The sequence below is a fragment of the Streptomyces sp. NPDC030862 genome (assembly GCF_055571835.1).
The window spans coordinates 222558-278879 of record NZ_JBVIEN010000011.1; the positions used below are offsets into that span (position 1 = coordinate 222558).

A 56322-nucleotide genomic window follows, 5' to 3' on the forward strand; every position below is an offset into this window, starting at 1 on the left:
GCGCTCTTGGTCAGCGGCTTCGGCACGGCGTACACCTTCCGGCCCTGGAGAGACACGGTCCAGCCGCGCTCCTCCGCCCACTCGGCGAGCTCCTTCACCCAGCCCGCCGGCAGCAGGGCGCGCTCGACGACGAGGTAGGCGAAGAGCTCCTCGGCGACCCGCTCCTTGAGCAGCCAGGCGGGGTCGGCGGCGGCCAGCAGGTGGGCGCGGACCTCCTCCAGCGTGGCGCACTCGTCGGCGAGGCGGCCGGCGACCGTGCGCTGCCAGCCGGCGTCGGTGACGCCGTCGACGAGGAGGTGCCCGCCGTTCGCGCAGATCGCGTACTCCGGCGCCGGGCCGGGGAGTTTGATGCGGTGGTACTGCTCGCGCGTGCGGGTGGTGGTCGGTACGAAGACGGCGTGGCGCGGCAGGTCGGCGAGGAGCGTGGCGGCGGCCTCGGTCACGTACGACAGCGGCTTGTGCTGGTAGACCTCGACGCAGAGCAGGCGCGGCGCGTCGGCGTCCGGCATGGTCAGGCCGAGGGCGGCGGGCGAGTAGATGAGGGTGCGGTCGAGGTCGCTGGCGACCATCGTCACGGCGGTCATCGGCCCGAGACCGCCTTGCCGTCGGCGCCGGTGGCGCCCCGCGTGTACTGGGGGTGGATGAGGCCGACGCACGTGTACGGCAGGCCGTCGACCTCCTCGACCGGTACGCCGCGCTGGTGGGCGAGGAGGCGTACGTGGTCGAGGTCGGCGCCCGCGCCGCGCTGGGCGAGGATCTTCCAGGGGACGCGGCGCAGCAGGACGCGCGTGGTCTCGCCGACACCCGGCTTGACGAGGTTGACGTCGTGGATGCCGTACGCCTCGCTGATCCGCTCGACGGCCGCCCAGCCCTCCCAGGTCGGGGTCCGGTCGGTGGCGAGGAGCTCCTTGACGTCGGCGTCCACGGCGTCGGTCACCTCCTCGAAGCGGGCGGTGACGGTGTCGAGGAAGTCGCGGGAGACGTCCGCCGCGGCGAGCTCGCGGTAGTACTTGGCGCCGTGGTAGTCGGCCGGGCCGACCAGGTCGGCGCGGAGCACGGTGCGCGATATCAGCCCGGAGACGGTGGAGTTGAGGCAGGCGGAGGGGATCAGGAAGTCCTCGCGGGTGCCGTAGGTGCGCACGCAGGAGCCCGGGTCGGCGAGGACCGCGATCTCCGGGTCGAAGCCGGGGAAGTCGCTCAGCGCCTCGGCCAGTTCGCGGGTGATGGCGCCCTTGCCGGTCCAGCCGTCGACGAAGACGACGTCGGCAGGGTTGTGGTGGGCGGCGAGCCAGCGCAGCGCGTTGGCGTCGATGCCGCGGCCGCGCACGATGGAGACGGCGTAGTGGGGCAGGTCCAGGCCGTGGCGGTGGCGCGCCCAGCGGCGCATGAGGACCCCGACGGGCGTGCCGGCGCGCGCGAGCGATACCAGCACCGGCCGCGGCGACCGCTCCGCGAGGACGGTCTCGGTGACGGTGCCGACGGCGCGGGCGATGCGCGCCGCGGACGCGGTGAGCGCGGCCCGGTACAGCTCCTGGTACTGCGGCGTCGGCTGGTACTCGACGGGCAGCGACTCGGCGTAGTGCGCGCCGCCGCGCTGGATCGCCTCCTCCCGCTCCTCGGTGGGCGCCTCCAGCTCGACGCCGGAGAGGTCCTGGAGGAGCCAGCCGACCTCATCCGGGGCGTAGGAGGAGAAGGCGGGGCCGCGGAGGGGCTCGGGCAGCATGAGGTCCGTTTCGGATTCGGATGCGGAGTCGGATGCGGGTTCGGATGCGGAGACGGGGACGGGGACGGGGACGGGGACGGGGACGTACGACGGTACGACGGCGAGCACGACGCGCGGTATGTGGGCGGCGAGTTGGGCCAGCAGCCCGTCCGGGGCGTGCAGGGCGGGCGTGTCGGCGGCGGAGTCGACGACGGCGACGACGGCGTCGAAGCCGGCGCCCGCGACGTTGTAGGCGTACCGGTCGCCGGGGCCGTCGGCGGGGTCGTCGTGGGCGGGGAAGACGAGCCGGGTGCGTATGGCGTAGCCGGGGTCGTCGACGGCGAGGACGGGCGAGCGGGTGGTGGTGGAGTACCGCACCTCGGCCGCTCCGGCGCGCCGCTCCAGGGCGACGGCGAGCGCGAGGGGCGCGTACATGAGCTCCTCGGAGCCGAGGACGAGCACGCGGGGTGGAGTATCGGGCCCCGCGGGCATGGAGGTGGAGGCCGGCGCCGGCAGGTCCAGTGCTTCCGCGAGGCGTTCCGCCATGGCCGGGAGCGCGGCGTCGAGGCGGGCGCGGTGGTCCGGCGTAAAGCCGTGGCGACCGCCGTCGGGCACTCCGGCGGGCCAGCCGAGTTCCACGCGGCGCACCGCGCCGGGGCTCGCGGCACCGGGCGTACCGACCGGCGACGCGGGCGGCGGGTACGCGGCGACCAGCGCCTGGCCCCGTTCCAGTACACCCTCCGGCAGGCGCACGGTGCCCGAGGCCAGCGCGACCAGGTCCACCCGGGCGCCGATCTCGGCGGCGAAGGCGGACAGCCGGGCGCGGTCGGCGGGGGCGCGCATGTCGACCAGGGCCACGATCACATAGCGGTCGCGCGGGTGGCTCTCATGGAGGGCCCGCACCGTGTTGAGCACGGTGTTCCCGGTGGAGAACTCGTCGTCGACCAGTATCAGCGGCCCGCCGCCCGCCAGCAGCTCCGGGTCCTCGGGCAGCAGGAGGTGCGAGGTGGCGTGCGAGTGGGACTCCTCGAAGCCGCCCGCGCGCGGGACCCCCGGCACCGGGCGGCGCGTGGAGTGCAGGTACGGCGCGACACCCAGCCCGTCCGCGACCGAGTGGCCGAGGCCGGTCGCGGTCTCCGCGTAACCGAGGACGACGGCCCGCCGGGCCTCGGCTGGGCCGAGGAGTTCACGGACGCGGACGCCGAGGTCGTAACCGGAACGCCACACCACCGTCGGGCTCTGCGGTACGTGCTTGCCGAGCACGTTCGAGACGAGCAGGTGCGCTCGCTTGGGGTTGCGGCGCAGGGCCAGGCCCAGCAGCTCGCGCAGCGCGGGGTCTCCGTCCAGTTCGACGCCCAGCCGCTCGGCTACCCACGTGCCCGACCACACCACGTCGTCGTTCCCCCTCACGGCCCTCACAGGCCCAGTCCGGCGGTGAGCAGCTCCACGAAACCGACGTCCTCCCTGGCGACGCCGAACACCTCGGCGCGCTGGAGGGTCCGCTCGGCCCAGGCGCGGTGCGGCTTCACCTCGTTCATCTTGTTCGTGTACGCGGAGCGCAGCACTCCGCCGCCGCCCCGCTCCGGCCGCAGGATGTCCTGCGCGTCGCTGAACTCCTCGTGGCTGACGACGGACAGCGCGTGGACCGGCATCACATGCGACGGGTGGATGCAGGTCTTGCCGAGCAGGCCGTTGGCGCGGTCCAGTTCGATCTCGCGCAGCAGCCCGTCGAGGTCGTGCTCGATCAGCGCGGTGCGCAGCTCGTCGGCGCGCTGCTCCATGAAGGGGCTGCGGCGCAGCTGTGGCTTGAACATACGCTCGCCGAGCCGGAAGTACTCCCACACCGGCCCGGTGATCGTGAAGCCGGTGCCGTCGGAACGGCCCAGCACGTTCACCACGTCGCCGATCACGCCCGCGACGATCTGCACGTCGTACGCGGTCATGTCGGGCGAGCGGCGCAGCCCGTACGCGGAGCAGAAGTCGGTCACGCCGAGCCGCAGTGCCAGCACCCGGTCGCGGTACTTGTCGACGATCCGGCCGATGCCGGTCAGCGTCTCGGCGCGGGTCTCCAGGTGGAGCAGCTCGGGGGATTCGAGGACGGGCATGGCGAAGAGTCGCCGCCCACTGGCGGACTCGGCGTCCGTGAGCGCCTCCAGGAACGCCGCGCCACGCTCCTCCGTGAACTTGGGTAGTACGAATCCGGACAACAGTCGGCCGGCCTCGCCGAGCCGCCGTATGAGGTCGGATATCTGCGCGGGCTCGCGGACCCGGACGAAGAGCAGGGGTGTTTCCGCGCCACGCACGTGAAGGTCGGTGAGCTGCCGGACGAGGTTCTCCTCAGCCCCTTCAACCTCACCGTCATCAATGGAATCCTCCAGGCACAGCACCATCGATACGACCCCGCGCCCCACCTGTTTCAGTACGTCGTCGGCGAGGTGCGGACGCGTGGCAGGGCTGTAGAGGGTGGCCCCGAGGGCCGCCGCCAGGAGTTTCGCCGGGGAGTCCGCGGTGAACTCGCACGGCTGCCGGTGGAAGAGTCCGGCCCGGGCAGCGGACGGGATGTGCCCGAAATGACGCATATAACTCCCCGAACTGCCCTGAGGGCCGCGATGACATGTGGCCGGTAATAGTACGTAGAGACGGGTGTCGTGGGTTCCCCGCCGTCATGAACTTCAGGTAACTCGTCTGCTTATCGCCCCCGTATGCGTCCGCACTCCCCCGCCCCCCGCGTTGTCCGGCCCGTGGGACGCCAGGCAGGATGGCGGGCATGACGCACGCCATGCTGAAGGGCTCGAACGTCCCGCTCGACGCCGCGGCCGTACGGGCCGTACTGTGCTGGACCCCCGGTCCCGGGGTCCCCGACGTGGACGCCTCCGCCCTGCTGCTCGGCACCGACGGGCGGGTGCGTTCGGACGAGGACTTCGTCTTCTACAACCAGCCGCGCCATCCCTCGGGCCTGGTCAGGCGGTTGTCGAAGAAGCGCGTGGCGGAGGGTCTGACCGACACGGTGGAGGCCGATCTGTCGGCGCTGGACGCGTCGGTGGACCAGGTCGTCCTGGCGGCGTCGTCGGACGGGGACACCTTCGACCGCGTACGGGATCTGCGGATCCTGCTGTACGACGCGGGCGCGGGCGCGGCCGGGGAGCCGCTGGCCGTCTTCGAGGTGAAGCCGGAGACGGGCGAGGAGACCGCGATCATCTGCGGTGAGCTGTACCGGCGCGGGGATGGCTGGAAGTTCCGGGCGGTGGGGCAGGGATATCCGACAGGTCTGATCGGCCTGGCGACGGCGTTCGGGATCTCGGTGGACGAGGAGGAACCGGCGGGTGCGGAGCCGGCGGCGCCGAGCGAGCAGCCGGAACCTCGGGCGACGACGCCGGAAGCGGCGGCGGCATCCGCGGCGGCGCCCACCCAGGTACAGACACCGGCGCCCTCGCCGGCGCCCAGCGCGCCTCCGGTGCCGAACGCGCCCCCCGCTCCCACCTCGCCTCCGGCGTACGGCTATCCGCAGCCCGGCTCGGCGCAGCCCGCCTACGGCTACCCCCAGCCGACATCGGCCCCGGCAGCGGCTCCGGCCCCGGATCCGGCGTACGGCTATCCGCAGCCCGGCTCGGCGCCCGCGCCGCAGCCCGCGTACGGCTATCCGCAGCCGGCCGCCGCCGCGGCCCCCGCGCCGGACCCGGACTTCCGGCTGCCGCCGATGGGGCCGCAGTTCGTCCGGACGTGACGTGCGTGACGTGACGTGCATGACCTGCGTGGCGTGTGTGACGTGACGGTGGTGTGCGCGGCGCGCGGCCTCAGACCTTGCCGGCCTTGAAGCCGCGCCCCCACTGCAGACCCCACCCGTACAGCCGGTCCAGTTCGGCCTGGAAGCCGTACACGAACCGCACCTCCCGCCGTACCGTCAACTCGCCCTTGACGTTCTCCAGCAGGAACACGGCGCAGGAGCGGGCCTGCGGGGCCCGCTCGTCGAGCTCTATCTCGATGCGCGGGCCGTTGCTCGGGTAGAGCGTCATCGTGGCGTGCGTACGGTCGAACGCCGGCGTCTGGTCGTAGATGTAGACGAAGAACAGCAGCCGCTTGATCGCGTCGCGGTGGTCCAGGTTGACGAAGATGGTCTCGCCGGACGGCGCACCGAACCGGTCGTCGCCGCTGAGCTTCACGTACGGCGGTGAGTTGAGGTCACCGAAGAAACCGCCCAGCGGCTGGACCACGCCCTTGCTGCCGTCGGCCATCTCCCACAGGCAGCCGATGTCGAGGTCCACATTGGCCACGCCCTGGGTGTGGGCCTGGACCACCTCGGGCTTGAAGAGCTTGGAGGGGTGGCGCAGCAGCCGGCCGCTCTGCTTGGAGCGGCCCTCGATGTCGGAGGTGCGCATCCGCCAGGAGAGGTTGACGCGCAGGTTGCCCGTGGCGGCGCCCTGCTTGGTGAGCGAGACGGACGGACGCCGCTTGGTGAGATCGATGGAGTTCGTCGCGGCGCTGCCGGAGTCGAACTGCGCCGCGTTGTTCCGCCACAGGTTGTCCCAGAAAGCCATGCCCCGCCCCTCGTCGCTTCTCCTGACGTACGCCGCGGGGCGGCCGGGAGCACCCGGCCGCCCCGCTCAGAGCGTTCCTCGTTGCCGCGGTCGTCACACTCCGGACGGGACCTCGGCCTTCTTGTCGTCCGGTCCCGCTCCTCCTTCGGCCGCCAGCCGCTTGTTGCGGCGGACGGAGGAGAGGAAGGAGGCGGCGATCAGGAAGACACCGATGGTGCCGGTAATGAGTTCGCTGATCTCGTGCTGGATCGTGATGAGCAGGATCACGGCGAGGGCGCCGATGGCGTAGTGCGCGCCGTGCTCCAGGTAGACGTAGTCGTCCAGCGTGCCCTGGCGGACCAGGTAGACGGTGAGCGACCGGACGTACATGGCGCCGATGCCGAGGCCGAGCGCCATCCAGAAGATCTGGTTGGTGATGGCGAAGGCGCCGATGACTCCGTCGAAGGAGAACGACGCGTCCAGCACCTCGAGGTACAGGAACAGGAAGAAGGCGGCCTTGCCGGCCAGGCCGACCGCCGAGACCGGCTTGCCCTGCTGCTTGGCCTTCTCCTCCTGCTCGTGCTCGCGCTCCTCCTCTTCCTCCAGCTTGTTCTCGAAGTAGCCCGACAGGCCGCCGACCACCAGGTACGTGATCAGGCCGGCGACGCCGGAGAGGAGCACCGTGGCCGACTTGTCGACGTGTCCGGCGCTGGTGTGCGCTTGGGTGGCGAAGGTGATGGCGCTGACCAGAAGCGCGATCAGCGCGATGCAGACCGACAGCATGTCGACCTTGCCGAGCTTGGCGAGCGGGCGCTCCAGCCAGCCGAGCCACTTGATGTCGCGGTCCTCGAAGATGAAGTCGAGGAAGATCATCAGCAGGAACATGCCACCGAAGGAGGCGATCGCGGCGTGCGCGTCGGTGACGAGGTTCTTGTACTGCTCGGGCTGTTGCAGGGCCAGCTCGACCGCTTCGATCGGACCGACCTTGGCGCTGATGGCGACGATGACGACGGGGAACACCAGCCGCATGCCGAAGACCGCGATCAGGATGCCGATCGTCAGGAAGATCTTCTGCCAGAAGGCGTTCATCTTCTTGAGGATTCCGGCGTTGACGACCGCATTGTCGAAGGACAGCGAGATCTCGAGGATCGACAGGATCAGTACGACCCCGAACGCCTCCCACCCCCACTGCCAGGCGGCGAATGCGAGGCCGAGCGCCGTGACGGCGAACGACCAGCCGAAGGTTTTCAGAACCACTGGCTACCCCATCGTGTTTTAAGTACGGGTACGGGACTCCCCCGCGCCGTGCGCGCCGGGTTTTGAGCCGACCCGGAGCAGTGCTTTAGGAAACATTGACCCCGAAGTCTAGAGCGATGCCCCTGAGGCCCGACGCGTACCCCTGCCCCACCGCCCGGAACTTCCACTCGCCGCCGTACCGGTACAGCTCGCCGAAGATCATCGCGGTCTCGGTGGAGGCGTCCTCGCTGAGGTCGTAGCGCGCGAGCTCCTGGCCGTCGGCCTGGTCGACCACGCGGATGAAGGCGTTGGCGACCTGGCCGAAGGTCTGGCCGCGCGGGTCGGCGTCGTGGATCGAGACAGGGAAGATGATCTTGTCGCAGTGGGCGGGCACCTGCGAGAGGTTCACGATCAAGGACTCGTCGTCGCCGTCCCCCTCGCCCGTCAGGTTGTCGCCGGTGTGCTCGACGGAGCCGTCGGGGCTGGTGAGGTTGTTGTAGAAGACGAACCATTCGTCGCCCAGCACCCGGCCGTTCTGGCAGAGCAGCGCGCTGGCGTCGAGGTCGAAGGGCGCTCCGGTGGTGGAGCGCGCGTCCCAGCCGAGCCCGATCAGCACCTGGGTGAGGTTGGGTGCGGCCTTGGAGAGGGAGACGTTGCCTCCCTTGGCGAGCGTGACGCCCATGACGGTGGTCCTCCCCTGAGGTGTACTGCCGTGTACTGCCTGTACTGCCTGCACTGCTCAATGAGGCACGTCCGGCGCCGCACGCGGGAAGCGTGCGGCGCCGGACGAGACTGCGCGGCGGGTGTCGCCGCGGGCTCAGACGTTGACGCCGAAGTCCTGCGCGATGCCGCGCAGGCCCGAGGCGTAACCCTGGCCGACGGCGCGGAACTTCCACTCGGTGCCGTGGCGGTACAGCTCGCCGAAGACCATGGCGGTCTCGGTCGAGGCGTCCTCGCTGAGGTCGTAACGGGCGATCTCGGCGCCGCCGGCCTGGTTCACGACGCGGATGAACGCGTTGCGGACCTGACCGAAGGACTGCTGGCGGTTCTCGGCGTCGTAGATCGACACCGGGAAGACGATCTTGGCGACGTCGGCGGGCACGCCCGCGAGGTTCACCTTGATCTGCTCGTCGTCGCCCTCGCCCTCACCGGTGAGGTTGTCACCGGTGTGCTCGACGGAGCCGTCGGCGCTCTTGAGGTTGTTGAAGAACACGAAGTCCTGGTCGTTACGGACCTTGCCGTCCTCGCCGGTCAGGATGGCGCTGGCGTCGAGGTCGAAGTCCGTCCCGGTGGTGGTGCGGACGTCCCAGCCCAGACCGACGGTGACGGCCGTCAGGCCCGGGGCCTCCTTGGTCAGCGAGACGTTGCCGCCCTTGCTGAGGCTGACTCCCACGAGTCCCTCCATTGGTTTCCAGGGGCAGCGCCCCCGTCGTGCGTTGGCATCGGATCAACGACTGGATCCTAGTGACCGGTTCCCGAGACGAGCAGGCTCTTGGCCTGAAGAGTTCAGAGGGTGTCGAGCGCCTTGATGTACTCGTTCAGGTCACGGGCGTCGGGCAGGGCGTTGACGACGATCCAGCGCACCACGCCCTCCTTGTCGATGATGAAGGTGCCGCGCACCGCGCAGCCCTTCTCCTCGTCGAAGACCCCGTACGCGCGCGACACCTCGCCGTGCGGCCAGAAGTCGGACAGCAGCGGGTACTCCAGGCCCTCCTGCTCGGCGAAGACCCGCAGCGTGTGGATGGAGTCGTTGGAGACGGCCAGCAGCTGGGTGTCGTCGTTGACGAAGGCCGGCAGCTCGTCGCGGAGCGCGCAGAGCTCGCCCGTGCACACGCCGGTGAAGGCGAACGGGTAGAAGAGCAGCACCACGTTCTTCTCGCCGCGGAAGTCGGAGAGGCGCACGGTGCGCCCGTGGTTGTCCTTCAGCTCGAAGTCGGGGGCCTTGGTGCCGACGGTGATCGGCTCAGCGGCACGGGTCGCCTCGATCGTCATGAAAACGCAATCCCTTCCAGTGGGCTTCCAGTGGGCTTCCGGTGGCATTCCGGCGGCTTCCGGTGGCTGCCGGTGAGCGCGGGCGGGCCGGGCGGGGCTCCGGCCGGGTCCACCCTACGCACAGGGCCCCCGGCCGACGGTGTCGGCGGGGGCCCTGAGAGCTCTCGAGTGAGTCGGCGGGGTCAGCGCTTGGTGCTGGTCTTGGCGGCCTTCGGCGTGATCAGCCGACTGCCGGTCCAGTCCTTGCCCCAGCTGATGCTCCGGGTCTGGGAGAGGCCGGCGGTCTGGGCGGCCTCATTGATGTCGCTGGGCTCGATGTAGCCGTCCCGGCCGGTCTTGGGCGTCAGGAGCCAGATCTCCCCGCCCTCGTCGATCAGACCGATGGCGTCCACCAGCGCGTCCGTGAGGTCGCCGTCCTCGTCACGGAACCACAGCAGCACGACGTCGGCGACGTCGTCGTAGTCCTCGTCGACGAGCTCCTGGCCGGTGACGGCCTCGATTGCCTCACGGAGCTCCTGCTCGACGTCATCGTCGTAGCCGATCTCCTGGACCACCTGTCCGGGCTCGAACCCCAGCTTCGCTGCCGGGTTGGTCCGCTCCTCCGCGTGGTCCGCGGTCGCGCTCACGGCTTGCCTCCTGATCGTGTTTTTGGGAAATGCTTCGGCCGCGCGCGTACGCGAGGCGTTGGCCGTAGTCCACACGTGCTGGGCGGATCGCGCAAGTACCCGGCGGCCGAGACCGCCGAAACGGTGACTTTTGGGGCCGTCTCGCCCCAACTCCAGGTACCGCTCCGCCCGCGCCCGTCATGCAACCGCGGCTCTTGACCCACTTTAGGGGCTTCTGCTCCGTCCTGGCGCCCGCAGAGGATCGATCACCCCACCGAACGCGGGGCCGAATCGGGCGTAAGGTTGCGATTCACCCCGGATCTTGGTCCGGGACTCCCCCCGGGGTTACCTCACAGTAGAGATGACGTTTGCCTCCACGGGGTAGACGATGGTGGCGGCGCGACCGTACTACCGGCCCTTCCCCGTAGGCTCCACCGACCAGAAGGAACAGCGTGGCTTCCGGATCCGATCGCAACCCGATCATCATTGGCGGCCTTCCCAGCCAGGTCCCGGATTTCGATCCCGAAGAGACCAAGGAATGGCTGGACTCGCTCGACGCCGCCATCGACGCACGCGGCCGTGAGCGGGCCCGCTATCTGATGCTGCGCCTCATCGAGCGGGCCCGCGAGAAGCGCGTGGCCGTGCCCGAGATGCGCAGCACGGACTACGTGAACACCATCGCGACCAAGGACGAGCCGTTCTTCCCCGGCAATGAGGAGATCGAGCGCAAGATCCTCAACGCCACCCGCTGGAACGCCGCGGTGATGGTCTCCCGCGCCCAGCGCCCGGGCATCGGCGTCGGCGGGCACATCGCCACCTTCGCCTCCTCCGCGTCCCTCTACGACGTGGGCTTCAACCACTTCTTCCGCGGCAAGGACCAGGGCGACGGCGGCGACCAGATCTTCTTCCAGGGACACGCGTCGCCCGGCATCTACGCCCGCGCGTTCCTGCTGGACCGGCTGACCGGGACGCAGCTCGACGGCTTCCGCCAGGAGAAGTCGAAGTACCCCGACGGCCTGTCCTCGTATCCGCACCCGCGGTCGATGCCGGACTTCTGGGAGTTCCCGACGGTCTCCATGGGCCTGGGCCCGATCGGCGCGATCTACCAGGCGCGGATGAACCGTTACATGCACGCGCGCGGCATCGCCGACACCTCCAAGTCGCACGTCTGGGCCTTCCTGGGCGATGGCGAGATGGACGAGCCGGAGTCGCTCGGCCAGCTGTCGATCGCCGCCCGCGAGGGCCTGGACAACCTGACCTTCGTCGTCAACTGCAACCTCCAGCGGCTCGACGGCCCGGTGCGCGGCAACGGCAAGATCATCCAGGAGCTGGAGTCGCAGTTCCGTGGCGCCGGCTGGAACGTGATCAAGCTGATCTGGGACCGCTCGTGGGACCCGCTGCTGGCCCAGGACCGCGACGGCGTGCTGGTCAACAAGCTGAACACCACGCCGGACGGACAGTTCCAGACGTACGCCACGGAGACCGGCTCCTACATCCGGGAGCACTTCTTCGGCGGCGACCACCGGCTCCGCGCGATGGTCGAGAACATGACCGACCACCAGATCCTGATGCTGGGGCGCGGCGGCCACGACCACCGGAAGATCTACGCGGCGTACAAGGCGGCCGTGGAGCACCAGGGCCAGCCGACCGTGATCCTGGCGCAGACGGTCAAGGGCTGGACGCTCGGCCCGAACTTCGAGGGCCGCAACGCCACCCACCAGATGAAGAAGCTGACGGTCGACGACCTGAAGCGCTTCCGCGACCGGCTGCACCTGCCCATCGCCGACAAGGAGCTCGAGGACGGACTGCCGCCGTACTACCACCCGGGCCCGGAGTCCGAGGAGATCCAGTACATGCACGACCGCCGCAGGGCGCTGGGCGGGTACGTCCCGACCCGGGTCGTGCGGGCGAAGCCGCTGGCGCTGCCGGACGACAAGGCGTACGCGGCGGTGAAGAAGGGCTCGGGGCAGCAGTCGATCGCGACGACGATGGCGTTCGTCCGCCTGCTGAAGGACCTGATGCGGGACAAGGAGCTCGGCAAGCGGTTCGTGCTGATCGCGCCCGACGAGTACCGCACGTTCGGTATGGACTCCTTCTTCCCGAGCGCCAAGATCTACAACCCGCTGGGGCAGCAGTACGAGGCGGTCGACCGCGAGCTGCTGCTCGCGTACAAGGAGTCGCCGACCGGACAGATGCTGCACGACGGCATCTCGGAGGCGGGCTGCACGGCCTCGCTGATCGCCGCCGGGTCGGCGTACGCGACGCACGGCCAGCACCTGATCCCGGTGTACGTCTTCTACTCGATGTTCGGTTTCCAGCGGACCGGCGACCAGTTCTGGCAGATGGCCGACCAGCTGTCGCGCGGTTTCGTTCTGGGCGCGACCGCTGGGCGTACCACGCTGACCGGCGAGGGCCTGCAGCACGCGGACGGCCACTCGCAGCTGCTCGCCTCGACGAACCCGGCCTGCGTCGCGTACGACCCGGCCTACGGCTACGAGATCGCGCACATCGTCAAGGACGGTCTGCGCCGGATGTACGGGGAGTCCGCCGAAGGCACAGCGGGTGAGGACGTCTTCTACTACCTGACCGTCTACAACGAGCCGATCCAGCACCCGGCCGAACCGGCGGACGTGGACGTCGAGGGCATCCTCAAGGGCCTGCACCGCATCAGCGCCGGTGCGGCGGGCGCGGTCCCGGCGCAGATCATGGCGTCGGGCGTCGCCGTGCCGTGGGCACTGGAGGCGCAGCGGATCCTCGCGGAGGAGTGGAACGTCCGCGCCGACGTGTGGTCGGCGACCTCGTGGAACGAGCTGCGCCGCGAGGCCGTCGCGGTCGACGAGCACAACCTGCTGCACCCGGAGGAGGAGCAGCGCGTCCCGTACGTGACGCGCAAGCTGTCCGGCGCGGAGGGGCCGTTCGTCGCCGTCTCCGACTGGATGCGGTCGGTCCCGGACCAGATCGCGCGCTGGATCCCGGGCCCGTACACCTCGCTGGGCGCGGACGGCTTCGGCTTCGCGGACACCCGCGGGGCGGCGCGGCGGTACTTCCACATCGACGCGCAGTCGATCGTGCTGGCGGTGCTGACCGAGCTGGCGCGGGCGGGCAAGGTGGACGGTTCGGCACTGAAGCAGGCCATCGACCGCTACCAGCTCCTCGACGTGTCGGCGGCCGACCCGGGCGCGGCGGGCGGCGACGCGTAGGCGCCCCGGCGAACGCCCCGGCGGCAGGCACCTCGGCGGTGGGTGCCCCGACGGTGGACACCTCGGTGGTAGGTGCCCGTGCGGGGGGACTGTGTCTCCCCGCACCCGCCTAGCATTCCGGACATGAACGAACGCTGGGAGGCGCGCACCCAGGCGCCGCTGCTGGGGCTCGCCGTCGCGTTCGGCGTGGCCTACGCGATACCGATCGTGGCGCCCGACGCCGCCCCCTGGGTCCACCAGAGCTGTCTGGTGGTGGAGTGGGTGGTGTGGGGCGCCTTCGCCGTGGACTACGTCGCACGGCTGGTGCTGGCGCCGGAGCGGTGGCTCTTCGTACGCCGCCACCCGCTGGACCTGGCCGCGGTCCTGCTGCCGCTGATCCAGCCGCTGCGGCTCCTGCGGCTGGTCTCCACCCTGCTGCTGGTCGGGCGGCGGGCCCGGATGGCGCCGCAGATCACGCTGACCACGTACGTGGCCGGCGCGGTGGTGGGGCTGATGATGTTCGGCTCGCTGGCCGTGCTGCACGTGGAGCGGGACGCGCCGGACGGGAACATCAAGACGCTGGGCGATGCCGTCTGGTGGTCGTTCACGACGATGACCACCGTCGGGTACGGCGACCACGCGCCGACGACCGGGCTCGGGCGCGTGCTGGCGGTGGGACTGATGCTCTCCGGCATCGCCTTGCTCGGTGTCGTCACCGCCAACATCGCGGCGTGGTTCATCTCCCGCTTCGAGCGGGACGACGCGGAGGAGCGCCGCCAGACGGCGCTCCTCGAAGCCCTGACGCAGGAGGTCAAGGACTTGCGAGCGGAGGTCGCCCGCCTGTCGGCGGGCGTCCCGCCCCAGCGCCACGCCCAGGCACCTTCCGATCGGCCTTGAGGTCCCGCGCCGCGCGATCCGGCCCGGTCCGCCGCCACGTCCGGCCGCGTGACCGGGGGTTCCACGCGCTGGGGTCCGGGTACCCCGGCTCATGATTCCCAGACCTTGAAGGCCCGTACTTGGTAGGGGGATTCGGGCACCCAGGTCCCGCCGCCCGGATACGTCTCGAATTCGCCGGTCTCCGCGCACTCGGCCGACTGGTACGTGGTGACGGGCCGTCCGGTGCGGTTGGCGACGGCGGTGGCGGTGGTGCCCGCGGGAAGCGGGACGCAGCTGTCGATGTCGACGCCGGTCAGCTCGTACGTCTGCCGGCCGCCGCGGAAGTCCTGCTTCGGCCACAGGCACAGCTGGCCGGTGTCGCATGGTCCGAGCCGCGGTGCCACGGCGGGGGCCGCGGGGGCGGTGGTGACGGTCGCGCCGGCGGTGGCCGGCAGGGCGAGCCCCACCGCGCACGCGGCGAGCGCGGCGGCGGTGGAGGCGAGCAGGGCGGTGGCGTAGGTGCGCATGATGAGTCCCCCGTTACGTGTCGTGACGATCACTTGCTACAGCGTGACGCAGAGTGATCGACCTGGGGAAGGGGGCTCGGCCGCATTCACCCGATCGGGTGGCCGACCGGCGCCGGGCACGCCTCGGGCCCCGGCAGGCGGTGCGCTGCCGGGGCCCGGGTTCGGCCCACCGGTGGTGGAGCGAGATCGGTCCACCGCGGTGGAGCGAGGACGGAGGGGCGATGTGTCAGATGTGGGCGGCGCCCGCGCCCGCTTCGGCGTTCTCGCCGCGCTTGGTCAAGGTCGCGACCAGGGCCGCGACGACCGCCACCAGGCCGGCCACTGTGAACGCCATACCCATGCCCGACATGAAGGTGTCGTGGATGACCCCGCCGATCCGGTCGGCCATGTCCGGCGTCATACCGGGCGCCTTGGCCAGCTCGGACGGGACCATGCCGAACTCCGCCGCCTCCTCCAGCCGCGGGTCCGGCGGGACCGGGATGCCGGCGGCCTTCCAGTTGCCCGCGAACTCGGCGCTGACCTTCGAGGACATCACCGCGCCCAGCACCGCCGTACCCAGCGCGCCGCCGACCTGCATCGCGGCCTGCTGCAGACCACCGGCCACGCCGGAGAGCTCCAGCGGGGCGTTGCCGACGATGACCTCCGTCGCGCCCACCATGACCGGCGCGAGGCCGAGGCCCAGCAGGGCGAACCACAGCGACATCGCGAGCGTGCCCGTGCCCGGCGTGAGCGTGATCATGCCGAACATGGCCGCGGCGGTGCAGACCATGCCGCCGACCAGCGGGACGCGCGGTCCGAACTTGGTGATGAGCGCGCCCGCCAGCGGCGAGGAGACGATCATCATCGCGGTCAGCGGCAGCAGGTGCAGTCCGCTGTCGACCGGGCTGAGCCCCTTGACGCCCTGGAGGTAGAACGTCACGAAGAAGAGGCCGCCCATGAAGGCGAAGGCCATCAGGACCATCAGCACGACACCCGCGGAGAGCGGGACGGAGCGGAACATGCCCAGCGGGATGAGAGGTTCCCTGACCTTCGTCTCCCAGACGGCGAAGAGCGCGAAGAGGACCACGGCGCCGAGCATGCAGAGCCAGGTGTTGCGTCCGCCCCAGCCCCAGGACTCGCCGGCCTTGATGAGACCGAAGACGAGCGACCCCATCGCGCCGGACAGCAGCAGGATGCCGACGACGTCGAACGACCGCGGGGCGTTCTCCGCCCGGTGGTCCTTGAGGATCAGCACGCCCAGCACGAGGGCGACGACGCCGACCGGCACGTTGATGAAGAACACCGACTGCCAGCTGACGTGCTCGACCAGCACGCCGCCCAGGATCGGGCCGCCCGCGGTGGACGCGCCGATGACCATGCCCCAGATACCGATGGCCATGTTCAGCTTCTCGGCCGGGAACGTGGCGCGCAGCAGGCCGAGCGCGGCCGGCATCAGCAGCGCGCCGAACAGGCCCTGGAGCACACGGAAGGCGACCACCAGGGCGATCGAGTCGGACATCCCGATCGCGGCGGACGCCCCCGCAAAGCCTGCGATACCTATGAGGAAGGTCTGGCGGTGGCCGAAGCGGTCACCGAGCTTGCCGGCCGTGATGAGCGCGACGGCGAGCGCGAGGAGGTAGCCGTTGGTGATCCACTGCACGTCGGCGAGCGACGCGTTGAGGTCCCGCTGGATCGCGGGGTTGGCGATGGCCACGATCGTGCCGTCGAGCGCGACCATCATCACACCCACGGCAACAGCGAAGAGAGTTAGCCATGGATGGCCGCGCAGCCCCTTACCAGGTGACCCAGGGAAGCCCTGGCCCTGCGGGCCCCCCGGACCCTGCGACGGCGTCTTGACGGTGGTCTGACTAGTCATACGGCGAGGCTAATGTCAGCGACTGACAATTGACAAAGCAATTCACACGCCGGTAACTGTCATATCGCTCACAGGTACCCTGAGCTGGTGAAAGTGTCGAGACAAAGGCCATCAAGTGACGGTTGAGCAGGCGCCCGCCGTGGGGTTGCGCGAGCGGAAGAAGCAGCGCACCCGGGACGCCCTCGTGCGCGCCGCGCTGGAGCTCTTCACCACCCGGGGGTACGAGCGGACCACCGTCGACGAGATCGCCGCCACCGTGGACGTCTCGCAGCGCACCTTCTTCCGTTACTTCGCCAGCAAGGAAGAGGTCGCCTTCGCCGTCCAGCACATGGTCGAGCGGCACTTCGTGACCGCCCTGTGCGACCGTCCCGCCCACGAGGCCCCGCTCGACGCCCTCCGTAACGCCCTCCTCTCCGCCTGGGACACCATCGAAGAGGCCATCACCGAGGTCGTCCCGGTCGAGCTGTACCTGCGTACCTTCCAGGTGATCGAGTCGACGCCCGCGCTCCTCGCCGTCCATCTCCGCCGCTCCATCGAGATGGAGGAGAACATCGCCCGGCTCATCGCCGACCGCGAGGGGCTGGACGTGGACGCGGACCCGCGGCCGCGCGTCGCCGTCGCCGCGTTCAGCGGCGTCATGCGGATCACCGGCCAGTTGTGGGGCCGCGGGGAGGACGCCTCCCTGGAGGCGATCCGCGCCCTCACCGAGTCCTACCTCGACCACCTGGGCCCGGCCCTCGCCGGCGCCTGGCGCGACCCGGCCCACTCGCGCGCGCCTGCGTCGTAGCCGGACGCGCAGAACCGCGGCGTACGCCCTACTTCGCCAGAGCCCGGTTCCGGGACGGGCACGGCTCACCGCCCGATTTCCGGGCCGCGATGACAGCGGCCGGCGAACTCCGAGCCAGTCGGGACGACCCGGGCCGCGAAGAGGGCAACATCCTCGCGGACCGCGCCGCGAAGAGGACAACATCGTCGCAGCGAGGCCGGCCCATCCCCGCGCCGTCGTGTGCGCCCGGGCGCACAGGCGCGCGGGGTGCGCACAGTGGGTGACCGCGCTTCCCCGGATTCCCTCTCTCAAGCGTGATCCGCGTCACCCGTTTCGCGAGGCCCCGCGCGCTTCTCCTAGGGTGTCCCGCAGTGACTTCCTTCGACTCCTCTCCCACGCTCACCGTCTGGCGCACTTTGCTCGCTCTCGCGGTGGTTTTCATCCTCCTCATGACCACCGGCTGGACGGCGATACGCCCCCAGGGGGCGCCGGGAGAGCCGCGCGAGGCCGCGCTGGCCGCATGGCGGAATGGCCGGATCGGTACGCATGAGCTGCCCGACCCCGAGGCGCCGCCGGGCGTCATCGCGGCGTTCTTCCGGGCGCTCAAGGCCTCGCAGCGCGAGCGGCTCGCCGCCGACCACCCCCTCGTCGTGGGCAACCTCGACGGCGCGCCCGTCACGCTGCGCTACCGCGCCAACCGCTACGCCCTGGGCCGGGCGCTCGACACCGAACGCAAGCGGGCAGCCGACGGCCGGCTGTCCGCCGCCGGGCGCCAGGAAGCCCTGCGCCGCGCGCACCGGTTCACCTCCCTCATGGGCGACGGGCGTCAGATCCTCTCCTTCGACCCGTCCGGCAAGGGCCGCGTGGCCGAGGTCTTCGGTGACCTCGACCGCGCCGAGCGCGTCTCGGTGATCGTGCCCGGGGTCGACACCAACCTGATCACCTTCCAGAAGAGCGCCCGCAAGTACACCGCCCCCGTCGGGATGGCCCAGTCGCTGTACGCCGCCGAACGCGCCGCCTCCCCCACCACCCGTACCGCCGTCATCGCCTGGGCCGACTACACCTCGCCCGTCGGGGTCGGCATGGACGCCGCCACCGGGCGGCTCGCCGCCGACGGCGCCGTACGGCTGGTGTCGCTGACCGGCGCGCTGCCCGGGGACTCGCGGGTCTCGCTCTTCTGCCACAGCTACGGCTCCGTCGTCTGCGGCGTCGCCGCGCGCCGCCTGCCCGCGCGCGTCTCCGACGTCGCCGTCGCGGGCAGCCCCGGCATGCGCGCCGAGAGCGCCGCCGCCCTCGGCACCCGCGCCCGCGTGTGGGCCATGCGCGACGCCGACGACTGGATCGCCGACGTGCCGTACCTGGACGTCGGCGGGCTCGGCCACGGGGCCGACCCGGTGGCGCCGGAGTTCGGCGCACGCGTGCTGTCGGCGTCCGGTGCCGTGGGCCACGCCGGGTACTTCGAGCCGGGCACCGAGAGCCTCGAGAACTTCGCGGCGATAGGCGTCGGCGCGTACGACAGCGTCAGCTGCGCGGGCGGCGGCAGTGGCAGTGGCAGTGGCAGTGGCGAGAACAGCCACAGTGACCACAGCGACGGCCGCGACGCGCGAGACGCCGACGACAGCAGTGGCGCACGTGGCGGACGTGGCGCCGACGACGCCTGCCGCAGTGGAATCTCCGGTTCGAGTGCCGCCTGACGCGCGTAGAGGCGCGCGCAGTGTGGCGCACATCGGAACTTTCGAGGGGCGACGCGCGGGCGCACGCCGCATACGATGAGGCGCATGGGTGATGTGCTGGCCGGAATTCATGCTTCCTGGGAGTTCGAAACCGACGCCGTGCTCATCCGCTTCGAACGGGGGATACGCGCACCGAAGCTCTTCCAGACGCTGCGCGAACGACGCATTCCCCACGAGGCGTTGGCGTCGGTGACCCTCTCCCCGGGCAAACGCGGCACCGTCGTGCTGCACGCGGTACCGAGACCAGGCGCCGATCCTCTGATGGAGGCGGCCGCCGGCCAGCTGAAGGAGGGCATCGACCCCTACCGGCTCGTCCTGCCCGCCGACCGCGAGACCCTCGCCGAGTACTACGCCGACGAACTGCGCGCCCAGCTCGGGCCGCGCGCGGACGAACCTGCCGAGCGGTTCCTGGTGGCGGCCCCCGAGGCGCCGCTCCAGTTCAAGGCGTACGACGGGAAGGCGTCCTTCGACGGGAGCCAGGTGGCGTTCCGGTGGTTCTGGACCGGGGCCTCCTCCGCCAAGTGGAAGGCCGGTGACCAGTCCTTCTCCGTACGGGAGTTGTCCGGCGTCGAGTGGCGCTCGCCCGATGTCCTGGACGGTTACCTCCGGCTGCTGCGGCGCGGCCACACCCCGGAGCCCCAGGCGGACCAGGACCCGGCCGCCGTCGTCTTCGGCCTCGGGTACGGGCCCGTGCACGAGTCGCTGCCCTTCGCGGCGGCGGTGCTCGCGGCGGTACGCGACGGGTGTCGGGACGGGGGCAGGGACGGAAGCAGGGACGGTTCCGCGGCCGTGGGCCCGGCGGCCGTGCCCGTACCGGTGACCGTGGGAGCCGGGCGGCGCGACCCGGCGGACATCGCGGAACGCATCCGGCACCTGGGGGAGCTGTACCAGGCGGGGCTGGTGACCGACGAGGAGTTCACGGCGAAGAAGGCGGAGCTGCTGGCGGAGCTGTGAGGCATGGCGAAGCCTGCTGCATGGCAGGGCTCTGAAGCATGGCGGAGCTGCACCGCCGGGCCTGGGCACGCAGGCGTCAGGCGTCAGGCGTTCGACGTCGGCACGACCACCTGATACTCCGGTGGGCGCGCCGCCTGATACCCCGGTATGACGCGGCCGCACCAGCCGCTGCCTAGGCTGGTCCGTCATGCCCACCCTCCCGCCGCCCTCTCCCCCTCCCCCTCCCTCATCCGCGCCCAAGCCTCCACCCCCACCCCGGCTGCGCGATGCCGCGCGTGTCTCCCTGCGTGCGCTCGGGACCGCGCTCGTCACCCCCACCCGGCCCGGCGCGCCACTGTTCGGGCACGCCGGGGCGTCGTGGCTGCGCCGACTCCCGTACGCCGTCGCCCTCGTGTTCGTCGCGGTGCTGCTGCCCGTGACGGCCACCGTCCTCGCCCAGAACTACGAGCTGAACGGCGCGCTCGCCGGAGCCCTCGCCACCGCCCAGACCGCCCCGCTGCTGCTCGCCGTGGGCCGGCCGCTGCAGGCCTGGTGGATCATCGGGGCCGCCGACGTGGTCGGCGCGCTGCTGGTGCTCGCGGTGGGCCAGGCGACGGGGCGGCTCTGGCCGTGGACGCCGATGGTCGTGGTCGGCTACCTGGTGCTCATGGTGGCCGTGGGATTGCGCGAGTCGCGGCGCACGCTCCTCGGCGTATGGCTGGTGACGGGCGCGGCCGGGTTCGCCTTCGAGCTGGTGTCGGAGCAGCGGGCCGGCGCCGTCCACCTGCTGCTGTTCATCCTGACCGGGGTGATCCTGCTGCTGACGGGGACGCTGCGGGAACGCCGCGACGCGCAGCGGCGGCTGGCCGAGCAGGAGACGATCAGCGAGGCCGAGCGCGCCCGGCGCACGCTGCTGGAGGAGCGGGCCCGGATCGCGCGCGAGCTGCACGACGTGGTGGCCCACCACATGTCGGTGATCACCGTGCAGGCGGACTCGGCGCCGTACCGGATCGAGGGGCTCCCCGAGGCGGCGCGCGAGGAGTTCACGACGATCGCCGCGTCCGCGCGTGAGTCGCTGACGGAGATGCGGCGGCTGCTGGCGGTGCTGCGCAGCGACGGCAGGGAGGGAGGGGACGGTACGGAGGGTGCGGGCGCGGGCGCGGGGGTCGAACGGGCTCCGCAGCCCGGGCTGAACCGGCTCCAGCAGCTCGTCGAGGCGACCGTACGGGCCGGGGTGCCGGCCGAGTTGTCGCTACCGGCGGCCTCGGCGCTCGGCGCCGTACCGCAGGCGGTGGACCTCTCCGCGTACCGGATCGTGCAGGAGGCGCTCGCCAATGTGGTGCGGCACGCGCCGGGGGCGCCGACGCGGGTGTCGGTGACGTCGGCGGACGGCTGGCTGACCGTACTGGTGGTCAACGGCCCGCCCGGGGATCCGATGTCGCCGGCGCAGGGTCGGCAGGGTCGTCCCGTGGAAGCGCCCGGGAGCGGCACCGGGCATGGACTGGTCGGCATGCGCGAGCGCGTACGGTTGACGGGCGGCACGCTGGACACCGGGCCGCTGCCGGACGGGGGGTACCGGGTGGCGGCCCGCATGCCCCTGAGCGTGAAGGAGCATGTGTGACCATCCGCGTGATCATCGTCGACGACCAGGCCATGGTGCGGGCGGGGTTCGCCGCCCTGCTGTCGGCACAGCCGGACATCGACGTCGTCGGCGAGGCGGCCGACGGGCGGGCGGGCGTCTCCGTGGCCCGTTCCACGCACCCCGACGTCGTCCTGATGGACGTGCGGATGCCGGAGATGGACGGGTTGGCGGCGGCACGCGAAGTGCTGAACCCGCCGCCCGGTGTAGACGTCCACCGCCCGAGGGTGCTGATGCTCACCACCTTCGACGTGGACGACTACGTGTACGAGGCGCTGCGCGCCGGGGCGTCCGGCTTCCTGCTGAAGGACGCCCCGCCGGCGGACCTGATCGCGGCGGTACGGGTGGTGGCGGCGGGCGAGGCGCTGCTCGCACCCTCGGTGACGCGCCGTCTGATCGCCGACTTCGCCGCGACCCGGCCCGCCCCGCGCCGGAACCACTCCCTCCGCCTGAACGGTCTGACGCCCCGTGAGACGGAGGTCCTGGAGCTGATCGCCCGGGGTCTGTCGAACCAGGAGATCGCGAGCCATCTCGTCCTCGCCGAACAGACGGTGAAGACGCACATCGGTCGGGTGCTGTCCAAGCTGGACCTGCGGGACCGGGCGCAGGCCGTGATCTTCGCGTACGAGTCCGGGCTGGTGACCCCCGGCGACGCGCACCGCTGACCACCCACCACCCACCACCCACCACCCACCACCCACCGCCGACGCCGGCACCCCGTACCCCGGTATCACCCCGTGGATGGCTCCGCGGGGTGACGCTCCGGTCGGGCCCGCGCCCCTACCTTCCTCCCGCCGGACAGGGCGAAGGAAACAGAGGGGGGCGCGATGCGCCGGTACACGAAGACGCACGGGAAGACGTACGGGAAGACGTACGGGAGGACGTACAAGAGGGCCGCGATCACCGCCGCGCTGGTGCTGGCCGCCGTGGCCGGGACCACCGGGTGGGCCACCGGAGGGGCCGGCGGCAGGCAGCAGGCCATGACCGGGCCGCCGCCGGGTACGGTCGCGTGGCGAGCGGATACGTCGCTGGGACGGGAGCTGCCCGACCCGGCCACGGCGACACCCGCACAGGTGGCCGCCTTCTTCGGCGGGCTCAGCGCCGCGCAGCGGCACGACCTCGCGCGGCGTCACCCGGGCGTGGTGGGCAATCTGGACGGTGCACCCGTGGCCCTGCGGTACGAGGCGAACGCCCTCTCCGTACGCCGTGACGCGCGGTACGCCCGGCTCGCCGGGCGGCAGATCCTGGCGTTCGACCCGCGCGGCCGCGGCCAGGTCGCCGAGGTGTACGGGGACCTGGCGCGCAGCCGGCACATCGCGGTCATCGTGCCCGGCTCGGACATCGACGCGGGGACGTACGACCGGGCCACCGACCCGTACGGCACCCCCGCCGGGATGGGCAAGCAGCTGCGCGGGGCGACCACGGACACGGCCGTCATCGCCTGGACCGGGTACACCACGCCCGTCGGCGTCGGGCTGGACGCCGCCACGGGCGACCTCGCCGAGGCCGGGGCCGAGCGGCTGGTCCGGCTGACCGACGGACTCGCGGCCATCGGCGCTCCCGAGCCCGCCGTGTTCTGCCACAGTTACGGCTCCGTCGCGTGCGGCCTGGCCGCCGAGCGGCTCAAGGCGAAGGACCTCGTCGTGCTCGGCTCCCCCGGCATGCGCGCCGAGAACGTCGCCGACCTCCACACCACGGCCCGCGTCTGGGCTGCCAAGGATCCGTCGGACTGGATCGACGACGTCCCGAACGTCCAGGTCCTCGGGGTCGGCCACGGCCCCGATCCGGCCGACCCCGCCTTCGGCGCCCGTGCCGTGCCCGCCGCCGACGCGGACGGCCACACCGGTTACTTCGCACCCGGCACGCGGTCGCTGCACGCCTTCGCCGCCATCGCCGAAGCGGACGCGGATGCGGATGCGGATGCTGTCACGGACGCGGACGCGGACGTGAAAGGGGACAGGGGGCGCGCGCGATGAGCAGGCTCCTCGGCCTCGCCTCGCGCATCGAAGCGCGCACGCCCGCGCATCGCGACCGCGCCATCGACGGGTTGCGCGCCCTCGCCCTCCTCGCCGTACCCCTCGGGCACTGGCTCCTCGGCGGCTTCACCCTCGACGGTGACGGGGGCCTGCACAACGCCAGTCCCCTCACCGCCTTCGGGTTCTTCGCACCCGTCAGCTGGGTGCTGCAGATGCTCGGCATCTTCTTCCTGGTGGGCGGCTACGCGTCCGTCCTGTCGTACCGCAGGCGCACCGGCTCGGCGGCCGCGTGGCTGCGGGGGCGGCTCGCCCGGCTCGGCCGGCCGGTGCTCGGGGTCACCGCCGTGTGGGCGGTGCTGCTGCCGGTGCTGTACGCCGCCGGCGTGCCCGCCGCCACGCTGCGCACGGCGACGACGCTGGTCGTCCAGCCGCTGTGGTTCGTCGGGGTGTACGCGGTCGTCACCGCCCTCACCCCCTTCTGCGTGCGGGCCTCGCGCCGCCTCGGCGCCTGGGCGGCGGCGCCACTGCTCGGCTGGGTCGCCGCCGTCGACCTCCTGCGCTACGGGCCGTACGCCGACGCCGACGCCGTGGCGTCCTGGCTCGGCATGCTCACGATCCTCCCCGGCTGGCTCTTCGCGTACCAACTGGGCGTCTCGTGGGGCGAGCAGCGGCTCGTCCGGCGGCATGCGTGGGGGCTGCTCCTCTGCGGGGCGGGGCTCTTCGCGGTGCTGCTCGCCTTCTTCGACTACCCGGCCTCGATGGTCGGCGTGCCGGGTGAGGCCCGCAGCAACTCCCACCCGCCGTCGCTGCTCGTCCTCGCCCTCGCCGCCGCGCAGAGCGGCGCCGCGATCCTGCTGCGGGACCGGCTGGTCGGGCTTCTGCGGCGGCCCGCCCTGTGGGCGCCGGTCGTGGTCGTCAACCTCTCGGCGATGACGATCCTGTGCTGGCACCAGACGGCGATGCTCGCCGCGGCCGTACCGGTGTCCCTCACCGCGGGCACGCTGCCGGGCCTGACGGCCGCGCCCGACACCCTCGGCTGGGTCGGGGCGCGGCTCGCCTGGCTGCCGCTCTTCGCCGGGCTGCTCGTCGTCATCGGGCGGTACGCGCGCGGCTTCGAGTCGCCGTGGACGGAGGCCGGCACAGCCCTCCGTACGGCGGCGGCGCTGCTCGCGGCCGGGTTCGCGGTGTTCGCACTGAACTGACCGCGCGCCCCGGCCGCCTGCCGCGGCCGACCAGCCCTCTCAGCCGACCAGCCGTCCCGGCCGACCAGCCGTCCCGGCCGGCCGGCCCTCGTGGCCGACCAGCGCTCTCGGACGGCTAGCCCTCGCGGGCGGCCAGCGCTCTCGGACGGCTAGCCCTCGCGGGCGGCCGACGTGAACGTCATGTCGGCGTAGCGGTCCCCCGCCACCCGATCGGCGATCGGCTCCAGCAGCGCCAGCTCCTCGGCGCCGAGCGTGATCCGGGTGGCCGCGGCGTTCTCCAGCAGGCGGGCGCGCTTGCGCGTGCCGGGGATGGGCACGACGGTGAGGCCGTGCACGGACGCCCGGTGCTGCACCCACGCGAGCGCGACCTGAGCCGGCGTCACCCCGTGTGCCTCGGCCACCTTCCGTACCGGGGCCAGCAGATCGGCGTTCCGCTGGGCGTTGTCGCCGGAGAAGCGCGGGTGGCTCTTGCGGAAGTCGTCGCTCGACAGGTCCTTGACCGCGTCGACGAACACCCCGGCCAGGAAACCCCGGCCGAGCGGCGAGTACGGCACGAACGCCACGCCCAGCTCGGCGGCCGCGCCCACCGCGCTGCGCTCGACGTCGCGGCTGAACAGCGACCACTCCGACTGCACCGCGGCGATCGGATGCACGGCGTGCGCCTCGCGCAGCTCGGCGCCGGTCACCTCGCTCAGGCCCAGGTACTTGACCTTGCCCTCCTTGACCAGTTCGGCCATGGCGCCGACGGTCTCGGCGAGCGGCACGGCGGGGTCGCGGCGGTGCATGTAGTAGAGGTCGATGACGTCGACGCCCAAGCGGCGCAGGCTGCCCTCGACGGACGACCTGATGTACGCCGGGTCGTTGCGGATGCCCCGGTACGCCGGGTCGTCGGTGCGTACGATGCCGAACTTCGTGGCAAGCGTGATCTCGTCGCGGTGCGCGGCGACGAACGGCGCGAGGAACTCCTCGTTCGCACCCCGCCCGTAGACGTCGGCGGTGTCGATGAGGGTGACGCCCGCCTCCAGCGCGGCGTCCAGGGTGTCGCGGGCGGCCGCCTCGTCGGTGGCGCCGTAGAACTCGCTGATGCCCATGGCGCCGAACCCCTGGACGCCGATCTCGGGGCCGTCCGCCCCGCCCATCCGTACCGTGGCGATCTTCTCGATGCCGCCGCTGGTGCTGTTGCTGTTGGTGCTACCGGTGCTGCTCATCAGGCTGTCAGGCCCTCTCCGGCGTCCTGTCGTGGACGCCCGCGTAATAGTTGATCTTGTGGTCGAGTACGGCGAGGGTGTCCCGGAGCTCCTCGATCCGCGCCCGCACGTCCCGGCGCGTCCGCTCCAGCAGCTCCTGCCGCTGCTCGACGGTGTGCTCGCCCTCGCGCACCAGCTCGGCGTACCGCACCATGTCGGCGACCGGCATGCCGGTCAGCCGCAGCTTGCCGACGAACGTGAGCCAGTCCAGGTCCCGGTTGGTGAACCGGCGCTGTCCGGTGTGCGAACGATCGATGTGCGGCATCAACCCGATCCGCTCGTACCAACGCAGCGTGTGGGCGGTGAGCCCGGTCCACTCCGCGACTTCGCTGATCGTGTAGCGGTCCCGGCCGTCGGGGCGCGGGTGCGGCGGCGGCGGCGCGGAGACGCAGATCTCGATGCTCGGCGTCCGTACGGGGGTGCTTGCGATCACCGTCATGCCCCCACGCTAGGAGGTTGGAGTGCACTCGAAGCAAGGAGATTCCCGGGCAAGATCCAAGACGGAACCGCGGGCGCGTTCGAACGAGGCAGCGCCGACGATACGCTCGTACGCATGCAGAGCCTGGCGATGATCGAGAACTGGCCCGTCCCCACCGCTGCCGCCGCCGTCGTACGCGCCGACGGCACGCCGGCCGGAGCGCACGGCCCCACGGGGCGACGCTTCCCCCTGGCCTCGGTCACCAAGCCGCTCGCCGCGTACGCCGTGCTCGTCGCGTACGAGGAGGGGGCCGTCGAGCTCGACGAGCCGGCGGGGCCCGAGGGGTCCACGGTGCGGCACCTGCTCGCGCACACGTCGGGGCTGGCGTTCGACGAGCACCGCGTGATGGCGGCGCCGGGCGCGCGGCGGATCTACTCCAACGCCGGGTTCGAGGTGCTGGGCGACCTTGTGGCCAAGGCCACGGACATCCCGTTCGCGGAGTACCTGCGCCAGGCGGTGCTGGAGCCGCTCGGTATGAAGGACACGGCCCTGGAGGGCTCGCCCGCGAAGGACGGCGTCTCGACCGTCGACGACCTGGTGCGGTTCGCCGCCGAGGTGCAGGCGCCGAGGCTGCTGGACCCGCGGACCGTGCTGGAGGCGATGTCGGTGGTCCACCCAGGGCTGACCGGCATCCTGCCGGGGTACGGCCACCAGAAGCCCAACGACTGGGGTCTCGGCTTCGAGATCCGGGGCGCCAAGTCTCCGCACTGGACGGGGGCTTCGTCGTCGCCGCGGACCTTCGGGCACTTCGGGCAGTCGGGGACCTTCCTGTGGATCGACCCGGACGCCGGGTGGGCGGACGGGAACGGCACAGGCGCGGCGTGCGTGGCCCTGACCGACCGGGCCTTCGGGCCGTGGGCGATCGAGGCGTGGCCCCCGTTCACGGACGCGGTGCTGGCGGAACTGCGCGCCTCGGCCTGAGCGCCCCGCCTCCTCACGAGCCGGGCGCGCGGGCCTGAGCGCCACGCCTCGTCATGCGCCGGGCGCCCGGGCCTGAGCGCCGCGCCTCGTCATGCGCCGGGCGCCCGGGCCTGAGCGCCCCGCATCCTCATGCGCCGCGCGCCGTCCCTCAGCCCGACATCTCCCACACCAGCACCTCGCACGCCTCCAGCGCCACCAGCTCCAGGCCCTCCGCGCCGGTGATCCGGGCCGCGTCACCGGGGCCGAGTTCCTCGCCGGCCAGCCGTACCCGTCCCCGTACGACATGCGCGTACACGAAGGGCGCGTCCGGGACCGCCGTGCGCTCGCCCGCCGCGCTCAGGCGCCGCACGTGCAGCATGGCGCCGGCCGCCGGCACCGCGTACGGCGTCGAGTCGGCGATGCCCGGCACCGTCTCGTACGACGGCTCCCCGCCCGGCTCGAGTGGCGCGAGCCACATCTGTACGAAGGTGAGGGGTACGGCGCCGTCGTTGCGCTCCTCGTGCCGCACCCCGCTCGCCGCGCTGAGGTGCTGGACGTCGCCGGGGCGCACCACCGACGCGTGCCCGGCGGAGTCGCGGTGCGTCAGCTCGCCCTCGACGACCCAGGTGACGATCTCGGTGTGGCTGTGCGGGTGCTCGGCGAATCCGGCGCCGGGGGCGAGCCGCTCCTCGTTGCAGGCGAGGAGGGCGCCGAAACGCAGGTTGTCGGGGTCGTAGAAGCGCCCGAAGGAGAAGGCGTGCAGGGTGGCTATGCCGGCCGCCGGGTCGCCGCCGGCGTACCTCTCGTCAGCGCGCTGAACGGAAATCACAAGGCCAACGGTAGACCGGCTGGTCACTCCCCCGTCCCGATAAGGCAGTCTTGTCCCGTGCCTCAACCCGCTGCGAACGACGCCCACCCGCACTCCGCGACCCTCAAGCGCCTGGAGCAGTCCTCCGGGCGGCTCGCGGCGAACGCCATCGCCCGTATGGACGAGACGCTGCCGTGGTACCGGGCGATGCCGCCGGAGAACCGGTCCTGGATCGGACTGGTCGCCCAGGCGGGCATCGCCGCGTTCACGGAGTGGTTCCGGCACCCGGAGACCCCGCAGGCCATCTCCACCGACGTCTTCGGCACGGCGCCGCGCGAGCTGACCCGGGCGATCACGCTGCGCCAGACCGTCGAGATGGTGCGCACGACGATCGAGGTCATGGAGTCGGCGATCGAGGAGGTCGCCGCCCCCGGTGACGAATCGGTGCTGCGCGAGGCGCTGCTCGTCTACGCCCGGGAGATCGCCTTCGCGACGGCGCAGGTGTACGCGCAGGCGGCGGAGGCGCGCGGCGCGTGGGACGCACGGCTGGAGTCGCTGGTCGTCAACGCCGTGCTGTCGGGCGAGGCGGACGAGGGCGCGGTGTCGCGGGCGGCCGCCCTCGGCTGGAACTCGCCGGAGCACGTGTGCGTGATCCTCGGCACCGCGCCGGACGGCGACAGCGAGCTGACGGTGGAGGCGATCCGCCGGGCGGCCCGCCACGCCAAGCTCCAGGTCCTCACCGGGGTGCTCGGCTCCCGGCTCGTGGTCATCGCGGGCGGCAGCGACAACCCGCTCCACGTGGCGAAGGCGCTGATCGGCCCGTACGCCGCAGGCCCGGTCGTCGCGGGGCCGATCGTGCCCGACCTGCTGGCGGCGACCCGGTCCGCGCAGGCCGCGGCGGCCGGACTGAAGGCCTGCTCGGCGTGGCAGGACGCGCCGCGGCCGGTGCTGGCGGACGACCTGCTGCCGGAACGCGCGATGGCCGGCGACCCGTCGGCGCGCGAGCAGCTGGTGGAGGAGATCTACAGACCGCTGGAGGAGGCGGGCTCCGCGCTCCTGGAGACGCTCAGTGTCTACCTGGAGCAGGCGAGCAGTCTGGAGGGCGCGGCCAGGATGCTGTTCGTGCACCCCAACACCGTGCGCTACCGGCTCCGACGTGTGACGGACGTCACCGGATGGTCACCGTCCGACGTCCGCTCGGCGTTCACCCTGCGGATCGCCCTGATCCTCGGGCGGCTCGCCGAGGCGGACACGCAGGCGTGAACCGCCCCTAGACTTTGTCGAACACCAACAATTCACCCGACGGTTCTTCGTCCCAGTCCCCACGGGCGGTGGGAGCCGTCCGCAAGAGAGAGTGTGAGGGTGCTCGTACTCGTCGCTCCCGGCCAAGGCGCTCAGACGCCCGGCTTCCTGACTCCCTGGCTCGACCTCCCCGGCGCCACCGACCGTGTCGGCGCGTGGTCCGAGGCCATCGGGCTCGATCTCGTCCACTACGGCACGAAGGCGGACGCGGACGAGATCCGCGACACGGCCGTGGCCCAGCCGCTGCTGGTGGCGGCCGGTCTGCTGTCGGCCTCCGCCCTCGGTGACGTGACGCCGGGTGCCGTGGCGGGCCACAGCGTCGGCGAGATCACCGCGGCGGCGTTCGCGCGGGTCCTCGACGAGACCGCCGCGCTCCGCTTCGTCCGGACGCGCGGCCTGGCGATGGCCGAGGCCGCCGCCGTCACCGCGACGGGCATGTCGGCGCTGCTCGGCGGCGACCCGGAGGTCACCGTTCCGCACCTGGAGAAGCTGGGGCTGACCCCGGCGAACGTCAACGGCGCGGGCCAGATCGTCGCCGCCGGCACGATGGAGCAGCTCGCGGCGCTGGAGGCGGACAAGCCCGAGGGCGTACGCCGCGTGGTGGCGCTCAAGGTCGCCGGCGCATTCCACACGCACCACATGGCGCCCGCGGTCACGGCACTCCAGCAGGCGGCAGAGGGTCTCGACCCGGCCGACCCGGTGGTGCCGTACGTGTCGAACAAGGACGGGCGTACCGTTGCCACGGGCGCCGACGTCGTCGCCCGCCTGGTGGGGCAGGTCGCCAACCCGGTCCGCTGGGACCTGTGCATGGAAACGTTCCAGCAGCTCGGCGCGACCGCGCTGGTCGAGGTGTGCCCCGGTGGCACCCTGACCGGCATCGCCAAGCGCGCCCTGCCGGGTGTCGCGACCCTCGCGCTGAAGACGCCGGACGACCTCGACGCGGCGCGCGCGCTCATCGCCGAGCACGCCGGCCCGGCCGCGTGACGCACGCCCCGACGACGACGCCCGCCTGACAAGGAGCCATAGAGCATGGCGAAGATCAAGCCCAGCCAGGGCGCCCCGTACGCACGGATCATGGGCGTCGGCGGCTACCGCCCGACCCGGGTCGTGCCCAACGAGGTGATCCTCGAGACGATCGACTCGTCCGACGAGTGGATCCGCTCGCGCTCCGGCATCACCACCCGCCACTGGGCCTCCCCGGAGGAGACCGTGACGGCGATGTCGGTCGAGGCGGCCGGCAAGGCCATCGCGGACGCCGGGGTCACCCCGGAGCAGATCGGCGGCGTCATCGTCTCCACCGTCTCGCACTTCAAGCAGACGCCGGCCGTCGCCACCGAGATCGCCGACAAGATCGGCGCGGTCAAGCCGGCGGCGTTCGACATCTCGGCGGGCTGCGCCGGCTTCGGCTACGCCCTGACCCTCGCCAAGGGCATGGTGGTGGAAGGTTCCGCCGAGTACGTGCTGGTCATCGGCGTGGAGCGGCTCAGCGACCTGACCGACCTGGAGGACCGCGCGACGGCCTTCCTCTTCGGTGACGGCGCGGGCGCGGTCGTCGTCGGCCCCGCCAAGGAGCCCGCGATCGGCCCGACCGTGTGGGGTTCCGAGGGCGACAAGTCCGAGACCATCAAGCAGACCGTCGCCTGGACCGATTACCGCGACGGCACGGTCGAGAAGTTCCCGGCCATCACGCAGGAGGGCCAGGCGGTGTTCCGCTGGGCCGTCTTCGAGATGGCGAAGGTCGCCCAGCAGGCGCTGGACGCGGCCGGCATCACGGCGGCCGACCTGGACGTCTTCATTCCGCACCAGGCCAACATGCGGATCATCGACTCGATGGTGAAGACCCTGAAGCTGCCGGAGCACGTCACGGTCGCCCGTGACGTGGAGACCACCGGCAACACCTCGGCCGCCTCGATCCCGCTCGCGATGGAGCGGCTCCTGGCGACCGGTCAGGCGAAGAGCGGCGACACCGCGCTCGTCATCGGCTTCGGGGCGGGTCTCGTGTACGCCGCGACGGTCGTTACCCTCCCCTAGGCACTGTTCGGAGCTTTCCCCGGAGACATCCGGACGAACTCGGACGAACAGCCCACCCCCTCTGAGAAGCACCCTCTGAGAAACACCCTCTGAGGAACACACCGAAGGAGCGCCACATGGCCGCCACTCAGGAAGAGATCGTCGCCGGTCTCGCCGAAATCGTGAACGAGATCGCCGGCATCCCGGTCGAGGACGTCCAGCTGGACAAGTCCTTCACCGACGACCTGGACGTCGACTCGCTGTCCATGGTCGAGGTCGTCGTCGCCGCTGAAGAGCGCTTCGACGTCAAGATCCCGGACGAGGACGTCAAGAACCTCAAGACGGTCGGCGATGCTGCCGACTACATCCTGAAGCACCAGGGCTGATCGGTTCGCCACCCGGCGGTGGCGCCGTATTCACGCATACCTCATACACGTGGAGAAAGAATTCCTGTGAGCCCGACCAATCGCACCGTGGTCGTCACCGGTATCGGCGCAACCACACCGCTGGGTGGCGACACCGCCTCGACCTGGGAAGGTCTGCTGGCGGGTCGCTCCGGCGTGAAGCCCCTGGAGGGCGACCGCTTCGCCGACATGCCCGTCCGTATCGCGGCCCCCGCGGCCGTCGACCCGGGCGAGGTCCTGCCCCGTCCGCTCGCCCGCAAGTTGGACCGCTCGGCGCAGTTCGCGCTGATCGCGGCCCGCGAGGCGTGGGCGGACGCCGGTTACACCGCACCCGCCGGTGAGGACGAGAAGGTCCGGCCCGAGCGGCTGGGCTCCGTCATCGCCTCCGGCATCGGCGGTGTGACCACCCTGCTCGACCAGTACGACGTGCTGAAGGAGAAGGGCGTACGCCGCGTCTCCCCGCACACCGTGCCGATGCTGATGCCCAACAGCCCCTCCGCCAACGTCGGCTTGGAGGTGAACGCCCAGGCGGGTGTCCACACCCCGGTCTCGGCCTGCGCGTCGGGTGCCGAGGCGATCGGCTACGCGGTCGAGATGATCCGCACCGGCCGCGCCGACGTGGTCGTCGCGGGCGGCACCGAGGCGGCGATCCACCCGCTGCCGGTCGCCGCGTTCGCCAACATGATGGCGATGTCCAAGAACAACGACGAGCCCGAGAAGGCGTCGCGCCCGTACGACAAGGGCCGTGACGGCTTCGTCCTCGGCGAGGGCGCGGGTGTCGTCATCCTCGAGTCCGCCGAGCACGCCGCCGCGCGCGGCGCCCGGGTCTACTGCGAGGTGCTGGGCCAGGGCCTGTCGGCCGACAGCCACCACATCGCGCAGCCCGAGCCGACGGGCCGCGGCATCGCCGCCGCGCTGCAGAACCTCCTGGACTCGACGGACCTGAAGCCGGCCGAGGTCGTACACCTGAACGCGCACGCGACGTCCACCCCGCAGGGTGACGTCGCCGAGGTGAAGGCGCTGCGCAAGGTTCTGGGCGACGACCTGAGCCACGTGGCGATCTCCGCCACCAAGTCGATGACCGGCCACCTGCTGGGCGGCGCGGGCGGCATCGAGACCGTCGCGACGGTCCTGGCGCTGCACCACCGCCTCGCCCCGCCGACGATCAACGTCGACGAGCTGGACGAGGAGGTCGACGCCGACATCGTCCGCGACGAGCCCCGCCCGCTGCCGGAGGGCACGATCGCCGCGATCAACAACTCCTTCGGCTTCGGCGGCCACAACGTGGTGCTCGCCTTCCGCACGGTCTGATCCCAGCGGTACGCGACCGGGCCCGTCCCCTGCGAGGGGGACGGGCCCGGTGCCGTATCCAGCGGTCTTCAGCCGCCTTCAGCAGTTTTAAAAGCAGTTTTCAGCCGTATGCAGTCGCATACGCGGGGGCTCAGACCACCTGGTGAAGCCAGCGGACCGGGGCGCCCTCGCCGGCGTAGCGGAAGGGTTCGAGCTCGTCGTCCCACGGCTTGCCGAGCAGCTTGGCGATCTCCGCCTCCAGCTGGGTCTCGCCCTGGGCGGAGCGGGCCAGGGCGGCGCGGAGGCGGTCCTCGGGGACCAGGATGTCGCCGTGGATGCCGGTGACGGCGTGGAAGATGCCCAGCTCGGGCGTGGCGCTGTACCGCTCGCCCTCTGCCGTCGGGCACGGCTCGGCGGTGACCTCGAAGCGGAGCATCTGCCAGCCGCGCAGCGCGGAGGCCAGCTTGGAGGCGGTGCCCGGTTCGCCCCGCCAGGAGAATTCGGCCCGCCAGGTGCCCGGAGAGGCCGGCTGCCGGATCCAGTCCAGCTGGACCCGCCCGCCGAGCACACCCGCGACCGCCCATTCGACGTGCGGGCACAGCGCGCGCGGTGCGGAGTGTACGTACAGGACTCCACGTGTCGTCACCGGGACCTCCAGTGTGGGACGAGGTTCGCCTTTCCCAGCGGCCTCAGTAAACAGCATCGGGAGCGAAACTCCGCAAAAGGGACAGCATGTGACGTGATGTAATTTACCGGAGCCGGTCGGCAAAGGCGCCTCAGGTTCGACGGGGAAAAGCTACCGTGCGCCGGGCGGCTCGGTATGACGTACGGTCGGTCCCGGTGGCCGTCGACACCAAGCTTTCACTCGCCAGGACGCCGACGAAAGGGCCAGGGGGATGCCCGCCGTGAACAAGCGTTCCGCCGCCGCCCGCTGGGGGGCGGCGGTCCTCGTGATGGCCGCGTGCGCCCTCGCCGGGTGCGGCAGCCCGCCGGCCCCGGCCGGTACGGGGACGGCGGGCCAGCGCTCCTCCCCGCCCGCCTCCCCGTCCGCCTCCTCGTCCGCCTTCCCGTCACCCTCCCCGTCCCCGTCCCGGTCGGACGCGTGGGACCGCAGCCCGGCGTCCCTCGCCGCCGTGGGCGACTCGATCACGCGCGGTTTCGACGCCTGCGCCCTCCTCGCCGACTGCCCCGAGGCCTCCTGGGCGACCGGTACCGACGAGCGGGTGAACAGCCTCGCCTCGCGGTTCGGCGTCAGCCACCGCTGGAACTTCGCCCGCTCCGGCTCCCGGATGGCGGACCTGCCCGAGCAGATGGCCCAGGCCGCGGCGCAGCGGCCGGAGCTGGTGACGGTGATGGCGGGCGCCAACGACGCCTGCCGGGACACCACCGATCTGATGACCCCGGTCGCCGACTTCCGTGCCTCCTTCGAGGAGGCGATGCGGCGGCTGCGCGCGACCGCGCCCACGGCGCGGGTGTACGTGTCGAGCGTGCCCGACCTCAAGCGCCTCTGGTCCACCGGGCGCGGCGACGCGATCGGCGCCCGCGTCTGGGAACTGGGCCTGTGCCGCTCGATGCTCGGGGACGCCCACGACCTGTCGGCCACGGCCGAGCAGCGGCGGGAACGGGTGCACGAGCGGGTGGTCGCGTACAACACGGTCCTGCAGGACGTCTGTGCCGAGGACCCGCGCTGCCGGTACGACGGCGGCGCGGTGTTCGCGTACCGCTTCTCCGCCGAGCAGCTGAGCCCGGACTGGTTCCACCCCAGCAGGGACGGGCAGCGGCTGCTGGCCGAGATCGCGTACCGCACGGTCACGGCTGAGCGTGCTCCGTCACACCACCAGTGAGGTGCTCAGGCGCCGGTCCGTGACCGAGCGGCCGGCCTCGATCGTGTACGTCCCCGGGACCACGGACCACCTCCCCGCCGCCTCGTCCCAGATCTCGAAGGTGCGGCGCGGCAGCGGGACGTCCACGTCGACGGCCTCGCCGGGGGCCGCCTCGACGCATCCGAAGCCCGCCAGCCGGCGCGCCGGGCGCTCGGCGGCGCCCCCGGTCGTCGGGGCGGCGGCCGCGTAGACCTGGACGACCTCGCGGCCGGGGCGGGTGCCGACGTTGCGGATCCTGACCGTGGCGTGGTCCGGGGTCACGTCGAGGGACTCGTACTCCCAGGTGGTGTAGCCGAGGCCGTGACCGAAGGGGTACGCCGGCGTGGCGCCCGACCGCTCCCAGGCGCGGTACCCGATGAAGACGCCCTCGGTGTAGGGCAGGCGGCCGTCGGTGGGGGTGACCTCGGTGACGGGTGCGTCGGTGAGGCGGGCCGGCCAGGTGGTGGGCAGACGGCCGCCCGGTTCCTCGGCGCCGAGGAGGACGTCGGCGAGCGCGGCGCCGCCCTCCTGGCCGGGGAACCAGCTGAGCAGGATCGCGGCGACGTCGTCGCGCCACTCCATCTCGACCGGGGAGCCGGCGTTGACGACCACGACGGTGTTCGGGTTGGCGGCGGCCACGGCGCGTACGAGGTCGTCCTGACGGCCCGGCAGCTTCAGGTCGCGGCGGTCGAAGCCCTCGGACTCGACGCGTTCGGTGGTGGCGACCACGACGACCGCGGTGTCGGCGGCGCGGGCGGCCCGGGCGGCCTCCGCGATCAGCTCGTCGGGGTCGCGGCGCGGGCCGAGGTGGACGAAGGAGAACATCACGCCCGGCAGCGGGACCGCGTGCTCGCGGTCAAGCGGGTGGAGGAGGGACACCTCGACCGGGACGCCCTCGGTGAGGGTGACCCGGCCGCGTTCGGTGGGCGCGCCGAAGAACGCCTCGAAGGGGTCGGACTCGTCGCCCATCTCCTGGACGCCGTCGTAGAGCACCTCGCCCGCGACGGTGAGCGTGAAGGCGCCGAGGCCACGCGTGCCGAAGGCGTGTTCGCCGCTCTCGCGGGGCGTGAAGGTGCCGGTGACCTCGACGCTGTGGAGGGTGTCGTAGGTGACGCCGTCGGGCAGGTCGTCGCCGATCCACTGCACCTGGCCGCTGGGCAGCGAGCCCTCGCCGAGGACGCGGCCGTCGACGTCCCGGCAGACGGCGCGCAGGGTGAAGCCGGTGCCGGCGGGGGCGAGTTCGTCGCTGGGGTCGGCGCCGATCGCGTACGTGAGGGTGTCCGGCGGGAGCGCGGCGGTGAGGCCGTCGAGCGGGGAGACGGTGTGTGCGGGGAAGACCTGGGCGGAGCCGCCGCCGAGGACGCGGGCGTCGCGGGCGGCGGCGCCGATGAGGGCGATCGTGCCGCCTCCGGGGAGGGGCAGGGCGCCGCGTTCGTTGCGTACGAGGACGAAGGAGCGGTGGGCGATCTCGCGGGCGAGGGCGTCGCCGTCGACGGGCTCCGGCAGGCGGGACTCCGGAACGGCCGGTTCCGCGCCGTCCAGCGCGCCGACGCGGGCGGCGAGGCGCAGGACGCGGCGTACGGCGTGGTCGACCGTCTCCTCCGCGACCTCGCCGGCGCGGACGGCGGCGGCCAGCGCCTCGCCGTAGACGGTGTGGGGGCCGGGCATGGCGACGTCGAGGCCGCCCTCGATGGCGCCCTTGGTGGAGCGGGCGGCCATCCAGTCGGAGACGATGAAGCCGTCGAAGCCCCACTCGCCGCGCAGGACGTCGTTCTGGAGGTGGGCGTGCTCGGTCATGGTGACGCCGTTGACCTGGTTGTAGGCGGCCATGACGCCCCAGGGGCGGGCGTTCTTGACGATCGCTTCGAAGGGGGCGAGGTAGAGCTCGCGGAGCGGGCGCGCGGCCACGATGTTGTCGACGGTGAAGCGGTCGGTCTCGGCGTCGTTGGCGACGAAGTGCTTGACGGTGGTGCCGACGCCGCCGTCCTGGACGCCGAGGACGTAGCCGGTGCCGATCTCGCCGGTGAGGTACGGGTCCTCGCTGTACGCCTCGAAGTGGCGGCCGCCGAGCGGCGAGCGGTGCAGGTTGACGGTGGGCGCGAGGAGGACGTGGACGCCCTTGCGGCGGGCCTCCTGGGCGAGGAGGCGGCCGGCGCGGCGGGCGAGGACCGGGTCCCAGGTGGCCGCGAGGGCGGTGGGGGACGGCAGGGCGACGGAGGGGTCGTCGGCGGTCCAGCGGACGCCGCGTACGCCAATGGGGCCGTCGGACATGACGAGGGAGGCGAGGCCGATCTCGGGGAGGGCAGGGAGCGACCACATGTCCCGGCCGGCCAGCAGCCGGGTCTTGGCCTCCAGGTCGAGCTTGCGGAGCGCGGCTTCCACCACCTGTTCGCGGGCTCGCTCGGCGGCCTGCTCGGCGGCATGCGCGGCGGCTTGCGCGGTGCCTTGTGCGGCGGCGTGCTCCGGGGCGTGGTCTCTCGTCACCGTCGTACCTCCTCGTTGACGCGTTGGCGTACCGCCATGGACGTGTGCTGCCCATGGTGGGCCACTTACTTGTAGATCGGTAGGTTTCGTTATGGTTCCGTGATATTACGTGGGCCGGTACGGTCGGTCCCGCGGCGACATGCGACACGACGAAGGGAAGGGCCACGGGCGATGGCAGCGGCGAGGGCCAGGAGTGAGGAGCGGCGGGCGGAGATCGTGCGCGCGGCCCTCGAAGTGATCGCCGAGCGCGGCTACCGGGGCGCGACCCTCGGCGCGGTCGCCGAGCGCGTCGGCCTCACCCAGCAGGGGCTCCTGCACTACTTCCCCACCAAGGAGGCTCTGCTCGTCGCGGTCCTGGAGGAGCGCGACCAGTGGGACACCGGCGGCGCCGCCCGGGAGGGCTGGCGGCTCGATCTGCTCGGCTCCCTCGTCGAGTACAACGCGATGCGGCCCGGCATCGTGCAGACCTTCTCGGCGCTGCTCGGCGAGAGCGTGACGGAGGATCACCCGGCGCGGGACTTCTTCACCCGGCGCTACGCCCAGGTGCGCGGGGAGATGGCGAAGGTGCTGCGCGCCGAGTACGGGGACCGCCTGCCGGGCGGGCTGACGCCGGAACAGGCGGCGCCGCTGCTCACGGCGGTGATGGACGGGCTGCAGTACCAGTGGCTGCTGGACCCGGAGTCGGTGGACATGCCGGCCGCCTTCCGGGACTTCCTGAGGCTGTTGGGGGCGCGGTAGCGTTCCGGGACCCGACGGAAGGATGGCGTCCCGTGTCCCCTGTGCCCCGTTTACGTACGGTCCTGTTGGCGTCGCTGCTGGCCCTCGGCCTCGCCGTGTCCTCCGCGCCCGTACAGGCGGCGGAACCGGCCGCCGCTGTTCCCACCGCCGAGGAGGCGCGCCTCGACAGGGCCGTACCGCGGGAGATCCTGCGGCGGAGCGGATTCGACACCGCGGCCGGGGACTTCGCCGCCGCACTCGAGGAGGCCGGTTCGTACGAGGCGGCCGAGCGTGCCGTCGTACGGCACGGGTCGCGGCTGTGGCGCCGCGCGGTGGACCGGGCGCAGGGGCGCGGTCCCGCGGGCGGCGATCTGAGCCGGGACGACGACCGGCCGCTGTACTGGGCGCGGTTGGGCATGGTTCGCGAGCTGCGCTCCTGGGAGCCGGACTTCGCGCTCTCCGACGCGCGGCGGGCCCGGCTGCTGGACCGGCTGGAGGTCGCCTCGCGCGGGCAGGACACGATCCGCTTCCCGGCCGCGAGGGGCGTGAAGCGCGTCCTGATGACGGGCTTCGACCCGTTCACGCTGGACCGCGACATCCGCATCGGCAACCCGTCGGGCGCGGCGGCCCTCGCCCTGGACGGCACGCTGATCCGCACGGCGGACGGCTCCTGGGCTCGCGTCGAGACGGCGGTCTTCCCCGTACGCTGGCGTGACTTCGCCGACGGCACGGTCGAGCGCGCCCTGCGCCCGCACCTGCCGCGCGTGGACCTCTTCACGACGGTGAGCCAGGGGCGGATCGGCCGCTTCGACATCGAACGCTTCAACGGAGCATGGCGGGGCGGTTTCCCCGACAACGAGAACGCCTCGTCGACGGGGACCGTGCCCGTCGCCGGCCCGGCCTCCCAGCCGCAGTGGACCACGACGACCCTGCCGTACGCGGCCATCACGGCGGCGGACACCGGTCGCTTCCCGGTGTACGACAACACCTCGGTGACCGAGGTCCCCGCCGGCGCGACGGAACCGGTGGTCCGCCCGGGCGGTCCGACACCCGGCTCCACGGCCCGCGCGGGCGGGGGCGGCGACTACCTCTCGAACGAGATCGCCTACCGCGCGACCCTGCTGCGCGACCGGCTGGGGCTGCCCGCCCTGCCGGGCGGCCACGTCCACACGCCGGTGCTGCGGTTCGGCGCGGGCAACACGGACGCGGTGACGGACCCGGAGTTCCTGCGCGACCGCGCGGACATCACCGCCCAGGTGCGGTCGATCATCGCGGTGGCGGCAGGGGCGGGGACGGGGGCGAAGGGCTGACCGGACACGCGCTCAGGGCGAGCTGGTGACGCCCAGGGCGACGCCCAGGCCCACCAGCGTGCCGCCGATGGTGCGGTTCAGGACCTTCTGCGCCCGCAGCATGGCGGTGCGCAGGCGGGTGTGGGAGAAGAACAGCGCGACCAGGGCGAACCAGGCCAGGTGGGCCAACGACATGAACAGGCCGTAGCCCACCTGCCGCCACAGCGGCGTGTCCGGGCCGACGACCTGGGTGAAGGTCGACACGACGAAGAGCGTGGTCTTCGGGTTCAGGACGTTCGTCAGGAAGCCGGTGCGCAGGGCGCCCCAGCGGGACAGGGACGCCTTGTTCCCGAGGTCGACCTCCAGGTCGGCGCGGGCGAAGAAGGTGCGCAGGCCGATGTAGACGAGATACGCGGCGCCCACGAGCTTGATGACCGTGAACAGCGCGGCGTTGGCGGCGATCAGCAGGCCGACGCCCAGCATCGTGTACGTGACGTGGACGAGGACGCCCGCCGCGACGCCCGCCGCGGCTAAGAGGCCCGTCGTGCGGCCGTACAGGTAGCTGTTGCGGACGACCATGGCGAAGTCGGCGCCCGGGCTGATGACGGCGAGGACCGTGATGACGGCGACGGCGATCAGCTCGGCCATGGCGTCAGCCCTTGCGGAGCGGGTCCGGGTTCGGCGGCGTCGCGGTCCGCGGGTCGGGGCCCGCGGGCGGGTGGGCCGCGTACGGGTTCGCCTGGTCCGGGTGCGTGGCATGCGGGTGCGCCGCCTGCGGATGCGCCTGACCCGGGTACGCCGCGTACGGGTTCGCCTGACCGGGATACGCCGTGTTCGGCTGGTCCGGGTTCGGCTGGTCCGGGTTCGCCTCGCCCCTCAGGTCGCGGGCCATCAGCGTCGCGCCCGCCACCGCGCCGGGCATCAGGAACACCGCGACGAAGGGGACCAGGAACGCGAGCGCCAGCGGCACGCCGAAGCCGAGGGTGAGCATGCGGCGTCCGCGCAGGAGGGCGAGGCGCTCCTTGAGCTCGACGCCGCGGCGCTGGAGCGCCACCGCCGTGAGCTCCTCGGCGAGGAAGTAGCCGGAGACGCAGAAGCCCAGCACCGGGACGACGGTCTGGCCGACGACCGGGATGAAGCCGAGGGCGAAGAGGAGGATGCCGTACAGCGCGACGCGTACCAGGACGCGCAGGCTGTCGCGAGCGGAGATCCACAGCTCACGCCAGAGCGGCAGACCGGATTCCGGTACGTCGCCACCCTCGGTGCGGTCGACCTGCTCGGAGAGCGACTCGTAGAAGGGCTGGCCCACGAGGAGCGTCACGGCGGTGAAGGTGATGACGGCGAGGAACAGGCCGAAGGCGAAGACCAGCGCGGTCAGGAAGCCGCGCAGCAGGCCCTGCCAGGGCGAGGACCAGTCGTCCGCGAAGGGCGTCACCCACGCGGTCAGGTCGTCGGCGCCGTACACCAGACCGATCATCGCCCCCGCGTACAGCACGAGGGTGACCAGGCCGGGCAGCAGCCCGAACCCGAACCACCGGCCGTGCCGGCCGACCCATCGCTGGCCCTTCATCACGTAGCCGAAGCCCGCCCCGAGATCACGCATGGGGTCACCCTATGGCGTCACCCGATCGGGGCGCGAGGCGGCCGTGTCACGGGGCCGGCGGTCCGGCGGTCCGGCGGTCCGGGCGGGCAACGTGAAGGGCCGCACCCCCCGTGTGGGGGTGCGGCCCTTGGCACGGGGTGCGATCAGACCGCGAGCTCGACCGTGATGTTGCCGCGGGTCGCCTTGGAGTACGGGCAGACCTGGTGGGCCTTCTCGATGAGGTCCTTGGCGGTGGCCTCGCTGACGTTCGGGATGTTCGCCGAGATCTTGACGATGATCCCGAAGCCCTCGGCGTTCTTGCCGATGCCGACCTCGGCGGTGACCGTCGAGCCGGAGATGTCGGCGCCCTCCTGGCGGGCGACCACGCCGAGCGCGCCCTGGAAGCAGGCGCTGTAACCGGCGGCGAACAGCTGCTCCGGGTTGGTGCCCTCGCCGGAGCCGCCCATCTCCTTCGGCGGGTTGACGACCACGTCGAGCTTGCCGTCGTTGGTGGCGACGCGACCGTCACGGCCGTTCTCGGCGGTGGCGACAGCGGTGTACAGAACGTCGGACTGCGTGATGGACATGTAAGAGGTTTCCTCCTGTGTTGCGCCGCGACTCGCGCCCACGATCGCGGCGGCCTGGGGTGAGCCTAACGGGTGAGCGAAACGATCATCTTCCCGGTGTTCTCGCCCCGCAGCATGCCGAGGAAGGCCTCGACGCCGTTCTCCATGCCCTCGACGACGGTCTCCTTGTACTTGAGCTCGCCGGACGCCAGCCAGCCGGCGACGTCCTTCACGAACTGCGGCTGGAGCTTGGCGTGGTCGCTGACCAGCATGCCCTGGAGGCGCAGCCGCTTGCCGATGACCATGGCCATGTTGCGCGGGCCGGGGGTCGGCTCGGTGTCGTTGTAGCCGGCGATCATGCCGCAGATGGTGACGCGGCCGTGGAGGTTGAGCCGGGCTATGGCGGCTTCGAGGTGCTCGCCGCCGACGTTGTCGAAGTAGACGTCGATGCCGTCGGGCGCGGCCGCCTTGAGCTGCTCGGCGACGGGGCCGTTCTTGTAGTTGAAGGCGGCGTCGAAGCCGTACTCCTCGACGAGGAGCTTCACCTTTTCGTCGGAGCCCGCCGAGCCGATGACGCGCGAGGCGCCCCGGAGCTTGGCCAGCTGGCCGACCTGGCTGCCGACGGCGCCGGCCGCGCCGGAGACGAAGACGGCGTCGCCCTCCTTGAAGGAGGCGGTCTCGAAGAGGCCGGCGTACGCGGTGAGGCCCGTCATGCCGAGGACGCCGAGGTACGCGGAGAGCGGGGCGATCGAGCCGTCGACCTTGGTGGCGTGCTTGGGGTCGAGCTCGGCGTACTCGCGCCAGCCGAGGCCGTGGAGGACGTGGTCACCGACGGCGAAGCCCTCGGCACGGGAGGCGATGACCTCACCGACCGCGCCGCCGTCCATGGGGCGGTCCAGCTGGAAGGGCGGGACGTACGACTTCACGTCGTTCATGCGGCCGCGCATGTACGGGTCGACCGAGAAGTGCAGGTTGCGGACGAGGATGCGGCCCTCACCGGGCTCGGTGACCGGCGCCTCGCGCAGCGCGAAGTCCTCCGGCTTCGGCCAGCCGTGCGGGCGGGCGACGAGGTGCCATTCACGGCCGGACGCGGGAAGAGCGGACATCTGCGTTGCCTCCTGAGACGTGCTTCAGCAATCCTTCAAATTGCTTCACTACCTGAAACAACCATGCGACCGGATATTTCAGGTTGTCAAGTAAATGGGTATTCTGATGTCCATGGCCAGCAGCAGCACCGGTAGTCCGGACAGACCGCGCACGGACAGACCCACGCACAGTCCGCGTACGGATCCGCTCACCCTTGAGGTGGTAGAGCTCATCGGCACGATCGTGGCCCGCTACCACGAGGAGTACGAGCAGGCCGCGGCGCAGCACTCCCTGACCGGCGCGCAGGCGCGGGTCCTGAGGCTGCTGACGCTCCAGCCGCTCCCTATGCGCCGTATCGCGACGTCCCTGCGGTGCGAGCCGTCGAACGTCACCGGCATCGTGGACCGCCTGGAGTCACGAGGGCTGGTGGAACGCCGGCCCGATCCGGCGGACCGCCGGGTGAAAGTGGCCGCCGCGACGGAGGAGGGCCGCGCGACGGCGCGGCGCCTGCGGGACGCGCTGGACTTCGCGAACGAGCCACTGGCGGCGCTCTCGGAGGAGGAGCGCACGGTGCTGCGGGACCTGTTGCGGCGGATGCTGGGCGAGCCGGGGCCGGGGCCTGGCACGGAGCCAGGGCCGGGGGCGGGGCTCGATCCCGTGTAGAGCCCGGACCCAGTGGGCGACCCCGGGTCAGGGGCCCCGGCTCAGGGGCCTCCGCTCAGGGGGCACCGGCTCAGAGGCCTCCGCTCAGGGGCCTCCCCTCAGGGGCCTCCCCTCGGGGGGCTGCTACACGCACCACCAGAGGAACCAGTCGCAGCTCTCCGTCGGCGTCGGGTCCGGGGAGGGCTGGGACGGGGGCTGCTCCGGGGCCGGGTCGGAGGGCGGGTCATCGTCGCCCGGGTCGGGGCCGGGGTCCGGGTCGGTACCGGGGTCGGGCTCGTCCGGAGCCGGGTCCTCCGGCGCGGGAGCGCCGGGCTCACCCGGAGCCGCGGACGCCGTCGGGGCGCCGGGGGCTCCGGGGGCTCCGGGAGCGGACGCTCCGGGGCTCGGGGCTCCGGGGGACGCGGAGGCGCCGGGCACACCGGACGCCTGGGCCCCCTCGCCCTCCCCGTCACCCTCACCGGGTTCGGCGTCGCCGGAGGGCCCGTCGGAGACCGTGGAGGCCGACGCGGTGATCGGGCTGGGGCCGTCGGGGCGCTCGCTGTCGCCGGACGGCTCGTTCGGCGCCGGCTGCGCCGTTTCGGCCATGTCGTCCTGCCGTACGGCGGTGGCGGCGCCGTCCTCGCCGGGATGCTCGATCGCCAGTTCGGCCAGGCTCAGCGCACCGGCCGCCAGCAGCAGGGCGCCGAGACCGATCAGGACCTTGCGGCCGCGCCGCTTGCGGGCACGGCGGCCGGCCGTGCGGCCCCGGCGGCGGTTGGCCTGGGTACGCGCACGGCGAGGGCCCGCGGGCGGTTCCTCGTCACGGCTCAGCTCGATGACGAGGTCGTCCGCCGCAGGCATGTGCGGGTCGTCGTGCCGGAGCTCCTCGGCGGGCGTCCCGCAGCCGGCACAGGCCAGGGCGCCGTTGAGGTGCCGCTGACACTGGTGGCAGAAATCCATGGCGCCCGCAGAGTATGCGGGGACACAACACCGGAGATAGCCGGTGTTGTGAGGATCCTGTGAGGAACCAGCCACCACTCGGCGTGTCCGTTCGGTTCACCCTTTAGGGCCCGGAACGGGGCAGGATGTCCGCATGGTGGACAAGGGACCCTCCGATTCCGTACCCTCCGCCGGCTCGTTCGGGCCGGTCCATTTCCAGCTGGTGCTCCTGCGCCGGATGGCCGACTTCCAACCGGGGCTCGTGGAGGAGGCCAGGCGGGAGCTCGGGGCCTCGATCGCCGACATGCGCGAGGCGAACCGCCGCTGGCAGGCCATGGTGCGGGCGCCCGGCAGGCGGGGGGCGGTTTCCCGCTACCGCTCCGTGCTGGGCGAGCCGGAGTCGCGGGCCCGGCGGCGCATCGGCGACCTGGAGTGCGACGCGCTGCTGTGGCGCCTGCCGCTCTGGCCTGACCTGCGCTTCGAGGTGCTGACCGCACCGGGAGGCCGGGGCGTGTGGAACGAGTGGCTCGTACGCGCCCCCGGCGCACGCGGCCCGGAGCTGCGCACGGCCGCCGACCTGCGCCCGTGGAGCTGCACGGCCGACGAGGTGGCCCGCGCCTTCCCGCCGGCGCGCCCGCAGGAGGGCAGCGCGCCGACCAGGTGGCGACTGGCGTTCACGCTGCCGGAGGGAGAGGCGTGCGTGGCGGAGTTCACGTGGGGGTTGCTGCAGCGGCTCGTGTGACGGGGCCCGGAGCGGTCCGACCTCCCGGCACCCGAGGCCCGCCCCGTACGGCCCCGGGTCCTGTCACCCCGTCAGCTCCCCCAGCGCGCGCCGCGCGCCCGGTGACCGGACGATGCGAAGACGTACCGCTCTCGGGAGGATCGTCACCGTGACCGTCAGTCTTGAGCAGTTGCGCCGCTGCCATGTCGCCGTCGATCTGGGAGCCGCCAGGACCCGGGTCTTCGTCAAGGGCGTCGGGCTCGTCGTCGACGAGCCGAGCGTCGCCGCCGTCAACACCCGCACCGGAGCGCTGATCGCCGTCGGCGAGTTCGCGGAGAAGATGACCGGCCGTACCCCCGACTACATCCGGGTCGTCCGCCCCGTCTCCGGCGGCACCGTCGTCGACATCGAGATGGCCCAGCGGATGCTGCGTCACCTGCTGGGCGAGAAGCTCCGCCGCCAGCTGCGCCGCAAGCCGCTGCTGCGCGCCGCCGCGTGTACACCGCACGACAGCGATCCGCTCGCGCAGCGCGCCACCGTCGAGACGCTCGTCGGCCTCGGCGCCCGGCGTGTCGAACTCGTCGACACCCTCATCGCGGCGGCCGTCGGCTGCGGCCTGCCGGTGGAGGAGCCCACCGCCACGATGATCCTGGTGTGCGGGGCGGCCACCACCCAGGTGGCGGTGCTCTCGCTCGGCGCGATCGTCACCGCCGAGCGCATCCCGGTCGGCGGGAACGCCATCGACCACGCGGTCATCCAGTACCTGCGCCACCAGCACGAGCTGATGCTGCCGAGCCAGTCCGTACGCCCCCTCCAGCTCGCCCTGCACGGCAACGGCCTGACCCCTGCTGGGCCCGCGTCCACCGAGATCCACGGGCGTGACGTGGCCACGGGCCTGGCCCGTTCGGTGCTCGTCGACACCGCCGCCGTACGCCAGGCTCTGCACACCCCGCTGACGGCCGTACTCGACGGCATCGGCAAGGTGCTGCGCGACTGCCCGCCCGACCTGGTGGCCGACCTCGTCGACCGCGGCATCATGATGGTCGGCGGCAGCGCGCTGCTGCCGGGCCTGGACCAGATGCTGCGCGACGCGACCGGCATGCCGGTGCACATCGCGGAACGGCCCGACATCTGCGCCGTTCTGGGACTCGGCGCGATGCTGGAGGGCCGCATCCAGCCGCTGACGATGAACCCGCTCACCGAAGCCGAGTGACCGGAAGCGGGACTGGGAGCGGAGCCGGGAGCGGGGGCGGGACCGGGGGCGGGACCGGGAACGGGACCGGGAACGGGAGCGGAAGCAGGCTTCCGTCACTGCTCCAGGCGGTACTGAGCCTCGGCACCGACCTCGACCTGCGCACCACGCTCCAGCGGATCGTGGACTCCGCCGCCGAGCTGACCGGCGCGCGGTACGGCGCGCTCGGCGTCGTCGACCCGGAGCGGGGACGGATCACCGAGCTCTACACGTACGGGATGACGGAGGCCGAGCGGCAGCGCGTCGGCCCGCTGCCCGACGGGCGTCGCGGGGTGCTGGGCGCGCTGATCCAGGACGGCGAGCCGCTGAGGCTGGACGACCTGACGGCCGATCCGCGCTCGTGCGGCGTACCGCCCGGCCATCCGCGGATGCGAACCTTCCTCGGCGTACCGATCCGCGTCGACACCGAGGTGTTCGGCAACCTCTACCTCACCGAGAAGCGTGCCGGCACCTTCACCGAAGAGGACCTGGCCATGCTGCGCGTGCTGGCCTCGCAGGCCGGCATCGCGATCGGCAACGCCCGGCTGTACGAGACGGCACGGCAGCGCGAACGCTGGATCGAGGGCGCCGCCGCCGTCACGACCGCGCTGCTGACGGGCGAGCCGGCGGGCCACTCCACAGGCGGCGCCACAGACGACTCCGCAGGCGACTCCACGGTTGACCCCATGGGCGACCCCGCGGGAGACCCCACGGGAGACGCGCTGACGACGGTCGCCGAGCGGGCCCGTGTGCTGGCCGACGCGTCGGCGGGTGTCGTCCTCCAGCCGACCGAGGAGGGCGGCATGGAGATCGTCGCCGCGTCCACCCCGCACGACCCGGGCGACCTGATCGGTACGACGATCGCGCCGGGCTCGCCCGTGCTGGCACACCTGCTGGGCGGCGAACCGGTCTTCGTCGAGGACTCCGCGACCGACCCCCGCATGACGACCCACGTACGCACGCGCTTCGGGCCCTCGATGATGCTGCCGTTGCAGAGCGGAGGGAAGCTGATCGGCACCCTCGCGCTACCGCGCCGCCGCGGCGGCCGCCCCTACACGGCACTGGAGCGGCTGCTCGCCTCGCAGTTCGCCTCCCAGGCCGCCCTCGCGCTCGTACTCGCGGACGCGCGGCGGAACCGGGAGCGCTTGGCGGTGTACGAGGACCGCGACCGCATCGCCCGCGACCTGCACGATCTGGTGGTCCAGCGGCTGTTCGCCACCGAGATGATGCTGGAGTCCACCCGGCGACGGGCGGAGCCGGGATCGCCGGATGCCGACCTGCTGGACCGGGCCGTGGACGAACTGGACTCGACGATCCAGGAGGTCAGGACCGCCATCTTCGCGCTCCAGCAGCCCCCGGCCGAGGTGCCCCGCTCCTTCCGCGGCCGCGTGCTGCGCGAGACGGGCGGCGCGGCCGCGCTCCTCGGCTTCCAGCCCTCGGTCCACTTCACCGGCGCGGTGGACACGCTGGTCAGCGGTCCGGTGGCCGATGAGCTCCTCTCCACCCTGCGCACCGCGCTCGCCGCGGCCCACCGCCGCACCGACGTATCGTCCGTGGACGTCGAGGTGGACGCGACGGCCGTCCTGCCGGACGGCCGCCCGGCTGTCCGCCTGGTGGTCAGGGACGACGGCACGGCGGACGACGGCAGTCGGAGTGCCGCCTTGACGTGGCAGTCGCCCCGCTGACGGTCGTTACGGGGCGGGAACCTCCCTCAGCAGGCGCGAACCCCAGGGGCACCAGTACAGGCCGGGCAGGAAGGCGCCGCCCGCCTCGTCGAGGTGGTCCTCGACATACATCACGGACGCGTCGCACACCTCGATGGCGACCTCGAAGAAGTTGATGGTGCCGGGGTCGAGGTGGAAGCTCCAGCCGGGGTTGTACGGCGCCGGCCGCTTGATGATCCGGCCCATGACATGGACCTTGTCCTTCTCCTTGCCGCTCAGGATGTCCCTGGCCTCCTGGATCCTGGCGGGGTCGGTGAGCTGGAAGACGAACTTCTCCTGCATGGGCGGGTAGTCGAATTCGAAGTACGCCGCCTCGGCCGCCGCGGCCCGCGACGGAGCGCTCCCGGCCCCGGCCCCGTGGGCGGGCTGGGCCAGGGTGAGGGCCAGCATCAGAACTGAGATGAGCGTGGTCACCTTGGTGGCGAAATACCGCATGTACACCTCCGGTCGAGCGCCGGCGCGGGAGCGCGCCGCAACATCATTATTACGCTGAGTAATCACGACCTATGCGGGAGAGCCGTCACCTTGGCGACAACTCGCCACGGCAGAGACCACCGAAAAGCGCTCGCACCGTCGCCGCCCACGCGGCCACAGTGACGCGATGACCGAGATGTGGACCCCCGCCCTCGCGGGCGCGGCCGCCGGGCTCGGGGTCGCCATGCCCCTGGGTGCCGTCGGCGTACTACTCGTTCAGCAGGGCATGCGCGACCGGCAGGGCGCCAGGGCCGCCGCGGCGGCCGTGGCCGTCGTCGACATGGTCTACGCGGCGGTGGCCACCGCGCTGGGGCCGCTCGTCGCAGCCGCGCTGTCCGGCGTCGAGGCGTGGGTGCGGCTCGTCTCCGCCGCCGTGCTGCTGGGCATCGCCGCACACGGCCTGCGGGCCTCACGGCACACGGCGGAGCCGGCCGGATCAGCGGAGCCGACCGGCTCAGCGGAGCCCGCCACCCTTCCACAGCCGCCCCAGACCGCGGGGCGGACGTTCCTGCGGTTCGCGGCGCTGACCTTCATCAACCCCACCACCGCCCTCTACTTCGCAGCGCTCACCACGGCCCAGGGCACCGCGCTGCGCGGCGCGGCGGCCGGGACGGTGTTCGTGGCCGGGGTGTTCGTCGCGTCGCTGGCGTGGCAGCAGTTGCTCGTGGCGGCGAGCGGCGCCGCCGGAGCCCGTGCCTCCGCCCGCGTACGGACATGGACCTTCCGCATCGGGTACGGCCTGGTGGCGGCGTACGCGGTGAAACTGGCCCTGCCGCTGCCCTGACCCCGCTTCCCCCGCGGCGCCGCGCGGAGAGAATGGTGGGGCCACCGACAGCGAGGAGACGACGAGTGACCACCCTGTTCCCGGCACTGGCCACCCGGCCGGACCGGCTCGCGCTGCGTTTCGGCGAGCGGAACGCGCTCACGTACGGCGAACTGGGCGCGGCGGCAGGCGCGTTGGCTGCACGCCTCCAGTCGGCCCTTCGGCCGGCCACCCACGCGGCGGACTCCCGCCCCCTGGAATCCCGGCAGCGGGGAGGTCAGCAGCCGGGGCGGATCGCCGTGTGGGCCACGCCCACCGCGGAGACCGCCGTCGCGGTGGTCGCCGCCCTGCTCGCCGGCGTACCGGCCGTACCGCTCAACCCGAAGACAGGCGAGCGCGAGCTGACGCACATCGTCACCGACAGCGCGCCCGACCTGGTGCTCGCCGCGCCCGGCGACGACCTGCCGGCACCGCTCGCGGACGTGGCGCGCGTGGACGTCACCCTCGCCACCCTCGCCACGGACGGGGCCGAGCTCCCGGAGGGCCTGCTTCCGCCCGAGCCGCAGGACCCCGAAGCCCCCGCCCTCATCGTCTACACCTCCGGCACGACGGGCCCGCCCAAGGGCGCGGTCCTCCCCCGCCGCGCGATCGCGGCGTCGCTGGACGCGTTGGAGGAGGCATGGGCGTGGACGTCCGACGACGTCCTCGTGCACGCCCTGCCCCTCTTCCACGTCCACGGGCTGATCCTCGGCGTCCTCGGTCCCCTCCGGCGTGGCGGATCCGTACGCCACCTCGGCTCGTTCACCACGGACGGGGTCACGCGGGAGCTGGCGTCGGGCGGAACCATGCTGTTCGGCGTACCGACGATGTACCACCGCCTCGCCGAGGCCCTCCCCTCCGACCCGGAGCTGACCAAGGCACTGGCCGGCGCACGGCTGCTGGTCTCCGGCTCGGCGGCACTGCCCGTCCACGACCACGAACGGATCGCCGCCGCGACGGGACGGCGCGTCATCGAGCGGTACGGCATGACCGAGACCCTGATGAACACCGGCATCCGCGTCGACGGCGAGCCCCGCCCCGGCTCGGTCGGCGTGCCCCTGCGCGACGTCGAGCTGCGCCTGATCGAGGAGGACGGCTCGGAGATCACCGCGTACGACGGGGAGACGGTCGGCGAGATCCAGGTACGCGGGCCGAACCTGTTCACGGAATACCTCAACCGCCCGGACGCCACCGCCGCCGCTTTCGACGGCCCGTGGTTCCGTACCGGCGACATGGCGGTACGGGACGCGGACGGTTCGGTACGGCTGGTGGGGCGCAAGACGACCGACCTGATCAAGAGCGGTGGCTACAAGATCGGCGCTGGCGAGATCGAGAACACGCTCCTGGACCACCCGGGCGTACGCGAAGCCGCCGTCACCGGCGAACCGGACCCCGACCTGGGAGAGCGGATCGTGGCCTGGATCGTCCCCGCGGACCCCGGGAACCCACCCGCCGCGCGCGAGCTGACCGACCATGTGGCGGCCCAGCTCGCCCCCCACAAGCGGCCCCGTACCGTCCACTACCTCGACGCGCTGCCCCGCAACGACATGGGCAAGGTCATGAAGCGGGCCCTCCACCATGTCTGAGAACTCCCGGCCTGAAAACTCCCGGTCTGAGAACTCGCGGCCTGAGAACTCGCGCCTGCCGGCCCGCCGCGCGATCGCCCTCCTCACCGACGACTTCGTCGAGCACAAGCCCCCCGCCCGGCACACCGCCCCCGACGGGCCACTGTCCTGGCAGGGTTACGACGCCTCACGCGCGCGTGCCGCCGACCATACGGGCGAGGACGAGTCCATCCTGTACGGCACGGCGACCATCGGCGGCCGCCGCTGCGCGCTGCTCGCCTTCGAGTTCGGCTTCCTCGGCGGCTCCCTGGGCCAGCGGGCCGGCGACCGCCTGGAGGACGCCTACCGCCTGGCACGCGAGCAGCGCGTTCCGCTGGTCTCGCTCGTCGCGACGGGCGGCAGCCGTATGCAGGAGGGCATGGTCGCGCTGACCCAGCTCCAGCGGGTGGCGCGTGCGACGGTGCTGCTCCGGGAGGCGGGGGTGCCCCACGTCACCGTGTTGCGGGACCCGTCCACAGGCGGCGGCTGGGCAACGGTCGGTGCCGGCGCCGATGTGATCCTGGCTCTGCCGGGTGCGCAGATCGGTTTCGCCGGCTCGCGCGTACGGCCGCCGGACGCGGACCCCTCGGCGTACACGGCCGAGGGCCAGCTGGCGGCCGGGCACATCGACGCCGTCGTGCGTCCGGAAGAGCTCCGCGAGACGGTCACGCGCTGGCTGACGGCGCTGACGACTCCCGCGCCGGGGCCCGTGGAACCGCCCTCCGCCCTGTCGGATGAGGCCGCCCTCCCCGCCAGCGGCTGGGACGCGGTGCGCCAGGCACGCGACCCGGCCAGGCCGCGCGCCGCGGCGTACCTGGACGGGTACTTCACGTACCGGCTGCCGTTGGTGGGCGACCGCTGCGGCGGTACGGACCCGGGGCTGCTGTCCGGCGTAGGGATACGTCCCGACGGGCGGGCGGTCGCGTATGTCGCCCAGTGCGGCACCGCGACCCGGCCGGCCGGGTACCGCACGGCCGCCCGCGTGATCCGCCTCGCGGACCGGCTCGGCCTGCCGGTGCTGACCCTCGTCGACACGCCGGGCGCCGCGAACGACGCCGAGGCGGAGCGTACGGGCGCGGGCGCGGCGATCGCGGACGCGTTCGCGGCGGTCGCCGGGGCGCGGGTGCCGGTGACGACGCTGCTGATCGGCGAGGGCGGCTCGGGCGGGGCGCTGGCCCTGGCGGCCCCGGGCCACACCTGGGCGACGCCCGACAGCTACTTCTCGGTGATCGCCCCGGAGCTGGCGGCCGCGATACTCAAACGGCCTCCCGAGGAAGCCCCGCGGACGGCCGAGCAGCTACGGCTGCGCCCGCAGAACCTCGTGGAGCTGGGCATCGTGCGCGGCATCGTGTGACGTGACGCCGCCGCGCATCAGGGCGTCTCCTCCAGGCAGTCGCCCTGCGCCAGGTCCACCTCGGCGAGGTCGAGCGCGGCGGTCAGTTCGTTGAGGCGGGCACGCAGGGCGCGGACCTCGTCCAGTGACATGCCGGTCGCGGCGGCGATCCGTCGCGGCACCCCGAGGGCGCGCTCACGCAGGGCCGTCCCGGTCTCCGTGGTACGCACGGTCACGGAGCGCTCGTCCTCGGGGCTGCGGCGGCGCTCGACGTAGCCGGCACCCTCCAGGCGCTTGAGCAGGGGCGAGAGGGTGCCGGAGTCGAGGCGCAGGTGTGCGCCGATGCGCTTCACGGGCAGTTCGCCGTGTTCCCAGAGCACCAGCATGACCAGGTACTGGGGGTAGGTGAGGCCGAGGTCCTTCAGCGCGGTGCGGTACACGCCGTTGAAGGCGCGGGTGGCGGCGTGGAGCGAGAAGCAGATCTGGTGGTCGAGGCGGAGGAAGTCCTCGTCGCGCACGGTACCGGGCATATCCATGGAGCCATGATACTCCGCGCACCATTGAGTTGTGCACAACTAAATAGTGCGCTACAAAGAGACCTGTCATCAGTCTCACCAGTCCCGCACACGAGAGGACGACCCCCTCCATGGACGCCCTGTACACCGCCGTCGCCACCGCCAACGGCCGCGAAGGCCGCACCATCAGCTCCGACGGCCACATAGACCTGCCCCTCGCCCACCCCAAGCCGCTGGGCGGCAACGGACAGGGCACCAATCCGGAGCAACTCTTCGCCGCCGGTTACGCCGCGTGCTTCGCCAGCGCCATGGGCGCGATCGGCCGCCAGGAGAAGATCGACGTCAAGGACGCCTCGGTCACCGCCGAGGTGAGCATCGGCAAGGACGGCGACGGCGGCTTCGGGCTCGCCGTGGTGATGCGCGTCGAGCTCCCGGACCACCTCCAGGGCGAGGCGGGCCGCGAGCTGCTGGAGAAGACGCACGCGTACTGCCCGTACTCCAAGGCGACGCGCGGCAACATCCCGGTGGAGCTCGTCATCGAGTGACCCGTACGACGAGGACGACCACGACCACGGTGTCGACCACGGCGGTGGCAGCAGGGACGGAGGCGAGGGCGGGCGCGGTCAGTAGCCCTGCCCGCCCCATCCCTTGACCGCCGTCGGCTCCAGCCGTCGCGAGCGGTAGCTCTCACCGTCGAGGGTGAGGACGTCCGCATGGTGGACGAGGCGGTCGACCGTCGCCGAGGCGATACCGCTGTCGCCGAAGACCTCGTCCCAGCGACCGAAGGGCCGGTCGCTGGTGACGATCAGCGAGGCGCGCTCGTAGCGGTGCGACACCAGCCGGAAGAAGAGGTGGGCGACGTCGTCCTCGAACGGCACGTACCCGACCTCGTCCACGATCAGCAGCGGGTACGTGTCGAGCTCCGCGAGCAGCTTCCCGAGCCGGCCCGCGGACTTGGCCTCCCGGAGCCGGTCGGCCCAGTCGGCGGCGGTGGCGAACAGCACCCGGTGGCCCGCCTGGCAGGCCCGCACCCCCAGCGCGATGGCGAGGTGCGTCTTGCCGGTACCGGGCGGGCCGAGGAGTACGACGTTGGCCCGGCGCGTGACGAAGTCGACCTTCCCTAGCCGAGCGAGCGTCTGCGGGTCGGGCGCCCGGAGGTGTCCGTCGTCGAACATCTCCAGGAGCTTGCGGGCCGGAAAGCCGGCGGCCTGGATCAGCTCCTCCGCCTTGGAGCGCTCCTCGTCGCGCTCGCGCCCGCCGCCGCCTCCGCGCCCCGGCGCGTCGGCTCGGGCGACTCCGTCAGCACGGTTACTCACGTCGTCGCTTCCGTCGCTCACATCCCTCTCGTCCGCCTTCCGCCCGTCCCGCTGGCGCGGCAGGACGACGAAGTGCGGCGACTCCTTCACCCCATGACCTTTGGGCTCGTACGCGGCCATCGGCCCGGACATGTACGCGAGGATCGCCGCGGAGACGATGAACGCCATGTGGATGACGGTGCCCCACAACAGATCGTGCCGGGGCGTGTGGTGGACGTCCACGAACATTTGGAGCAGGTGCACGGACGAAATTCCGACGATCGCCGTCGCCAGCTTCACCTTCAGCACATTGGAATTGACGTGCGAAAGCCACTCCGGCTGATCGCGGTGCCCTTGCAGTCCGATACGCGAGACGAACGTCTCGTACCCGCCCACGATGACCATGATCAGCAGATTGGCGATCATCACGACATCGACCAGCTTGAGGACCGCGAGCATGACGTAGGTCTCGTCCGCCTGGCCGCTGACGACGTGGTCGACGAGGTGCCAGAGCTCGTTGAAGAACTTGTAGACGTACACCCCCTGTGCGGCCACGAGGCCGAAATACAGCGGGGCTTGGAGCCAGCGGGTGGCGAACAGGGCCAGGCCGATGGTCGTGATGGTCGACGGGGACGAGGATGCACGGGACAACGGGACCTCCAGCGGCGGGGGGTTCCGCCATTCTGGTGCGCTGCCGCCGAAAATCTTAATTCGCGCCACTCTTTGGGATTAATAGAATTCCAGTAGCACAACACTCGTGAGGGCTCATCACATATATCGACACACGCTGCCGGTGAACATCCGGACATGTCGATATGCCGACTCGCGCTCTGATTGCTCCCGCCTTCGCCGCCGCGCGGACGGCTGGGAAACACGGGTGCGACGAGGCGGCGTGGGTGGGTAACGTGCGGGCCATGTCGAGCCCCGAGTCGGACGAGGTGGGGGCTTTCGGTCACGCCGTCAGCCCCTGAACCACTGAGCCCTGCCGTCCCCGGCCTCCCGCCGCGTGCCTCCCGCCCGCGTGCGCGGCCGGGTCGGACGCGCGTGCCTTCGGGTGCTGACCGCGGTGACGAGATGCCCTTCCCCGCCTCTCCTCACCCGGAGCCCCTCGATGCCCCTCCCTCTGTATCTGCTCGCCATGGCGGTCTTCGCCATGGGCACCTCCGAATTCATGCTCGCCGGGCTTGTGCCGGACATCGCCTCGGACTTCGGCGTCACCGTCGCGGCGACCGGAACGCTCACCTCGGCCTTCGCCCTCGGCATGGCCGGCGCCGCCCCGCTCATGGCGGCGCTCGCCCGCACCTGGCCAGGGCGGCGGAGCCTCCTCTGGTTCGTCCTCGTGTTCCTGGCAGCCCATGTCGTGGGCGCCGCCACCACGAGCTTCACGGTGCTGTGCGCGACGCGGGTGGTCGCGGCGCTCGCGAACGCCGGATTCCTTGCCGTGGCTCTGACCACGGCCGCCGCACTCGTCCCGCCCGACAAGAAGGGACGCGCGTTGGCCGTGCTGCTGTCCGGCACGACGGTGGCCACGATCGCCGGTGTCCCGGCGGGATCGGCACTCGGCACACTGCTCGGCTGGCGTGCCACCTTCTGGGCCGTCGCCGTGCTCTGCCTTCCGGCGGCGGTCGGCATCCTCACGGGCCTCCCGGCGCGGGCCGCGACGGAGCACCACACCGGCGGCCCGGCCCTGCGTTCGGAGCTGGCGCAGCTCCGAAGGCCGCGGCTGGTCCTCGTCATGGCGCTCGGCGCGCTGGTCAACGCGGCGACCTTCGCCGGCTTCACCTTCCTCGCCCCCGTCGTGACCGACGTCGCCCGGCTCGGCGAGCTGTGGGTCCCCGTCGCCCTGATGCTCTTCGGCGCCGGTTCCTTCGCCGGCGTCACTCTCGCCGGGCGCCTGTCCGACCGGCGGCCCGGCCTGGTGATCGCCTCCGGGGGGCCGCTCCTGCTCGCCGGCTGGCCGGCTCTGGCGCTGCTGGCGGACAAGCCGGTCGCCCTGCTCGTCCTCGTCTTCACTCAGGGCGCGCTGTCCTTCGCACTGGGCGGCACACTGATCACGCGCGTCCTCTACGAGGCAGCGGGAGCCCCCACCATGGCCGCCTCGTACGCGACCGCGGCCCTCAACATCGGCGCCGCCGCCGGGCCCCTTTTCGCCGCGGCCACCCTCACCACCGGCACCCGAGCCCTCGGGCCGCTCTGGGCGAGCGGCCTCCTCGTCCTGCTCGCGCTCCTCGTCGCGTACGCCTGGCGTGGTCTGATCACGGCGCAGCCGACCGGAGCGGAAC

At 72.1% G+C, this 56322-nt stretch carries 52 protein-coding genes (2 of these 52 running past the window's edge); 28 read left to right on the forward strand and 24 right to left on the reverse strand.

The features are described from left to right. The 3 genes in view from ACZ42X_RS28255 to ACZ42X_RS28265 are tightly spaced (at most 26 nt apart) and all read right to left on the reverse strand, a layout consistent with a single transcriptional unit that may run on beyond the window. Positions 1 to 584, reverse strand: partial view of an HAD family hydrolase gene (locus tag ACZ42X_RS28255; protein WP_361414034.1) — the 5' portion only. 241 nt of this gene lie to the left of the window's left edge; only the first 584 of its 825 coding nucleotides appear in the window; the start codon lies at positions 582 to 584; its stop codon lies off the left edge, out of view. Further along, positions 581 to 3091 (reverse strand): phosphoribosyltransferase, encoded by a 2511-nt coding sequence (locus ACZ42X_RS28260; RefSeq protein WP_468295957.1) that lies wholly within the window; start codon positions 3089 to 3091, stop codon positions 581 to 583. The genes ACZ42X_RS28255 and ACZ42X_RS28260 overlap by 4 nt, the downstream gene beginning before the upstream one ends. A gap of 26 nt (positions 3092 to 3117) precedes the next feature. Beyond that, positions 3118 to 4281 carry an HpcH/HpaI aldolase/citrate lyase family protein gene (locus ACZ42X_RS28265; protein WP_468295676.1) on the reverse strand — a complete coding sequence of 388 codons (1164 nt, stop codon included), beginning with the start codon at positions 4279 to 4281 and terminating at the stop codon, positions 3118 to 3120. 188 nt (positions 4282 to 4469) lie between these two features. Between ACZ42X_RS28265 and ACZ42X_RS28270 the strand changes: the two genes are divergently transcribed. Continuing rightward, positions 4470 to 5426, forward strand: a complete 957-nt coding sequence (locus tag ACZ42X_RS28270; protein WP_468295679.1) for a TerD family protein — start codon at positions 4470 to 4472, stop codon at positions 5424 to 5426. Between the two features lie 70 nt (positions 5427 to 5496). Here the strand turns inward: ACZ42X_RS28270 and ACZ42X_RS28275 are convergent, their stop codons facing one another. From ACZ42X_RS28275 to ACZ42X_RS28300, 6 genes are all read right to left on the reverse strand, one after another. Continuing rightward, the gene (locus tag ACZ42X_RS28275; protein ID WP_468295682.1) at positions 5497 to 6237 is read right to left on the reverse strand and encodes a TerD family protein; all 741 of its coding nucleotides are present in this window, start codon (positions 6235 to 6237) and stop codon (positions 5497 to 5499) included. A gap of 93 nt (positions 6238 to 6330) precedes the next feature. Next, complete coding sequence (locus ACZ42X_RS28280; protein WP_361414022.1) at positions 6331 to 7473, reverse strand: DUF475 domain-containing protein; 1143 nt, start codon at positions 7471 to 7473, stop codon at positions 6331 to 6333. 85 nt (positions 7474 to 7558) lie between these two features. Beyond that, positions 7559 to 8134, reverse strand: coding sequence for a TerD family protein (locus tag ACZ42X_RS28285; protein ID WP_468295685.1), 576 nt, complete (start codon positions 8132 to 8134; stop codon positions 7559 to 7561). 135 nt (positions 8135 to 8269) lie between these two features. After that, positions 8270 to 8845 (reverse strand): TerD family protein, encoded by a 576-nt coding sequence (locus ACZ42X_RS28290; RefSeq protein ID WP_361414016.1) that lies wholly within the window; start codon positions 8843 to 8845, stop codon positions 8270 to 8272. Positions 8846 to 8958: 113 nt separating this feature from the next. Further along, complete coding sequence (locus tag ACZ42X_RS28295) at positions 8959 to 9444, reverse strand: peroxiredoxin (RefSeq protein ID WP_468295687.1); 486 nt, start codon at positions 9442 to 9444, stop codon at positions 8959 to 8961. A 182-nt stretch (positions 9445 to 9626) separates the two neighbouring features. Further along, entirely contained in the window at positions 9627 to 10070 is a 444-nt protein-coding gene (locus ACZ42X_RS28300; RefSeq protein ID WP_468295690.1) for a DUF3052 domain-containing protein, read from the reverse strand. A gap of 431 nt (positions 10071 to 10501) precedes the next feature. On the opposite strand from ACZ42X_RS28300, the gene aceE reads away from it, so the two are divergent. Together aceE and ACZ42X_RS28310 are read left to right on the forward strand one after the other, a co-directional pair. Then, on the forward strand, positions 10502 to 13249 hold the full coding sequence (gene aceE / locus ACZ42X_RS28305) for a pyruvate dehydrogenase (acetyl-transferring), homodimeric type (protein WP_468295692.1): 2748 nt from the start codon (positions 10502 to 10504) through the stop codon (positions 13247 to 13249). 123 nt (positions 13250 to 13372) lie between these two features. Beyond that, on the forward strand, positions 13373 to 14125 hold the full coding sequence (locus tag ACZ42X_RS28310) for a potassium channel family protein (protein WP_468295695.1): 753 nt from the start codon (positions 13373 to 13375) through the stop codon (positions 14123 to 14125). Between the two features lie 89 nt (positions 14126 to 14214). Here ACZ42X_RS28310 and ACZ42X_RS28315 read toward each other — a convergent pair whose 3' ends face one another. Both ACZ42X_RS28315 and ACZ42X_RS28320 read right to left on the reverse strand, forming a co-directional pair. Continuing rightward, entirely contained in the window at positions 14215 to 14631 is a 417-nt protein-coding gene (locus ACZ42X_RS28315; protein WP_468295697.1) for a peptidase inhibitor family I36 protein, read from the reverse strand. 226 nt (positions 14632 to 14857) lie between these two features. After that, positions 14858 to 16486: an MFS transporter gene (locus ACZ42X_RS28320; protein WP_468295698.1), complete on the reverse strand. Its 1629-nt coding sequence runs from the start codon at positions 16484 to 16486 to the stop codon at positions 14858 to 14860. Positions 16487 to 16601: 115 nt separating this feature from the next. Here ACZ42X_RS28320 and ACZ42X_RS28325 point away from each other — a divergent pair, with 115 nt between their 5' ends. From ACZ42X_RS28325 to ACZ42X_RS28355, 7 genes are all read left to right on the forward strand, one after another. Continuing rightward, positions 16602 to 17273 carry a TetR/AcrR family transcriptional regulator gene (locus tag ACZ42X_RS28325; RefSeq protein ID WP_468295701.1) on the forward strand — a complete coding sequence of 224 codons (672 nt, stop codon included), beginning with the start codon at positions 16602 to 16604 and terminating at the stop codon, positions 17271 to 17273. Between the two features lie 350 nt (positions 17274 to 17623). Continuing rightward, complete coding sequence (locus ACZ42X_RS28330; protein ID WP_468295704.1) at positions 17624 to 18946, forward strand: alpha/beta hydrolase; 1323 nt, start codon at positions 17624 to 17626, stop codon at positions 18944 to 18946. Between the two features lie 84 nt (positions 18947 to 19030). After that, complete coding sequence (locus ACZ42X_RS28335; RefSeq protein ID WP_468295706.1) at positions 19031 to 19939, forward strand: DUF4429 domain-containing protein; 909 nt, start codon at positions 19031 to 19033, stop codon at positions 19937 to 19939. 187 nt (positions 19940 to 20126) lie between these two features. Continuing rightward, entirely contained in the window at positions 20127 to 21539 is a 1413-nt protein-coding gene (locus ACZ42X_RS28340; protein WP_468295709.1) for a histidine kinase, read from the forward strand. After that, positions 21536 to 22222, forward strand: coding sequence for a response regulator (locus ACZ42X_RS28345; RefSeq protein WP_468295711.1), 687 nt, complete (start codon positions 21536 to 21538; stop codon positions 22220 to 22222). The genes ACZ42X_RS28340 and ACZ42X_RS28345 overlap by 4 nt, the downstream gene beginning before the upstream one ends. A 162-nt stretch (positions 22223 to 22384) precedes the next feature. Continuing rightward, positions 22385 to 23533 carry an alpha/beta hydrolase gene (locus tag ACZ42X_RS28350; protein ID WP_468295714.1) on the forward strand — a complete coding sequence of 383 codons (1149 nt, stop codon included), beginning with the start codon at positions 22385 to 22387 and terminating at the stop codon, positions 23531 to 23533. Further along, positions 23530 to 24735, forward strand: a complete 1206-nt coding sequence (locus tag ACZ42X_RS28355) for an acyltransferase family protein (RefSeq protein ID WP_468295716.1) — start codon at positions 23530 to 23532, stop codon at positions 24733 to 24735. The genes ACZ42X_RS28350 and ACZ42X_RS28355 overlap by 4 nt, the downstream gene beginning before the upstream one ends. A gap of 149 nt (positions 24736 to 24884) precedes the next feature. Here the strand turns inward: ACZ42X_RS28355 and ACZ42X_RS28360 are convergent, their stop codons facing one another. Continuing rightward, positions 24885 to 25943: an aldo/keto reductase gene (locus ACZ42X_RS28360; protein WP_468295718.1), complete on the reverse strand. Its 1059-nt coding sequence runs from the start codon at positions 25941 to 25943 to the stop codon at positions 24885 to 24887. Positions 25944 to 25950: 7 nt separating this feature from the next. Further along, on the reverse strand, positions 25951 to 26421 hold the full coding sequence (locus tag ACZ42X_RS28365) for a MerR family transcriptional regulator (RefSeq protein ID WP_468295721.1): 471 nt from the start codon (positions 26419 to 26421) through the stop codon (positions 25951 to 25953). A gap of 114 nt (positions 26422 to 26535) precedes the next feature. On the opposite strand from ACZ42X_RS28365, the gene ACZ42X_RS28370 reads away from it, so the two are divergent. Further along, the gene (locus ACZ42X_RS28370; protein WP_468295724.1) at positions 26536 to 27381 is read left to right on the forward strand and encodes a serine hydrolase domain-containing protein; all 846 of its coding nucleotides are present in this window, start codon (positions 26536 to 26538) and stop codon (positions 27379 to 27381) included. Between the two features lie 148 nt (positions 27382 to 27529). Here the strand turns inward: ACZ42X_RS28370 and ACZ42X_RS28375 are convergent, their stop codons facing one another. Continuing rightward, positions 27530 to 28189, reverse strand: coding sequence for a pirin family protein (locus tag ACZ42X_RS28375; protein ID WP_468295726.1), 660 nt, complete (start codon positions 28187 to 28189; stop codon positions 27530 to 27532). 57 nt (positions 28190 to 28246) lie between these two features. Between ACZ42X_RS28375 and ACZ42X_RS28380 the strand changes: the two genes are divergently transcribed. The 5 genes from ACZ42X_RS28380 to fabF all read left to right on the forward strand — a co-directional run bounded on the left by ACZ42X_RS28380 (position 28247) and on the right by fabF (position 33195). Next, positions 28247 to 29431 carry a PucR family transcriptional regulator gene (locus ACZ42X_RS28380; protein ID WP_468295729.1) on the forward strand — a complete coding sequence of 395 codons (1185 nt, stop codon included), beginning with the start codon at positions 28247 to 28249 and terminating at the stop codon, positions 29429 to 29431. 99 nt (positions 29432 to 29530) lie between these two features. After that, positions 29531 to 30454, forward strand: coding sequence for an ACP S-malonyltransferase (locus ACZ42X_RS28385; protein ID WP_468295731.1), 924 nt, complete (start codon positions 29531 to 29533; stop codon positions 30452 to 30454). Between the two features lie 45 nt (positions 30455 to 30499). Then, the gene (locus tag ACZ42X_RS28390) at positions 30500 to 31501 is read left to right on the forward strand and encodes a ketoacyl-ACP synthase III (RefSeq protein WP_361413956.1); all 1002 of its coding nucleotides are present in this window, start codon (positions 30500 to 30502) and stop codon (positions 31499 to 31501) included. Between the two features lie 116 nt (positions 31502 to 31617). After that, positions 31618 to 31866: an acyl carrier protein gene (locus ACZ42X_RS28395; protein WP_018486956.1), complete on the forward strand. Its 249-nt coding sequence runs from the start codon at positions 31618 to 31620 to the stop codon at positions 31864 to 31866. Between the two features lie 66 nt (positions 31867 to 31932). After that, positions 31933 to 33195, forward strand: coding sequence for a beta-ketoacyl-ACP synthase II (fabF, locus tag ACZ42X_RS28400; protein WP_468295734.1), 1263 nt, complete (start codon positions 31933 to 31935; stop codon positions 33193 to 33195). Positions 33196 to 33325: 130 nt separating this feature from the next. Here the strand turns inward: fabF and ACZ42X_RS28405 are convergent, their stop codons facing one another. Further along, positions 33326 to 33820: a DUF3145 domain-containing protein gene (locus ACZ42X_RS28405; protein WP_355355736.1), complete on the reverse strand. Its 495-nt coding sequence runs from the start codon at positions 33818 to 33820 to the stop codon at positions 33326 to 33328. A gap of 250 nt (positions 33821 to 34070) precedes the next feature. On the opposite strand from ACZ42X_RS28405, the gene ACZ42X_RS28410 reads away from it, so the two are divergent. Next, positions 34071 to 35018 carry an SGNH/GDSL hydrolase family protein gene (locus ACZ42X_RS28410; protein WP_468295737.1) on the forward strand — a complete coding sequence of 316 codons (948 nt, stop codon included), beginning with the start codon at positions 34071 to 34073 and terminating at the stop codon, positions 35016 to 35018. Here the strand turns inward: ACZ42X_RS28410 and ACZ42X_RS28415 are convergent. Continuing rightward, positions 35004 to 37421 (reverse strand): beta-glucosidase, encoded by a 2418-nt coding sequence (locus tag ACZ42X_RS28415; protein WP_468295960.1) that lies wholly within the window; start codon positions 37419 to 37421, stop codon positions 35004 to 35006. The genes ACZ42X_RS28410 and ACZ42X_RS28415 overlap by 15 nt on opposite strands. Positions 37422 to 37691: 270 nt before the next feature. On the opposite strand from ACZ42X_RS28415, the gene ACZ42X_RS28420 reads away from it, so the two are divergent. Both ACZ42X_RS28420 and ACZ42X_RS28425 read left to right on the forward strand, forming a co-directional pair. Continuing rightward, positions 37692 to 38258 carry a TetR/AcrR family transcriptional regulator gene (locus tag ACZ42X_RS28420; RefSeq protein ID WP_468295740.1) on the forward strand — a complete coding sequence of 189 codons (567 nt, stop codon included), beginning with the start codon at positions 37692 to 37694 and terminating at the stop codon, positions 38256 to 38258. Between the two features lie 32 nt (positions 38259 to 38290). Further along, positions 38291 to 39547 (forward strand): pyroglutamyl-peptidase I, encoded by a 1257-nt coding sequence (locus ACZ42X_RS28425; protein ID WP_468295743.1) that lies wholly within the window; start codon positions 38291 to 38293, stop codon positions 39545 to 39547. A gap of 12 nt (positions 39548 to 39559) precedes the next feature. Here ACZ42X_RS28425 and ACZ42X_RS28430 read toward each other — a convergent pair whose 3' ends face one another. The 4 genes from ACZ42X_RS28430 to ACZ42X_RS28445 form a co-directional block, all read right to left on the reverse strand. Next, complete coding sequence (locus tag ACZ42X_RS28430; protein ID WP_468295746.1) at positions 39560 to 40174, reverse strand: LysE family transporter; 615 nt, start codon at positions 40172 to 40174, stop codon at positions 39560 to 39562. A 4-nt stretch (positions 40175 to 40178) separates the two neighbouring features. Further along, positions 40179 to 41129 carry an EI24 domain-containing protein gene (locus ACZ42X_RS28435; RefSeq protein ID WP_468295749.1) on the reverse strand — a complete coding sequence of 317 codons (951 nt, stop codon included), beginning with the start codon at positions 41127 to 41129 and terminating at the stop codon, positions 40179 to 40181. A 143-nt stretch (positions 41130 to 41272) separates the two neighbouring features. After that, on the reverse strand, positions 41273 to 41695 hold the full coding sequence (locus tag ACZ42X_RS28440) for an organic hydroperoxide resistance protein (RefSeq protein WP_355355750.1): 423 nt from the start codon (positions 41693 to 41695) through the stop codon (positions 41273 to 41275). 65 nt (positions 41696 to 41760) lie between these two features. Next, the gene (locus ACZ42X_RS28445; RefSeq protein ID WP_468295752.1) at positions 41761 to 42780 is read right to left on the reverse strand and encodes an NADP-dependent oxidoreductase; all 1020 of its coding nucleotides are present in this window, start codon (positions 42778 to 42780) and stop codon (positions 41761 to 41763) included. Between the two features lie 94 nt (positions 42781 to 42874). Between ACZ42X_RS28445 and ACZ42X_RS28450 the strand changes: the two genes are divergently transcribed. Then, positions 42875 to 43423, forward strand: coding sequence for a MarR family winged helix-turn-helix transcriptional regulator (locus tag ACZ42X_RS28450; protein ID WP_468295755.1), 549 nt, complete (start codon positions 42875 to 42877; stop codon positions 43421 to 43423). A gap of 123 nt (positions 43424 to 43546) precedes the next feature. On the opposite strand, the gene ACZ42X_RS28455 is transcribed toward ACZ42X_RS28450, so the two are convergent. After that, positions 43547 to 44362 carry an SCO2400 family protein gene (locus tag ACZ42X_RS28455; RefSeq protein WP_468295758.1) on the reverse strand — a complete coding sequence of 272 codons (816 nt, stop codon included), beginning with the start codon at positions 44360 to 44362 and terminating at the stop codon, positions 43547 to 43549. 133 nt (positions 44363 to 44495) lie between these two features. Between ACZ42X_RS28455 and ACZ42X_RS28460 the strand changes: the two genes are divergently transcribed. The 3 genes from ACZ42X_RS28460 to ACZ42X_RS28470 all read left to right on the forward strand — a co-directional run bounded on the left by ACZ42X_RS28460 (position 44496) and on the right by ACZ42X_RS28470 (position 47978). Beyond that, entirely contained in the window at positions 44496 to 45083 is a 588-nt protein-coding gene (locus ACZ42X_RS28460) for a hypothetical protein (RefSeq protein WP_468295761.1), read from the forward strand. A 148-nt stretch (positions 45084 to 45231) separates the two neighbouring features. Then, positions 45232 to 46275, forward strand: a complete 1044-nt coding sequence (gene mreB, locus ACZ42X_RS28465; protein WP_361413924.1) for a rod shape-determining protein — start codon at positions 45232 to 45234, stop codon at positions 46273 to 46275. A 98-nt stretch (positions 46276 to 46373) separates the two neighbouring features. Further along, the gene (locus tag ACZ42X_RS28470) at positions 46374 to 47978 is read left to right on the forward strand and encodes a sensor histidine kinase (RefSeq protein WP_468295962.1); all 1605 of its coding nucleotides are present in this window, start codon (positions 46374 to 46376) and stop codon (positions 47976 to 47978) included. Between the two features lie 6 nt (positions 47979 to 47984). Here the strand turns inward: ACZ42X_RS28470 and ACZ42X_RS28475 are convergent, their stop codons facing one another. Next, the gene (locus ACZ42X_RS28475) at positions 47985 to 48452 is read right to left on the reverse strand and encodes a BP74-related protein (protein ID WP_468295765.1); all 468 of its coding nucleotides are present in this window, start codon (positions 48450 to 48452) and stop codon (positions 47985 to 47987) included. 166 nt (positions 48453 to 48618) lie between these two features. Here ACZ42X_RS28475 and ACZ42X_RS28480 point away from each other — a divergent pair, with 166 nt between their 5' ends. The 3 genes from ACZ42X_RS28480 (at position 48619) to ACZ42X_RS28490 (ending at position 52251) form a co-directional block, all read left to right on the forward strand. Further along, positions 48619 to 49275, forward strand: coding sequence for a LysE family transporter (locus tag ACZ42X_RS28480; protein WP_468295768.1), 657 nt, complete (start codon positions 48619 to 48621; stop codon positions 49273 to 49275). A 65-nt stretch (positions 49276 to 49340) separates the two neighbouring features. Continuing rightward, on the forward strand, positions 49341 to 50879 hold the full coding sequence (locus ACZ42X_RS28485) for an acyl-CoA synthetase (RefSeq protein WP_468295769.1): 1539 nt from the start codon (positions 49341 to 49343) through the stop codon (positions 50877 to 50879). Then, positions 50872 to 52251: a carboxyl transferase domain-containing protein gene (locus tag ACZ42X_RS28490; protein ID WP_468295772.1), complete on the forward strand. Its 1380-nt coding sequence runs from the start codon at positions 50872 to 50874 to the stop codon at positions 52249 to 52251. Before ACZ42X_RS28485 ends, ACZ42X_RS28490 begins: the two co-directional genes overlap by 8 nt. Positions 52252 to 52268: 17 nt before the next feature. Here the strand turns inward: ACZ42X_RS28490 and ACZ42X_RS28495 are convergent, their stop codons facing one another. Further along, positions 52269 to 52766 (reverse strand): MarR family winged helix-turn-helix transcriptional regulator, encoded by a 498-nt coding sequence (locus tag ACZ42X_RS28495; protein ID WP_468295774.1) that lies wholly within the window; start codon positions 52764 to 52766, stop codon positions 52269 to 52271. 110 nt (positions 52767 to 52876) lie between these two features. Between ACZ42X_RS28495 and ACZ42X_RS28500 the strand changes: the two genes are divergently transcribed. Continuing rightward, positions 52877 to 53290, forward strand: a complete 414-nt coding sequence (locus ACZ42X_RS28500; RefSeq protein WP_361413906.1) for an organic hydroperoxide resistance protein — start codon at positions 52877 to 52879, stop codon at positions 53288 to 53290. A gap of 78 nt (positions 53291 to 53368) precedes the next feature. On the opposite strand, the gene istB is transcribed toward ACZ42X_RS28500, so the two are convergent. After that, positions 53369 to 54691 (reverse strand): IS21-like element helper ATPase IstB, encoded by a 1323-nt coding sequence (gene istB / locus ACZ42X_RS28505; RefSeq protein ID WP_468295777.1) that lies wholly within the window; start codon positions 54689 to 54691, stop codon positions 53369 to 53371. Between the two features lie 460 nt (positions 54692 to 55151). Here istB and ACZ42X_RS28510 point away from each other — a divergent pair, with 460 nt between their 5' ends. Beyond that, positions 55152 to 56322, forward strand: partial view of a Cmx/CmrA family chloramphenicol efflux MFS transporter gene (locus ACZ42X_RS28510; RefSeq protein ID WP_468295780.1) — the 5' portion only. The gene runs 38 nt beyond the window's last position; 1171 of the gene's 1209 nt are visible here — the first part of the coding sequence; the start codon lies at positions 55152 to 55154; its stop codon lies beyond the right edge, outside the window.

Coding starts and splice junctions, on each gene's coding strand:
- ACZ42X_RS28355 (WP_468295716.1), top strand. CDS start 23,530: ATGAGCAGGCTCCTCGGCCTCGCCTCGCGCATCGAAGCGCGCACGCCC.
- ACZ42X_RS28360 (WP_468295718.1), bottom strand. CDS start 25,943: ATGAGCAGCACCGGTAGCACCAACAGCAACAGCACCAGCGGCGGCATC.
- ACZ42X_RS28350 (WP_468295714.1), top strand. CDS start 22,385: ATGCGCCGGTACACGAAGACGCACGGGAAGACGTACGGGAAGACGTAC.
- ACZ42X_RS28340 (WP_468295709.1), top strand. CDS start 20,127: ATGCCCACCCTCCCGCCGCCCTCTCCCCCTCCCCCTCCCTCATCCGCG.
- ACZ42X_RS28335 (WP_468295706.1), top strand. CDS start 19,031: ATGGGTGATGTGCTGGCCGGAATTCATGCTTCCTGGGAGTTCGAAACC.
- ACZ42X_RS28490 (WP_468295772.1), top strand. CDS start 50,872: ATGTCTGAGAACTCCCGGCCTGAAAACTCCCGGTCTGAGAACTCGCGG.
- ACZ42X_RS28370 (WP_468295724.1), top strand. CDS start 26,536: ATGCAGAGCCTGGCGATGATCGAGAACTGGCCCGTCCCCACCGCTGCC.
- ACZ42X_RS28495 (WP_468295774.1), bottom strand. CDS start 52,766: ATGGATATGCCCGGTACCGTGCGCGACGAGGACTTCCTCCGCCTCGAC.
- ACZ42X_RS28440 (WP_355355750.1), bottom strand. CDS start 41,695: ATGTCCATCACGCAGTCCGACGTTCTGTACACCGCTGTCGCCACCGCC.
- ACZ42X_RS28410 (WP_468295737.1), top strand. CDS start 34,071: ATGCCCGCCGTGAACAAGCGTTCCGCCGCCGCCCGCTGGGGGGCGGCG.
- ACZ42X_RS28275 (WP_468295682.1), bottom strand. CDS start 6,237: ATGGCTTTCTGGGACAACCTGTGGCGGAACAACGCGGCGCAGTTCGAC.
- ACZ42X_RS28395 (WP_018486956.1), top strand. CDS start 31,618: ATGGCCGCCACTCAGGAAGAGATCGTCGCCGGTCTCGCCGAAATCGTG.
- ACZ42X_RS28475 (WP_468295765.1), bottom strand. CDS start 48,452: ATGCGGTATTTCGCCACCAAGGTGACCACGCTCATCTCAGTTCTGATG.
- ACZ42X_RS28270 (WP_468295679.1), top strand. CDS start 4,470: ATGACGCACGCCATGCTGAAGGGCTCGAACGTCCCGCTCGACGCCGCG.
- ACZ42X_RS28420 (WP_468295740.1), top strand. CDS start 37,692: ATGGCAGCGGCGAGGGCCAGGAGTGAGGAGCGGCGGGCGGAGATCGTG.
- ACZ42X_RS28315 (WP_468295697.1), bottom strand. CDS start 14,631: ATGCGCACCTACGCCACCGCCCTGCTCGCCTCCACCGCCGCCGCGCTC.
- ACZ42X_RS28455 (WP_468295758.1), bottom strand. CDS start 44,362: ATGGATTTCTGCCACCAGTGTCAGCGGCACCTCAACGGCGCCCTGGCC.
- ACZ42X_RS28365 (WP_468295721.1), bottom strand. CDS start 26,421: ATGACGGTGATCGCAAGCACCCCCGTACGGACGCCGAGCATCGAGATC.
- ACZ42X_RS28320 (WP_468295698.1), bottom strand. CDS start 16,486: ATGACTAGTCAGACCACCGTCAAGACGCCGTCGCAGGGTCCGGGGGGC.
- ACZ42X_RS28435 (WP_468295749.1), bottom strand. CDS start 41,129: ATGCGTGATCTCGGGGCGGGCTTCGGCTACGTGATGAAGGGCCAGCGA.
- ACZ42X_RS28430 (WP_468295746.1), bottom strand. CDS start 40,174: ATGGCCGAGCTGATCGCCGTCGCCGTCATCACGGTCCTCGCCGTCATC.
- ACZ42X_RS28445 (WP_468295752.1), bottom strand. CDS start 42,780: ATGTCCGCTCTTCCCGCGTCCGGCCGTGAATGGCACCTCGTCGCCCGC.
- ACZ42X_RS28500 (WP_361413906.1), top strand. CDS start 52,877: ATGGACGCCCTGTACACCGCCGTCGCCACCGCCAACGGCCGCGAAGGC.
- ACZ42X_RS28285 (WP_468295685.1), bottom strand. CDS start 8,134: ATGGGCGTCACGCTCGCCAAGGGAGGCAACGTCTCCCTCTCCAAGGCC.
- ACZ42X_RS28390 (WP_361413956.1), top strand. CDS start 30,500: ATGGCGAAGATCAAGCCCAGCCAGGGCGCCCCGTACGCACGGATCATG.
- ACZ42X_RS28460 (WP_468295761.1), top strand. CDS start 44,496: ATGGTGGACAAGGGACCCTCCGATTCCGTACCCTCCGCCGGCTCGTTC.
- ACZ42X_RS28480 (WP_468295768.1), top strand. CDS start 48,619: ATGACCGAGATGTGGACCCCCGCCCTCGCGGGCGCGGCCGCCGGGCTC.
- ACZ42X_RS28265 (WP_468295676.1), bottom strand. CDS start 4,281: ATGCGTCATTTCGGGCACATCCCGTCCGCTGCCCGGGCCGGACTCTTC.
- ACZ42X_RS28295 (WP_468295687.1), bottom strand. CDS start 9,444: ATGACGATCGAGGCGACCCGTGCCGCTGAGCCGATCACCGTCGGCACC.
- ACZ42X_RS28450 (WP_468295755.1), top strand. CDS start 42,875: ATGGGTATTCTGATGTCCATGGCCAGCAGCAGCACCGGTAGTCCGGAC.
- ACZ42X_RS28310 (WP_468295695.1), top strand. CDS start 13,373: ATGAACGAACGCTGGGAGGCGCGCACCCAGGCGCCGCTGCTGGGGCTC.